Origin of the sequence: Phytopseudomonas daroniae (assembly GCF_004327285.1) — a bacterium.
In the GTDB taxonomy this organism is placed as follows: domain Bacteria; phylum Pseudomonadota; class Gammaproteobacteria; order Pseudomonadales; family Pseudomonadaceae; genus Aquipseudomonas; species Aquipseudomonas daroniae.
Window position 1 is genome coordinate 1 of sequence record NZ_QJUI01000024.1, and the last position, 55,694, is coordinate 55,694.

Consider the following 55,694-nt stretch of genomic DNA (forward strand, 5'->3'; position numbering starts at 1 on the left):
CGCTGCAGGGGCCTGCTGCTCGTACTTCTCAACAATGACTTGCCAGATGATCCTTCTCCACCTGCTTGACGATGCCGCCAAGCATACAGGCTGGGCTGCTCAAAGATGTTGAAAGGCATGGCTCTAACAGCTACCTGCGTTGCCATCGCGGCGTTAAAAACAGGCTGGATCGCCAGCCCGGTCAAAATGCTCATTTACAGCTTGTAAACTCCGCTTTCTCGCCTGTTTTTGCCTTGTGCTGACTGCCTCGCCGACGTTTTCAACAGCCTGTTAAGCTTTACGCCATGAACTACCTCGCACATTTGCACCTGGGCGGTAACGCGCCCGCCGAATTGCTCGGCAGCCTGTATGGCGATTTCGTCAAAGGGCCACTGAGCGGGCAATGGCCGGCGTCCATCGAGGCGGGTATCGCCCTGCATCGGCGTATCGATGCCTTTACCGACAGCCATCCGTTGCAGGCGCGGGCGCGGGCACGTTTTCCCGCCGATCGGCGGCGGGTTGCCGGGATTCTCCTCGATCTGTTTTTCGATCACTGCCTGGCGCGGGACTGGCAGCGCTACAGCGAGCAACCTCTGCAGCAGTTCACGGCGCGCGTCTACGGGGTTCTGGCTGCCGAGCTGCGTTTACCTGGCAATCTGCAACGCATGGCACCGCGCATGGCGGCCCAGGACTGGTTGGGCAGCTACCGGGAATTCGAGGTGCTGGAGCAGGTGATCGCCGGTATGTCCCGGCGCCTTTCCCGGCCTGGCTTGTTGGACGGTGGCCTGGAGGATCTGCGTCGTCTGTATGAGCCGCTGAGCGAAGACTTCAGCGCCTTCTACCCGGCGCTGATGGCCTTTGCGCGTGAGCAGCGCGGGCAACTGTAGATTCTTTCCTGCTCAGTCTTCGCTCAGCAGGCCGAGACGTGCGAGCAATGCGGGATTGAGCTTGTTGCGTCTGGCGCCTTCGAGGTGCGCGCGCAGGCGATCGGCTGCACCGAGGCGGTCGCCGAGCTCGATCAGGTCGAGAATTTCCAGATGCTCCAGCACCTGCTTCTGCCGCAGTGGGCGAGGCAGATCCACGCTGTATTCGACCAGACGCCGCAAGCCATTGAGGCGTTTCAGCGATTGCAGCAGAAAGCGATTGCCCGAGAAGCCGGCGAGGATCTCGTGGAATTTGGAGTTGGCCTCGAACAGCTCCTGAGTGGTCATGCTCAGATAGCCGCTGCTGGCGATGTATTCCTGTTGCTGGCGACACAGCGCCAGCACTTTCTGATCGACCTGAAAGGTCGGTGAGAGCAGGCCGGCCGGCTCGATGGTCACCCTGAAGGTGAAGCTTTCCTCGTAGGCCTCTACCGAGTCGATCACCGGCAGCATTCGCCAGCCCTGGCCCGTGCGCTGCTCGGCCCAGCCTTCCTGCTGCATGCGCAGCAACGCCGAGCGCAGTTCGGTGCGCGAGACGCCGAACTGGCGCATCAGGTCGATTTCGGTGAGGTGCTCCGGGAGCTGCCGCGACAGGCGCAGCTCGACGAATTTCATATACACCGAATCCTCTTCGGCTTCGGCGATCTCCAGTACCAGGTCATTGAGATCATCGGCCGCCCGAGCAAGGAAAAAACCACGGTTACGGTCGTGCTTGAGCATGCCGCGCTCGGTGAGATGGCTCAGTACGAATTTCACCGGCGTGCGCGAGGTGTTCAATGTCTGCGCCAGCTGTGACTCCGCCAGGTGATGGCCAACGGGCAGGCGCTCGCGGCGAACGTAGGCGATGACCTCGCGGGCGACGCGTTTCTGTAGGGCAGTGAGAGCCATCGAGTGAGTGTTTTCCTGAGCCATGGCGGTGGCGTTGATTCTCCGTGGGGGCACTGCCGGTCTGGCTGAACGTGCCAGTCAGGCACTGCATTCTGCTACGTAATCTGCCTCGCGCAAAGGTGTTGTAGCGAGCCGTTACTTTAAACATATATTGTTTTTTGTTTCGATTAAGATCAATATTATCTTCCCTGATGTACCGATAAAGTCCGTTACAGAGCGCTATTTGTTGGTCTTTTATCGGCTGTATGAGCTCCGTTGCGATAAAAAGCATGACCGCTTGCCGTGCTTCCACTTCTCTCCAATGCCCGGCGGGGTTCGATCGTCACTCGCATCGGCGCACCCGATCGAGACTCAGGCCAGCAGGCTCTTTTCTTGCGGGGCGCTCCTCCACCGGGGTTACCGCCGCACTGCAGTTGCATGTACCTAAGGGGAAACAATGTTCAAAGGCCACTGGCTGAATTACCTGGGAACGCCGCTGGTCGGCGCTATCGGTGCCCTGATCGCCAGCGCCATCGGTTGGCCGCTGCCGTGGATGATTGGTTCGCTGGTCGCGGTAATCCTGGTGCGCTGCACCACCGCCTGGCAGTTGCAGGCACTCCCTGGAGGTCGCAAGTTCGGGCAATGGATCATCGGTATCGGCATCGGCCTGCACTTCACGCCGGCGCTGGTCGAGCAGATTGCCGGGCACCTGGTGCCGATCATCATCGGTGCGTTCATCACCGTACTGAGCAGCATCATCGGCGTATGGTTCATGCGCCGCACCGGGGAAACCGCAGCGACGGCCTACTTCTCCAGCATGCCTGGCGGTTCGACGGAGATGGTCAACCTCGGGGCTCGCAACGGCGCGGAGCTTACCCGGGTCGCCGCGGCGCAGAGCCTGCGGGTAGTCGCGGTCGTGCTGCTGGTACCCGCGCTGTTCAAGTTTCTGGTCGGTGACGGCGAGGCCTTCCCGCACCCCATCCATGCCGACTGGCCCTGGCTGGCGCTGATCCTGCCACTGGCGGGGACGGCGGGCTGGTTGATGCAGCGTTTCAGGCAGCCGAATGCCTGGTTGTTCGGGCCGCTGCTGGTCAGTGCGATCATCAGCATCGGCTTCGATCTGCACAGCACCCTGCCCGCAGGCGCCAGCCAGGCCGGGCAGTTGATGATCGGCAGTGCACTGGGTTGTTTCTTCAATCGCGCCTTCTTCCGCTACGCGCCTTCGTTTCTGGCCCGCACCCTGCTCACCACGCTGGCGATGATGCTGGTGGCGTTCCTGGCAGCGGTGCTGATCGGCTGGGGGAGCGGGTTGGGTTTCCAATCCCTGACCCTGGGCATGATGCCGGGCGGGATCGCCGAAATGAGTCTGACCGCGGAAACCCTGCAACTGGCGGTGCCGCTGGTTACCGCGATGCAGGTGGTTCGGCTGTTCGTGGTGTTGTTTCTCGCCGAGCCGATCTTCAGGCGTTGGCAGCGACAGAGCGAGCGCAGGTGCCCTTGATGGCGTTTCATCCTTCCGTTCTCGGCCGTCTGTAGCGCCGGATCAGTGCTTTCTCCAGTTCGGCAACGCAGAACAGCAGGGCGCCGGCCGCCAGTACCCGTAGCCATTCGCTGGCGCTCAGGCCGGTGGCGCCGAACACCTGCTGCAGCGGCGGGGCGTAGGTGAACAGCAACTGCAGCACCACGCAGGCGGCAATGGCGATCAGTACGGCGGGGTTGCCCAGCAGCCCTTCGCGGTTGAGCACCGAGTCGAAGATGTGGCGGCTGTTGAACAGGTAGAAGATCTCGCACATCACCACGGTGTTGACGGCGATGGTGCGCGCGCTTTCCAGGCTGGTGCCGCGTTCCAGCTCCCAGAGGAACAGGCCCAGAGCGCCGGCCATCATCAGCACCGAGACCATCAGCACGCGCCAGACGAAGAACCCCGATAGCAGCGGTTCGGCGGGGTCGCGCGGGGCGCGCTTCATCAGGCCGCTCTCCGAGGGTTCGAAGGCCAGGGCCAGGCCCAGGGTGCTGGAGGTGACCATGTTGATCCACAGCACCTGCACCGGGGTCAGCGGCAGGGTGAGCTGGAACAGGATCGCGCTGATGATGATCAGCGCTTCGCCGCCGTTGGTGGGCAGCATGAACAGGATGAATTTCTTCAGGTTGTCGTAGATCGCCCGGCCTTCGCGCACCGCCCCGGCGATGCTGGCGAAGTTGTCGTCGGCCAGCACCACCTCGGCGGCTTCCTTGGCCGCTTCGGTGCCCTTGCGGCCCATGGCCACGCCGACGTCGGCGCGTTTCAGGGCGGGCGCGTCGTTGACCCCGTCACCGGTCATCGCCACCACCTGGCCGCTGGCCTGCATGGCCTGCACCAGGCGCAGCTTGTGTTCCGGGCTGGCGCGGGCGAACACCTCGACGGTGGGCAGCACCTGTGCCAGGCGCTGGTCGTCGAGCAGCTCGATCTCGGCACCGGTCATGGCCGGGCGATCGATGCCGATGCCCAGTTGCGCACCGATGGCGCGGGCGGTGTCGACGTGGTCGCCGGTGATCATCCGTACCGAGATGCCGGCACGGCGGCACTCGGCGACCGCGGCAATGGCCTCTTCGCGTGGCGGATCGATGATGCCGACCAGGGCCAGCAGGCTGAAACCCTGCTCGACGTCGGCGATGTTCAGGCTGCGTTGTTCGGCCGGCGCCGCGCGCGCGGCGATGGCCAGCAGGCGCAGGCCGCGGGCGGCCAGGTCGGTGGCCTGGCGGCGCCAGTAATCGGCGTCGAGGGGCTGTTCACTGCCGTCGCCGCCGCGCTGGCTGGCGCACATCTCGAGGATGCGTTCCGGCGCGCCCTTGAGGTAGATGACGCCGTGGCCCTCATGGTCATGGTGCAGCGTGGCCATGAAGCGGTGTTCGGACTCGAAGGGAATGACATCGCTGCGCGGCAGCCGGCCGTGCAGCTCGGCAACGTCCAGGCCGGTCTTGAGCGCCAGGGTCAGCAGGGCGCCCTCGGTCGGGTCGCCGTGCAGCAGCCAGTGGCCGTCGTTGTCCTGCTGCAGCCGGGCATCGTTGCACAGCAGGGCGGCGCGGCCGATTTCCTGCAGTTCGGCATCACCGTCGCCGACCGCCTGGCCGTGGCGCTGGAAGCCGCCCTCGGGCGCGTAGCCGACGCCGCTGACATCGACGATGGAGCTGGCGCTGACCACGCGCTGCACGGTCATTTCGTTGCGCGTCAGGGTGCCGGTCTTGTCCGAGCAGATCACCGTCACCGAACCGAGGGTCTCCACCGCCGGCAGGCGCCGCACGATGGCGTTGCGCTTGGCCATGCGCTGCACGCCGAGGGCGAGGATCACCGTCATGATCGCCGGCAGGCCTTCGGGGATCGCCGAGGCGGTCAGCGCCACCACCATCATGAACATGTCCGCCGCCGGCTGGCCGCGCCACAGGGTGCCGAGGACGAAGGTCGCCGCGCCGAACAGGACGATGGCCAGCGCCAGCCAGCGGCTGAACCGGTCGATCTGCCGCAGTAGCGGCGTGGACAGGCTCTGCACCTGGCGTAGCAGGGTGCCGATACGGCCCAGTTCGGTGTCGACCCCGGTGGCGACCACCAGGCCGACGGCCTGGCCACTGCTGACCAGGGTGCCGGAATAGGCCATGCCGCGGCGGTCGCCGAGGGCGGCGTCGGGTGCCACGGCGTCGACGGATTTCTCCACCGGCACCGACTCCCCGGTGAGGGCAGCTTCCTCGACGTTGAAATTCTTCACGCTGAGCAGGCGCAGATCGGCAGGCACCTTGTCGCCGGAGGCCAGCAGCACCACGTCGCCGGGCACCAGTTGCTCGGCGGGGATCTCCCGGCGTTCGCCGCCACGCAGCACCATGGCATGGGCCGACAGTAGGTCGCGGATGGCATCCAGGGCGTTCTCGGCCTTGCCTTCCTGGATGAAGCCGATGACTGCGTTGACCAGCACCGCGACGAGGATCACCGTGGTATCCAGCCAGTGGCCCAGCAGTGCGGTGACCAGCGACGCGGCGAGCATCATGTACAGCAGCACATTGTGGAATTGCGCCAGCAGGCGGCGCAGGGGGCCACGGCGTTTCGGCGGTGGCAGCCGGTTGGCGCCGTGCTGGTGCAGGCGCCGGGTGGCTTCGTCCTGACTCAGGCCATCGTTGCCGCTGGCCAGTTCGTCCAGCGCATGTTGTTTATCCAGGGCATGCCAGCGGTGCTCTGCAGCGGCGGGGTTTCGCTGGGGCATGTCGGTGTTCTCCATTGGTTTGCATGGGGGCAACGGTAGCCCGGCTGCCTGCCCGCGGTCTGACCTGGATCAAGATTCGACGCCGCGTTACGGCGTTCAATGGGCATGAACCCAGGGTCAGCGAGGTGACCAACAATGAAAAAACTACTGGTGGCAACCGACCTCTCGGAACGCTCCGCGCCAGCTGTGCAGCGTGCTGCACAGCTGATGCACAAGCAGGGCGGCGGCGAATGGACGTGGTTGCATGTGGTGGATGACGATGCGCCCGAAGACTTTGTAACGGCACATGTGCAGCGTGCCGAGGCGCTGTTGCAGGAACAGGCGCAGCAGGTCGCCGAGCAGGCAGGCAGCCGTCCGCGGGTTCTCGTCTTGCGGGGGCAGGTGGAGCAGGTCATCACCGAGATCGCCGAACAGTTGCAGCCCGATCTGATCCTGGTCGGCCAGCATCGGCCTGGTCGTCTGCTCGACCTGTTCAGAGGTACCACGGTGGCGCGCCTCATCCGTGCATGCCATGTGCCGGTGTTGCGTGTGGCCAACGAGGTGCGGGGGGACTATGCGCATACCCTGCTGGCGCTGGATCTGTCGCCGGCTTCGCTGCAGGCCTTGCAGCGTGCCCGCGAGCTGGATCTGCTCGACCTCGAGCACTGCGACGCGGTCTATGCCATCACGCCGATCCCGGTGAGCGTGGTGGCCGAAGTGGGCAACGACCGACGCTTGCTGCAGGCCCAGGCCCGCGAGGCGCGCGAGCAACTGCTGCGCGGCCTGGAAGGGGTTGGCGTGAGCTTTCCCGAAGCACGTCTGCACTTACCTCTGGGCGAGCCGGGGCATGCGCTGGAGCTGGTGCGCAAGGAGACCGCGGCGGATCTGCTGGTGATGGGCACCCATGCCCGCCAGGGGATTCAGCGATTTCTGCTCGGCAGCATTGCCAGTCGTATGCTGGCGGACAGCCACGGCGACGTGTTGGTGGTGCCACCGCACGCCTGATTCAGGCCGCCTGCTGCACAATGGTTTCGCCATACAGCGCCTGAGCGACGGCCGCCTGGGCGCGACGGGCCAGTTCGTTGCGATTGCCTGACTGGCTGTCGATGGGCTCCAGCAACTGGATCTGCACCTCGGCGACATCGCTGCTCATCAGGCGCAGCAGGTGCGAGAGCATGTCGTCATCACCGATGAAGGGCGCCACAGGACATACCTGCCCATCACGCAGGTAACGAATGGCCACCGGCTGCAGATCGATGCCGCTTTCGATGGCGCTGCTCAGCAGGCGGCCGTGAAAGGTACGCAGCGCCGTTCCATCACAGGTAGTGCCCTCGGGAAAGATCAGCAGATGCCGACCGCTGTTCAGGTGCCGCCCCAGTTGCTGGTTCAGCAAGCCGCCATCGCCCGCGCCGCGCCGAATGAACAGCGTGCCGGCCCTGTGCGCCAGCCAGCCGGCTACCGGCCAGGTGCGCACCTCGGCCTTGGACAGGAACGACAGCGGCGCCAGCATGCCGATCAGCGGAATGTCCGTCCAGGAGATGTGATTGCTCAGCCACAGCATGGGCTTTTGTGGAAGTTGCCCGTGGACGCTGACGCGAAACGGCAGGGCGTTGCCGAGGCGGGCGAGGAGCCAGCGAGTCAGGCGCTGGCGCAACCCCATCAGGTCACGGCGGCTCAGGCGTTCGATGGGAGCCAGCAGGGCGGCGAGCAGGGTGGCTACAGCGATTACCGCCAGCAGGCGGGTCAGGCGCATATACAAACGCAGTTTGCTCATCGGTGTTTCTGACCTGCTAAGGCTAGTAGTCGGAGGGGCCCTGATCGAGAACTGACAGCGACCGGCGCGGCATTATCTACCGCGCCTGGCCGCCATCGACAAGCGTCTTCTCAGAGCCTGTCCATGATCTTTGTGTACTTGGGAACCCATATGCCTATGAATGACGGCAATAAGGCGTAAGCAGATGTAGGGTGGATGACGCTCTTTTCATCCACCAGCCCGTAGGATGGGTGAAACCCATCAATTTCCGATGGGTTTCACCCATCCTACGACCGGCCGCTTGCGCTTCTTTGCTGTCATTGCACATGAAATTTCGTCGAAAGATCGTGAACAGGTTCTTAGACCGCTGCCTTGAAATGCCGCGCATAACGCGGGCACAGTTCGTCGCGCTTGAGCAGGATGAACACGTCGGCGACCTGGAAATCCTTGTCCCAGCACGGCTCGCCGCAGACTTTCGCACCCAGGCGCATGTAGGCCTTGAGCAGCGGTGGCATCTCGGCGATGACGTTACCTGACAGCTCCAGAGCAGGCAGTGGCGTTTTCGGTTCTGCGCGCAGATTTTCGGTGCACAGGTAGCGTTCGCGCAGACGCTGCATGATCGCCTGCGCCTGGATGCCGCCGTCCTGCATGGGAATGCTGGCGCAGCCCATCAGGTAGCGATAACCGCCCTCGTTGAGTACCTCGGCCAGCTCGGCCCAGAGCACGGCGATGGTACCGCCATTGCGGTAGGCGCTGTCCACGCAGGTGCGGCCGATCTCCAGCACCGGCCCTTGCAGGTGACGCAGGCCATGCAGGGCGAATTCCTCTTCGCTGTAGAAGCGCCCGAGGCCGGCGGCTGCCTGGTGGTCGAGCAGGCGCGTAGTCGCCACCAGCTCGCCGCTGTTCAGGTCACGTACGCCGATGTGCCGGCAGTGCAGATCATAGTCATCCATGTCCAGACCCAGTTCGGCGCCTTTCAGCTTGGCGTCGAACTCGGCGCTGAATACACGGAAGCGCAGGGCCTGTGCCTCGCGCAAGGCGCACGGAGTGGTCAGGCGCTCGGCCTGCAGACGACGGGAAGTGGTGCTGCGCGCGGGTGCCATGGCGTTCTGGGTCATGCCTTACCTCCGTTGCGGGTCGGGGCAGCGCTGCTGCGCACTCGAACCGGATTGGCCTGCTGACCTGAGTAAACTCAGGAAACAAACGCAGGCTAGGCAGGGCTGGTGTCACCACTGTGAAGCTTTGGTGATGCTTGTGTGACAGCTCCCGCGGAGGGTGCACATCGGTGCTGGCGAACGATCGGGTTCAGTCTTGCCGCAACCTTGCTTACCATGTGCGACCGATAGCCTTTGAGCGCACGCACCGAATGTTCTTCATCAGAAACCTGGGTTTGCCCTTCATCCTCATAGCCGGTGGCCTGGTCGCGCTGATGGGCCTGGTGTTGCTGTCCCAGCAGAGCGGCTCGTTCGCGTCTTGGGCGCAGACCGCGCGGGCGATTTTTCCCTGGATGATCCTGCTGCCGGCGTGCGGTGCGTTGTGGGCCACGCAGCGGTTGCTGCAGATCTGGCGCTGGCGCCGCGGCACCCTGGATGGCGGCTGTGAGCGCTGCACGGGCGTGATGGCAGGCGACCGCTGCCGGATGTGCGGCCAGCGGCGTTGATTTGCCATGCGCACCGTGCTTTGCAAGGCGTACCCGGACGGCTATCGTGGCGCATCCCCCACCTCTCTGCCGAGATGCCATGTGCCCGTCGTCCCATTTTCCTTCTGTGCGTGATTGATGGCCGGTCAGGTATTTCCCTGGCGGGAAGGTAATCGCTTCACCCTGCTCAACGATGGGCCGGTCTTTTTCCCGCGGATGATCGCGTGCATCGACGCCGCCCTTGAGACGGTCGAGATCGAGCAGTATCTGGTGGTCAGTAGTGCCTGCACCGACGCCCTGTTGCGTGCCCTGTGCGAGGCCGCGCGACGCGGCGTGACGGTGCGTTGCCTGTTCGATGCCTTCGGCTGCCAGGGCCTCAGTCTGCGCGACCGCCAATCGATGCTCGATGCCGGCGTACAACTGCGCTGGTACAACCCGCTGCGCTGGCGCCGTGGCATGCGCAACCTGTACCGCGATCACCGCAAATTACTGGTGATCGACGAGCGAACCGCCTTTGTAGGTGGAACCGGCTCCACCGATGAGTTCTGGACGCCCGGCGAGCCGGTGAGCGCCTGGCATGAGGTGATGGTGGAAATCGACGGGCCGCTGGTGGCCGACTGGCTGCAACTGTTCGACCGCCAGTGGCAGGCCAACAATGCCCGGTTCGCCTGGCGCCCGTACCTCACACCGCATCGCAAGCCGCTGCCCCATCTGCCGCCAGCCGGGCCGGGCTGGGGCAGGGTCGCCTATGCCGATGCCCGTCAGCATCGCGACATCCTGCAATCGCTGATCCGTGCACTGAACGGTGCGCAACGGCGCGTGTGGCTGGCCACCCCGTACTTTTTGCCCACCTGGAAAGTCCGCCGTGCGCTGCGCAAGGCAGCGGCGCGGGGCGTCGACGTTCGCCTGCTGCTCAGTGGCCGGCACACCGATAACCCGCCCGTGCGCTTTGCCGGGCAGCGTTACTACCCGCGGCTGCTCAAGGCGGGCGTGCGGATCTTCGAGTTTCGTCCGCGTTTCCTGCATCTGAAGATGGTGCTGGTGGACGACTGGAGCAGCGTCGGTTCCTGCAACTTCGACCACTGGAACCTGCGCTTCAACCTCGACGCCAACGTCGAGACCCTGGATGCGGACTTCACCCAGGCGGTGCTGCAGAGTTTCGAAACCGATTTCCCGCAGAGTCGCGAGGTCGATTTGCAGATGTGGCAGGCGCGGCCGTTCTGGAAACGTCTGCGTCAGCGCCTGTGGGGCTGGCTGGATCGCCTGGTGGTCAATCTGCTCGATCGGCGTCGTTGATACGAGCCAGCATGCGCAGGTAAAGGCGTATGGCCTGCGGGTTAATCTTCCGGTATCTGATCCGTATTCAACTCCCATAAGACATCGAGAACGTGCTGCGTCGAGCGTTCCAGATCTTTGCTTCGATGGGCGATCCCGAGTTGTCGCCACAGCGTAGGATGTATGGAGCGCATGAGGATTCTTGCGTCGGGTTGCGGTGTCGACGCTTCGTGGGGAAGCAGCGTTGCGCCATATCCCGCAGCGACGAGACTTTTGATCGCATCGTTGTAGTTCAACTGAATACGAGGTACCGGCTGCTTTTCAGCATGGACAAACCAGTCGGCAACCAGCCTCGATAGCTGAGTACTTTTGTCATTCAGAATCAGCGGTTGATCCACCATCCATTCTGGCGTCACCCTATCGGGGCAATCCCAGCGAGCGGGTACGAAAGCCATCACGGGATCACGTCTCCACGGCTCGATATGCAGGTTTTTAACGGCTGACTGCGGCAGTGCGACCAAGCCAATTTCCAATTGGCCCTCGGCAAGGTTCTTCAGTGTTTCCTGTGATGTCAGTACGGATACCTGAACATCTATTGCCGGGTGGCGCTCGCTCAATATCTCCAACGCCTGCGGCAACAGTTGGGCGAGTGCGCCTGTAGAGGCGCCTAGTCGTACACGTCCGGTCAGTCCTTGCACCTGTCGCTTTACTTCGTCCAGCGCTTGCTCGGCATCCGCCAGTAAGCGGCGTGCACGTTCAATCAATGTGTAGCCAATCGCAGAGGGCTGAATGTTTCCTCGAGTACGGGTGAGGAGCTTGCCGCCAACACGCGATTCCAGCTCCGATATATGCAGGCTGACGGTTGGCGGCGCGAGATTCAGCAGTGTGGCCGCTTCGGCAAACGAACCCAAGTCAGCGACGGCAACCAGTGTGCGCAGGCGATCCAGGCTGATTTCACGCATCAGTAGCTCGATTCAGAAAATATGAATTATAGGTTTTATAAATTCAACTTTTACAACTTTATTGGTTCTTGGAGGATGAGATTTCTTCTCCAAGAGTTGAAGACTCATGAAATATCCGACTGTATTTATCGACGGCGACCAAGGCACCACCGGCTTGCAGATTCACCAGCGTCTGCGTAATCGAAGCGATCTCAAGTTGATAACGCTGGCTCCCAAGCATCGTAAGGACTCCAGGCGTCGTGCCGAGGCCATCAATACCTGTGATTTTGCGATTCTTTGCTTGCCCGATCCGGCGTCCCGTGACGCTGTGGCAGCTATTGAAAACCCTGATGTCAGGGTCATTGATGCAAGTTCCGCGCATCGTACTCATCCAGATTGGATCTATGGCTTTGCCGAGATGGATTCCGGACAGCCTCGGCGAATCGCGATGGCGAACCGGGTCAGTAACCCAGGTTGCTACCCCACTGGCGCGATTGGATTGCTAAGACCATTGTTGAGAGCTGGCTTAGTGCGACGAGATTATCCCGCGGTCATCCATGCCGTATCCGGGTATTCCGGGAAAGGCCGAACCGGCATTGATGAGTACGAAGGAGAGCAGTCCATACTGGCTCCGGCATTTCAGGTCTATGGTCTTGGCCTCGCTCATAAGCATGTTCCGGAAATTCAGCAGCAAAGTGGGCTGACAGAGCGGCCTGTCTTCGTGCCTGCCTATGGGGCCTTTCGGCAGGGCATCGTGCTAACCGTTGCACTGCACAGCCGCTTTCTAGCCGAGGGCGTCAACGCCCGGCAGCTACATGAGTGCCTAGAAATGCACTACCGCGCTACGAAGCACGTTCAAGTAATGCCGAGGCATGAGGCGAATGAGCTGACTCATCTGGATCCTCAATCACTCAATGGAAGCGATGGAATGCGACTAGCCATCCTGGATAACGAGGGATCGGGACAGGTTTTACTGGCGGCAGTTTTCGACAATCTTGGGAAGGGAGCAGCCGGGGCTGCGGTGCAGAATTTAGATCTGATGATGAGTGGTGTGTGAGCGGAGTGATCTGCAGGTGTATCTGGGTATCGCTTTCTACAGACAGTGGGCATCTCCCAGTAGGGAGTTCGTGGGGATCAGATGTCCTCGATTGCTGCGTTCGCCCAGCTACTCCAGTAGCCGGGCGAACGGCGCTATCGCCGCTTAGCGGTAGCGTTCCAGCCAATGGGCGTAGGGGGCTGGCAGTGTCCAGGAGGCTTTGTCGACGCCCAGTTCCTTGGCGGCGAAGTATGGCCAGTGCGGGTCGGCCAGGTGGGCGCGGCCGATCGAGACCAGGTCGAGGTGGCCGGCTTTCAGCGCGTCTTCCGCCAACTGCGGCGCACCGAAGCCCCAGGCGGAGGTTACGGGCAGGTCGGCTTCGCGGCGCACGCGCTCGGCGATGGGGCCCATGAATGCCGGGCCCCATGGGATGTTGGTATCGGGGATGGTAAAGCCGACGCTGACGCTCAACAGATCCAGGCCGCCAGCCTTGAAGCGGCGAGCCAGTTCGATGGATTCGTCGAGGGTCTGCTCGTCACGGCCGTCGTACTCGAGCACTCCGAAGCGGGCGGTCAGCGGCAGGTGCTCCGGCCAGACTTCGCGGACGGCGGCGAGGGTTTCCAGCATGAAGCGGCTGCGGTTTTCGAAGCTGCCACCGTAGGCATCGGTGCGCTGGTTGGAGTGCTCGGAGAAGAAGCTCTGGCCCAGGTAGCCGTGGGCGAAGTGCAGCTCGATCCATTCGAAGCCGGCGTCACGGGCGCGGCGGGCGGCGTCGACGAAGTTCTGGCGCACACGGGCGATGTCTTCCAGGGTCATGGCGCGCGGCACTTTCGGCAGGTTGGCACCAAAGGCGATGGCGGACGGCGCGATGGTTTCCCATCCGCGCGAATCGTTGTCCGCGATGTGGTCATCACCTTCCCACGGGCGGTTGGCGCTGGCTTTGCGGCCGGCGTGGGCGATCTGGATGCCTGGCACGGAGCCGGCAGCCTTGATGGCTTTGACCACCGGGATGAATGCCTGGGCGTGCTCATCGCTCCAGATGCCGGCGCAACCCGGGGTAATGCGGCCTTCCGGCGCCACGGCGGTGGCCTCGACGACCAGCAGACCAGCGCCGCCACGGGCCAGGCTGGCCAGGTGAACGTGGTGCCAATCGTTGATGACGCCGTCTTCAGCCATGTACTGGCACATCGGCGGGATGGCGATGCGGTTGCGAAGGGTAACGTCTTTCAGCTTGAAGGGTTCGAACAGCGCAGACATGGACAGACTCCGGATGGTTCGTTCATTTACGTTTGTTCGATCATAATCGAACTATGGCAATTGTCGATAGCCTCGTTATCATGTGCAGCATGCGAGCCTTCAAACATCCCGATCCCAGCGACCTGACTCTCGAGCGTCTGCTTTACGCCCTGAGCGATCCTGTCCGCCTGGAAATCGTTCGCTGCCTGTCAGGTGTGCCGGAAGCCACCTGCGGTGAACTCGATGGCGGCCGCCCGAAGTCCAGCATGTCCCACCATTTCCGGGTGCTACGCGATGCCGGCCTGGTGCATACCCGCAATATCGGTACCACGCACATGAACTCGCTGCGCGCCGATGAGCTGAATACACGCTTCCCTGGACTGCTGGCCGCCATCCTGCTGCAGCAGTGATCGCGGGCTTTTGCGATACCTTTCATTCGAACTGATGATTTCTCCCTGCGGCCTCAGCTGAAAAGGTTGCCGCTGCACACGCTCATACCCGCTGCGTACGCACATCGATGGAGACCTCGATCTGGTTTTCCAGATGGGCCTCGACAGGCCACGGAGCCCTATGCACGTTTTCGCAGCGTCACGAGTGGATCGAGCGCCCTCATCGAGAGTGTGATTGGCCCAAGGGGGTCAGGAAGCGAGTGGCGTGACGAGCGGTATCCATACAGTGCGAACCGATTTACATGTCTTTGCCTCACAAGCTTATGGACAAATATATAAATAGATTCACTGCTGAAACAGGTTGTCAGCTCGACCTCGAAAGAGGCCCGACGGGCATATGTTTCAAAGCCATGTCTGCGAGCGGTCAATGCGTAGGGCGCAGGTATCTGAGCACCGCACAACTCGCCAACTGTGCACTGGTGCAAGCGGTGTTTCTCGACTTCATCGCCCAAACAAAAAGGGCGTTGGAGTCGGGGGACAAGGGAATCGCTGGCAATATCCATCCCTGTGACGATGAGGCCGATTCGACGTCGGGGTTATGACTGCGCCGTAATTGAAACGCCTGCAGTAGAGGGTTAGTGGATGGTTTGTTCGTTAGCAGGGTTTCGATGGGTAGCTTGACGGGTATGGCAGTGGCTTTTTGCGTAAACCCCATGGAGTAAGGCAGTTCTGCAGCTACCTTGCCTGACGCGCCCTGCTTACAGTGCAGCGTCGTTCGCTTACGCAGGCCTTTACCTCATGAATCTCTGGTTTCGTCTTTTTCTGATGCTCCTGCGCCGACCATGGCGCCGGCCGGTACCTGCTTTTGAAACCACTGTCGTACGCATGCGCGTCTGGCCGCTGGATCTGGATCTGAACCGCCATGTCACCAACGGTCGCTACTTCACTCTCTCCGATGTCGGGCGTATGGATTACGTGCTGCGCAGTGGCGCGTTTCAGGTTGCCCTGCGCCATCGTGCTCTGCCCATCGTCGGCGACGTGTGGGGCAAGTTCCGCCGCGAGCTGAAGCTGTTCGAAGCTTTCGAGATTCACACCCGTATGCTGGGTTGGGATGACAAGTGGAGTTTCGTCGAGCACCGTTTCGTCAAGGCTGGTCGGGTGGTGGGCGTGGTCATCATGCGTGGGTTGTTTCGGGGGCCGAAAGGCAACGTGCCGCCGGCAGAATATGCCCGCGAACTGGGTTTGCCGGAGCAATCCCCGGAACTGCCGTCCTGGCTGACGAACTGGTCTGAGAGTTGCGAGCAACTGAGCAACCAGTTGCGTAGCGAGCAGGAGTAAACAGGCTGAACATCGCGTAGCCATGGAGCCTTCAGGCTGCTCGGAGGGTTCAGATTACCCTCTAGACGTAAACCGGCTCTATCGATTGTGAGACCCCGTCTCCTGGGGCAAAGGGCAACATTCCCCGGAGCGTTGCCTGAGGCCCAACCGAGTGATCGGCAGGTTATCCCAGTGAAGCGAAACACCTTTCCACGCAGTATGATGGCGCATCGCTATTTCATGCGGTGCGCTTGTCACGCTCCGGCATGAGGCTTTGCATCGGAGAGGGCATGGGCACGGAACCGCTGAGCAAACCGCAACTCAAGGAGCTGGTGCGACGCGTCATCGTTGCCCAGGGAAATGCCTTCATCAAGGAGCTGCTGCGTGGCACCAGCGCCAGGATCGGGGCGACCAAGGAAGACTTTGCCGCCAACCTGGACGCCGCCATCGATGCCGATGAGCTTACCCAGGAAAACCTAGAAGCCTGGCTGGCGGAAGTCGAGGGTTGGGGCGATCAGCACCTTTACCTAATCGAGCCCCCGCAGATCGAGCCCGGCGCGCTCGCCGCCGGTATCGCGGCAAGCCCACATGCCGGTGCACTGAGTGCGAGCGCCAGTCTGGAGTTTCCCGAGACGCTGGAGCTGAAGCATATCGGTCTGGGCAACGGCGGTCTGTCGATGGTCTGGCATCAGTGCAAGGCCGGTTGGAATCGCTGGAAGCCAAAGGACTTCGTTGTTGAAGAAGGGCTGGAGCGTTATCGCTTCGATGCTTATCGGCAACGCCTCGACCGCAGTGTCGTCCGCTACGAATGGCGTTTCGGCGATCCCTATTGCGCGATTCTGATCCACCGCAACCCCGACATCGACCACAAGGCCGTCTTCCAGGATATCCGCGCGACGCTGGCGGCCATCGGCTGCTCGGATACTGCCCCGGTGCCGATTCCGCTCAACCAGGCGGTGAAGGTGGCAGCGGCGAAAGGAAAGGGCGTGCATTCGACCCGCTTCGAGCTCGATGGCGGCTATGTGGAAATGGCGTCGACCCTGGCAGAAGGCGGAATCGAAGCCGTGGAGCCGGTGCGCGTGGTGCTACAGGCCGTGGATACGGGCCAGTTCGACCGGGCGCAGGGCATGCTGCATTTTGCCGCCGAGGAGCATGGCACGAGTCGGCGAATCGCCGTTCAGGTCTATGGCCGCGAGGCCAGGTTGCGGATCTGGGCGCAGTGCAAGCGCGAGGACATCGTGCGCATCGTCGAGCTGCTCTGGGAGTACAACAACGCGCCATGAGTCCATCATCACTAAGCCGCTGGCAGGCGGAAATCAACCGGCGCCTGGAGCAGGGCGTTGACCTGGAATTCACCCTGGAGCAGTTCGCACAGGCGGTCGATGCTCTGGAAAGCGACAAAGCCCTGCAGGCCTTCTTCGACAGCCTCGTCGCATCCGCGGCGGCGCGCAGAATCGAGGCCTATCGTTGCCCCGTTCGCGAATGCGCCAGGGTTCTGCCGCCTGGTGTATGCCCGGTCTCCTGCCCGTATTGCCACACGGATTATCAGCAGGAGGGTTGCGAGGCCATCGTCGAGTATTTCTATCGGCTGGCGGGACAGAGCAGCCGCGATATCAGGTGGGTGATCGTCATCCATGGCATGAACAGCCGTGCCAAATGGCAGGAAGAATTCAGCTGGGAAATCGCCAACCGCCTCAGCTATTCAGCGCCTGTGCTCATCTACAAATACGGCTGGGCGACCATCGACGTATTCGCACGCTGGCTGCACCGCCGGCTGGCCAAGCGCCTGGGCGAGCGGATGAGGATCGCCATCGGGCAGGCAGAGAAAAGCCGGCATCCGTCGAGGCCGGACATCATTGCCCACAGTTTTGGCACGCTGCTTTTATCGCGCGTACTGGAAGACCCGGATTTCGCCGACCTGAAGTTCGGCCGCATCATCACCGCAGCGAGCATCGTACGCCCGGATTTCGATTGGGATCGCCTTGTCGCCGAGGGCCGCATCGAGGCCATTCTGAATCACGTCGGCGCCCAGGACGGCGCAGTGCCCTATGCGCAATACGCCATTCCCGGAGCGGGCCCTGGCGGAGTGGCGGGCTATGACGCAAAAGCGGTTCTCAATGTGCGTACCGAGGATTACCGTCATTCGGGGTTCTTCATCCCCGAGAATCTGCGCGTGCTGATTTCACGTGAAGGGTTGTGGCACGGTTTTCTGACCCGCCCGCTGACGCACTTTCGTCCGGTTGGTGCCTTCGTGCCCGGACGTGAGTGGCGACCGGCTCCCGTGCTGGCACGCATCCTCACACGGTCGATGGCGTATACGGTTTTTTGCCTGCTGGCGCCGTTCTCATGGCTGCGTCGGCGGCTGGATCCTTGAGACCGTTTGCACGGACGAATGGCGCGCGGCAGTGATGACGGCCGAACGCCAAGGGGCATCACGGCTCCTTGACGTTCGATAAGGAGTAGGGCGCCGCCTGCGCGCCCTGGTATCAGTTGCTCGGTCGCTGCTTGGTCGAATCCAGCTCGGCTTTACTGGCGGTGGTGATCTCGGTGATTTGCGCCGATTTGGCGATGGCGAAGTCGAAAGTGTCCTGCATCTTGGCAATGGCCTCGGTCGGTGTGCCCTTCAGCCCGCCACTGGCTGCCCAATCGAGGTTCCAGACGCCAGATAGATCATCGGCACCCGCCACGTCGTGGGTTTCGATGGCGGTGAATACATCCGGATGGCGCTGCATGTATTTGGCCGCCTCGACAACATCGGCAGGAACCTTGCCCGACGTATCGTTGGCCAACTGCGAGATTTCTCGCCCGGTAATGGCAGACTTTCCGTTCTGGCGCATGTAGTCGGCGATGGTCTTGCTGGACTTGGCGATATCCAGCTTGGCATCGAATACCGAAGTCGAGGAATTTTGCGTATTCGGGTTGCCGCCAGTGGGTGACACGGTAGTAGACATCGGCCCTGCTCCCTCAATGGATGTATGGCGCGTGGCAGTTGATGCTGCCGTCGTCCCGGACGTTAGCAGCAAGCAAATGGCTCGCGCGCATTGCATTCACAGCAATTCGCAAATCGCTGAATATTTCACAGCGTTTCACAGCTTTGGGAGCCGACCCTAGAGACGCGGAGCGCTTTTCACGGTCGAAAGCGCTCTTTCAATCGCCTCGTGTGGCGTCGAGGCATGGGGCTGCTCGACGTAGGTATATTTGCTGTTATCCAGAACCAGCACCTGAGCTTTTTGGGTCAACCTGTCGACGTCATAACCCAGATCGATACAGGCACCCAGAACGGCCAGCATGGCCTGTTCCAGTACCATCTCACTATGCGTCGCCATATCTGCACCTCGGTCATGGCCTGTAGCCGGCCGGAAGAAAGGTCAAAAGAATCTGCTACCACTGGTGAGGTATGACTGTGTGGGAGCCAGAAGGATTCAGCTGATATGAGCGTGCGCCGCAGTTCACCGATGAAACGTCATCCCGGCAGCCTGTAGAGCTCGATACGGTCTTCTTCGGCCAGAACGTTTACGCCTCGCAAATCCTCGCCAACGTGTACGACTTGCATCAGCTTGCCCAGCAGGCCGGTTGATGAAGCGTCATCGTATTTTCATGCGCAGCGGTTTTCATGGAGCGCGTCCCGCTACCGATGCGTATTTACGTTCAGGGCGTGATCCGGGCGGAGCGCAAGCGCTCCGTATCCACTTTTGCCAGTTCATCCAGTAGCGAGGCTTGCGAGCAGCCATGCAAGCACCGGCAGTCACTGCACTTTTCTGGTGTCCCGCAGAAGGATTAGACAATGACCGTCAAGGCTACGAGCAATGCAGGCGTCAACGCGGATGGAGATTCGAACTCCGTCAAAAACTGGGAGCAGGCTGCCGAGCAGGCCAAGCAAGCAGGCATACGTTGGGAGAAGCCCGAGGACGACAAGCGCTCCGCGAAGGAGATCATCGACGATAGCCCGCTGCTCAAGAATCTGGGTAACCAGAGCGGCGTGAAGGACATGCTCAAGGAGCGCGTCGGCGATTTCGAGAATGATCCTGACGCCGCCTTTCGGGCCGTTCAGGTGCTCGAACATATCGAGAAGATAGACGGCGGTGGCAATCGCATCGTCAGCGATAACATCGATAACGGCCGAGTGGATGGCTTCACCAAAGGCGGCGATGCCAAGCACGGCACCGAAGCCGGCCGGCTGCAGGACTTCGGTAAATATGGCTTCGGCCATCTCGAAGGCAAGCTCAACGACGTGAGCACCGCTGCCGATGACAAGGAAGCCCGTGAGCAGGCCGAGGCGCTTGGCATTCAGTGGGAGCGCCCGGAAGGCGACAAACGTTCGGCGCAGGAGATCATCGACGATAACCCGCTGCTCAAGAACCTGGGTAACCAGAGCGGCGTGAAGGACATGCTCAAGGAGCGTGTCGGTGATTTCGAGAACGATCCCGATGCCGCGTTCCGTGCGGCGCAGGTGCTCGAACACATCGAAACGCTCGACGCTTCGGGTGACAAGATTGCCGGCAAGGATGTCGGCAATGGCAGCGTCGATGGCTTTACCAAGGGCGGTGACGCCAAGAACGGCACCGAGGCGGGCCGCCTGCAGGACTTCGGCAAGTACGGTTTCTCGCACTTGCAGGGCGAGCTGCGTAATCCCAGTTCGGCTGCGGACAACAAGGAGGCCAGGGCGCAGGCCGAACAACTGGGCATCGTCTGGGAGCGGCCGAAGAACGACGAGCGCAGCGCACAGGAAATCATCGACGGCGATCCCCTGCTCAAGAACCTGGGCAACCAGAGCGGCATCAAGGACATGCTCAAGGAGCAGGTCGGTGATTTCGAAACCGACGCCGATGCCGCCTACCGCGCCTCCCAGGTGCTGGAGCACATCGAGACACACGATGCCGATGGCAAGGTGCTCACTGGCGGCGACATTGGTAACGGCAGTATCGACGGCGTCACCAAGAGCGGCGAGGCCAGGCATGGCACCGAGGCCGGGCGCCTGCAGGACTTCGGCAAGCATGGATTTTCCGCCCTCAAGGGGCCTGAGCCGACTGAGGACAGCAAGATGGATTTCGCCCGTAAAGCTGCCGGGCTGCCACCGGCAAGCGAACTCGATATCGCCAATCTCGAGACCACCACTGTCGATCCCAACGACAAGAACCGCAAGCTCACGGTCAGCGAGATGACCTGGCAGAACCTGATGAAGGACTGGAAGGCCGGGATCGACAACGGCAGTATCGCCAGGGATGACGACCGCGCCAAACTGTACAACGCCTTACGCGCCCAGGCCGCCACTGAAAATGGTCTGGACATGGTGACGCTGGACATCTCCATGGGCAAAAACACCGCCAAGGCCAATGGCGATGATTTGTCCTCGATCATCGATCGGGACAAGGTCGACGAGCAGGTTGCCCAGCTGTTCGGCTCCGAAAGTGTCCAGAAGGATTTCCAGGCTCAGCAAGACAAGGCCGTGGACGCGCTGCCAGACAAAGACGGCGTGCGCGAGAAACTCGAAGACACGGCATTTTCCGAAGAGTATTCGCGTTATATCGCTGACCTGAAGGAAAAGGGGCTGGGTGATCTGGCCGAAGCGGATATCGCCAAGACCTACGCCTCCATCGCGGCGTTCGATCCGGACAAGGCTGCACAGTTTTCGCAGCACATGATGATCGATGCCACCACCATGGATCTCGACAAGCTGATGGCGGATCCTTCGCTCATCAGCGATGACAACACCGCCCTGGCTACGCAGGACGCTATCAAGACGCTCCTCACCACGCTGAAGAAAGGCGGCGTCGACATGACCCGTCGTACCGTGGAAACGGAGCGTTTCGTTCAGGAGTTCCTGGGTAACAAGCAGACCGCCAAGGCCTTTGGCGAGGCGTTGAAGGAACTGGGCGCGACCTTCGCCAAGAATGGCACGGTGACCACTGCGGATATCGACAAGGTCATGGGCAAGGATATCTACAAAACCCTGGGCGAGGGCGCCCATGGCAGTATGCTCAAGACCATCACCGAACTGAACGCCAATGGTGCGCTGGGCTCCACGGGCGGTCTGATTTCCCTGGCGTCGGGCATCTACCAGCTTGCCGGCAAGGGCGGTACCTTGGCTGATACGCCGGAAGAGCGTCTGGCCATTGCCAAGGACTTCGTCAGCGTACTCGGCGCTGGCCAACATTTCGTCAACCTGGGCAGCAATATCTACGACAGCATCCGCGGCACCCAGGTCAATCAGATGCTCGGGCTGGACAAGTCGTTGCCACAGATCTTTGGCAAGGATGTACCGGAAGGAGCCGGGCGCAATATCAGCCTGGTCGAGGGGGAGGTGAAGAAGCTTTTCGAAGACTTCAACGCCGCCATCGATGCCGCCCCCATCGACAACAAGGAGAAGCTCGCGGAAAAGCTGAACATGTCCGACGAGCAGCTCAAGACGCTCAACGATGGTTTCCGCGATGGCTTCGCCAAGAATCCCGGACTCAATGGCAGCACACCGACCACCCGGGGTATTTCTGCATTCCTGCGGATCATGGATGCCGGCGCCAACACCTTCACCGGCATTGCCGATCTGGTGCTGGGCGGCTTGAAGATCAAGTCGGGAGTGAGCAGCAACGATCAGGTCGCTGTAGCGCAAGGTGCGATCACCGTCGCCGCCGGAGCATTCAATTTCGCGGGCGGTGGTGCACAGATGGCCGCCCTGATGGGTTCGAATGCCGCCAGGGCCATCGCCGGTCCGTTGTTATGGGTAGGTGCTGCATTGACCGTGGCGCTGACGCCGTTCCTGATCGTCGAGGACATCAAGCACAACAACCGTATGGACGCTCATCGTGCCGATCTCGACCAGTTGTTCAAGGATCTGGACGAGCAGGGCCTGCTGACCGAAAACGGCCTGCTTCGCTACGAGTTCCTGGATGACTACATGTACAACTACGCCCAGCGGGACGCGCCGGATGACCAGAGCATCTTCGAGTACCGCGAAGAGGAGTACGAGTTCTACCGTGAGGAAGGCCGCCTACCTGAAAACGGTTGGGATCACCTGGTGCACGACGACTACAAGGGGGATGGTGCCAACCTCGATACACAGATGGCGTAGGTCATGTAACCGCCTCTGATCACCACGTGCTCGGCCGCCTGGGAGCAATTCCACCGGTCGAGCTTCCTGCGAGAGAACCTGGATCGACGATGCGATTGCCCACCTTATGGTCGCTTGAAAAGGGATGAATCCACTTCTGGCTGAAAACAGACGCTAGTCATCATCAGGATCCGGCGTAAGCCTCTCCAGTTGCGGGCACGCCCATTCCACGAATGCTCTGACGCGCGGCGAGAGCTGCAAGGAGTGCGGATAGACCAGTTGAATTGGTAAATCCGCCGGTTCGAAATCCCTGAGGACTCTGACCAGGCGGCCGTCAGCCAGCTCGTCCGCCACCTGGTAATGCATCAGCCGGGTAATGCCTACGCCTTGTACGCTGGCCTGGCTGGCGGCACGAATCTGATTGCATACCAGCCTCGGCGTAATGTTTTCGACCAGCTCTTTGCCTTTGTGGCGGTAGTACCAGTGCCTGCCTTGCGAGGCCAATGTGATGCAGGCGTGCTCGCGCAGCGATTCCGGCGTATCGATGGCAGGGGCGGTGTGCAGGTAGTCCGGGCTTGCGCAGGTGACCAGTCGCGTGGTGCCGATCCTGCGCGCAATCATGGCCGAGTCGGGCAGGTGGCCGATGCGCAGCGCCAGGTCGAGGCGGTCATCGAGCAGGGGAACGATATGGTCGTTCAGGCTCAGCTCGACCGCTATTTCTCCGTGATCCTTGAGAAAGGCGTTTACCAGCGGTGCCACGTAGCGCTGCCCGAATTCCATGGGTGCGGTCACCCGAAGCAGGCCGCGAGCGACGCCATCACGCGCTTCCAGCCGCTGTTCCATGTCATCGAATTCGGCGAGCGTGCGGCGGCTCCAGGCCAGGTATTGCTCGCCTTCGTCGGTGAGGGCCATGCGCCGCGTGCTGCGGTTCAGCAAACGAACTCCCAGGTAGCGCTCCAGCGCAGCCAGCGAGCGTACCAGCGACGCGACGGACTGGCCCGTCGAATCGGCCGCTCCACTCAGGCTGCCGCTGTCGACGATCCGCACGAAATTGGCCATTGCCTTGAGCCTGTCCATTGTCACCCTTCGATTTGTGCGATTACCGCATAGGTCTTGTCAGGTTCACACCATAGGTGGAACACGGGCTTGGGCGGAAACTGCAGGGACTGATCTCACCCGGAGTTTCAATCATGAACCAGCGATCTAGCCCCGCCCGAATCATGGCATACGACCATATCGGAATTCGCGTCAGCGACAAGAACCGTGCGCTGTCTTTCTACCAGATGCTCGGCTTCGTGGAGAGTGCGAGCTTTCCGCAATTCGAGGCCAACGAGATGCTCACCGCGGATGGTGTGCGTATCAACCTGATCTTCAACGGCGTGCGCGTGCCCAAGGCCCACAACGCGTTGCTGGATGCGCCGATAAAGCTGCCCGGAATGACTCACCCGGCCTTCATTGTCGATGATCTCCAGGCCCTCCAGCTCTGGCTGGAGGCGCAGGGGATCGTCATCACCGAGGGACCGCATCACATCGGCCCTCGGCGTATCGCGCTGTTCATCCGTGACCCGGATGGCAACGTCCTTGAATTCAATCAGCTGGTCGATGGAGATGCACAATGAAACTGTACGATCTGGACGGCTCTGGCAACTGTTACAAGGTCAGGCTTTTCGCCGCTCTGGCCAATATCGAGCTGGAAATAGAGGCAGTGGATTTTCTCAGCGGTGCGCACAAGAAGCCGCCGCTCGCCGACCTGAATCCGTTGGGTCAAGTGCCGATTCTGCAGGATGGGTCGCGGGTCTTCCGCGATTCGCAGGCCATTCTGGTTTACCTCGCGGGCACATACGGTGGCCTGGCGTGGTGGCCGGCTCATCCCCAAGGCCAGGCGGATATCGTTCAGTGGCTGTCTTTCGCCGCCAACGAGGTTCAGCACAGCCTGTGCACCGCACGGCTGGTGCAGAAGTTCGGCTATGACCTGGATCAGCCCGCTGCTCTGGCGAAGTCGCCAGGGGTTCTCTCGCTGCTCGACAAGCATCTGGAGCACCATGACTGGCTGGCGATCGGGCGGCCTTCGATTGCCGATTGCGCGGTCTATCCTTACGTGGCGCTGGCCCCGGAAGGCGGTGTGGATCTCGCCCCGTACCGCCACGTCGCACGCTGGATCGCACGACTGGAGGCCTTGCCGGGGTACTTGCCCAAGCCGCGATAGTGGGAGGGACAAGGGTGGCGCGCAGGTTACGCCTTGCCCTGCATCATCGGCGGCGGAAGATCATGCCGCCATGGTGGAGTGTGTTCTGGTCGACGAATTCGCCATCGGCGGTGAAGCCCGTGTCGTCCCAATAATCGATGTGGGTGCCTTCCACTTCATAACGGCCTTGATAGGCGCTTTCCTGATTCCCCCTGGCTTCGTCATAGCGGCCATTGGGCAGCAGTTCATGGCGGATATGTCCATCATCTGTTACCCACATTCCGACATATGAGTGTTTGGGCATTGTTTTCTCCACGCTCCGCTGTCTGTGTTCGTCGCCCGTGGCGGTCGGGGTTGAGCCGAGCACCGGTGCTGGTGGGAACAGGTAAAGCGAGCCGAGCAACAGGCCGCTCATGATCGCTGGTCGATAAGTCATATCGCTCTCCGGTTACTGGCTGCGCCAGCGTCTGTAACGGCCGCCACGGGCAGTTCGCTCACTCGGCCGCAGGTGCAGGAATGCGTTGCAGCACGTCATCGTAGGGCACCAGATCGAGGAACGCGGTGACCTCCACCGCCTTGCCGTTCTGCATGTGGAAGATCCACGCATAGCTGTTCTCGTAGGCTTGGCCGTCGCGCGCAACCCCGGCGCCATCCCAGTTGATGATCACATGGTCTCCATCTGCCCAGACCTGTTTGCTGACCGGTTTGATTGAGGTGGATAGACGCGACACGAAGGGGCGAACGGCCTGCTCGACGAAATGCTCACGGCCTTGAAAGACGCCAGCACTGGGGCCGGATCCTTTTATCGTCCACGTCACGTCGGGCGTCAGCACGTCGCTGAAGAACGTCGTTCCGCCGGCAGCCCAGCGATCGAACGCCTCGGTGACGATTTGCTTGTTGCGTGTTTCGACATCACGTTCTACGGCCGCACTGGCGACGCTCGAACATAGAACCAGGCTGATCAGCAGCGTGGATGCCAGAGTGGCTGAGCGGATACTACGCGGGGGCGGTGGGTGCATGGTGGGGCTCCTTGGTCTCGTCGTCGTTTCTAGGGGCGTGGCCGGGATGAGCCAATCGGTTTCATTCCGGGTGAAATGAGTCTGCCTCCATGGCGGTGCCTGCCCGTAGCCGCATCGTCCTGCTTCCTTGTACGATCGTCCGAGCGGATAGGGGAGCGCTACACACTGATCTTGCAAGGAGGAGGCATGAGCCCTGTTGAAACGCTGATCGATATCATCAGCCGCCATATGCCGTCCGACGGCATGCATCGGACACCGATTCCGGGTGTGAGCCTGGCTCGTTCGAGCATGCCGACGGTGCCAATGCCCGTGGTCTATGAACCGACTCTGTGCCTCATCGTGCAGGGGCGCAAACGCGTGATGCTGGGTACCACGGCCTATGTGTACGACGCGGCCAACTACCTGGTCGCATCCGTGCACCTACCGGTGTTCGGCGCGGTCATCGAGGCCAGTGAGGTGGCTCCCTATCTGTGCCTGGTGCTCAATCTGGATATGGCCACGTTGAGCGATCTGGCGCTGCGCTATCCCTCTGCGGACGCCAGCGATGCTGCGCCCGCCGCGGGCATTGTGCTCAACGATACGAGCCCCGAACTGCTGGATGCGGCGGCTCGGCTTGCCAGTTTGCTGGACAAACCCGGTGATATCGAAGCGTTGGCTCCGCTGGTGACGCGCGAGATGCTGTACCGACTTCTGACCGGGAGCGGCAACGGCGTCATACGGCAAATGGCGCAGGCCGACAGTCGTCTGAATCAGATCGCCAAGGCCATCGTCTGGTTACGCAGCCATTACAGCGAACCCTGCCGAATCGAGGAAATTGCCGATATCGCTGGCATGAGCCGCTCCACCTTCCATGCACATTTCAAGGCCGTTACCTCGCTGAGCCCGCTGGAATTCCGTAGCCAGCTGCGGCTGCAGGAAGCACGCCGGCTGATGGTCGCCGAAGCGGTCGATGCTGCTGGTGCCGGATACCGGGTAGGCTATGAAAGCCCCTCGCAGTTCAGCCGGCATTACGCCCGCATGTTCGGCCTGCCACCGGCCAAGGACGCCGGACGGCTGCGCAGGGCTGCGGAAATGTCTGCGGGATGATTGGGCTCGGAGTCGAGCCGCTTACGCTTTATTCCTGGCCTCCAAGAATAGGTGCAGTTCTAAGGACGGATCATCCACTCACCGAGATCGCACAGCACTTTGACGAGGTGTCGCGTTAACGCTGCATTGGCGGTGGCTATTACCCTACGACAAGAGCGTCGGGGGCATTTTTCAAGATGTTTCGCGCTGAAATGGAGGTGAACTAACGCTCCGGCAGCATGATCCTTTTCTATGCGCAGTCAGCGCGAGCCTGATGGGCCGATGCCCCCGCACAGAGCCTCCAGGATCGCTGAACGATAAGGAGCCGCCCGTGAACGTCACTGCCCACCCCGTCTACCGAAGCACACCAAGCCCGCTGCACGCGATCTTGCTTGCCGGAACCGTCCCCCTGTTTCTCGGCGCTTTGCTGAGTGACATCGCCTACTACAAGACCTTCCAGATTCAGTGGAGCAACTTCGCCGCCTGGCTTATTGCCGGTGGGCTGTTGTTCTGCGGGCTGGCACTGTTGTTCGCGCTGGCCAATCTGATCCGCGCTGACCGCAAGGCCGGGCGACCGGTCATGTATTTCCTGTTGCTGCTGATCACCTGGGTGCTCGGGCTGGTCAATGCCTTTGAACATGCGAAAGACGCATGGGCCGTCATGCCGGCGAGTCTGGTGCTGTCGGTCATCGTGACCCTGCTGATCAGCGTTACCGCGTGGATCGGTCTCAGCGGCCTGCGTTCGGGAGGTGTCGAATGAGAAATGTAAGCGCACTGACTGCCCTGAGCATGGCGCTGTTCCTGAGCGCATGTGGCGGCGAAGCGGAGACCACCATGGATCGCGGCCCGGATCCCAAGTTGCCGGAGCCACAACGCGGTCTGTTGCCGAGCATGAAGATTGCCGAACCGGAGGAGTGGGGCGATCAGAAGCCCACGGTGCCTGAGGGATTCAGCGTCACGGCGATCGCGACCGATCTGAAGATTCCTCGTCAGACCCTCGTCCTGCCCAATGGCGATATCCTCGTCGCGGAAGGCCGCGGGGGTAACGCCGCGAAGCTCAAACCGAAGGACGTGATCGCCGGCTACATCAAGGCCCAGGGCAATACCAAGGTCAAGGGTGGCAATCGCCTGACGCTGCTGCGTGACGCCGATGGCGATGGCACCTACGAGGTGCAGACGGTGTTCGCTGAAAACCTCAACGCGCCGTATGGTCTGGCCTTCGCCGATGGCAAGTTGTACGTGGCCAACCAGGATGCGCTGGTCAGCTTCGATTATGAAGAAGGCCAGACCGAAGCGGGTGGCCCGCCGACCAAGGTCACCGATCTGCCGTCCGAGATCAACCACCACTGGACCAAGGCGCTGACCGTCAGCCCGGACGGGCGCTATCTCTACGTGGGTATTGGCTCCAACAGCAATATCGGCGAGCGCGGCATGGAGGTCGAAGCTGATCGAGCGCTGGTCTGGCAGGTCGATGCCGAGACCGGAGCCCACAGGCCTTACGCGACCGGTTTGCGTAACCCGACGGCGCTGACGATTCAGCCCGAGTCCGGGCAATTGTGGGCCGTGGTCAACGAGCGCGATGAACTGGGGCCTGACCTGGTTCCGGATTACCTGACCTCGGTGCGTGAAGGCGAGTTCTACGGCTGGCCCTACAGCTACTGGGGCCAGAACGCCGATACGCGGGTGAAGCCGGACAACCCGGACAAGGTAGCCGCAGCGATCAAGCCGGATTACAGCCTGGGCTCCCACGTCGCCGCACTGGGTGTCGACTTTTCCATACCCGAGATGGGCGAGCAGTTCGCCAACGGCGTTTTCGTCGGCGAGCATGGCAGCTGGAACCGCGACAATCCGGTGGGCTACAAGGTGATCTTCGTGCCGTTCGATGACGGACGTCCTGCCGGTGAGCCGATCGACTTCGCCACGGGCTTCCGGGATGACGACGGGAAAACCCGTGGCCGGCCGGTTGGCGTCACCGTCGATCCAAGCGGCGCCCTGATCATCGCGGACGATCTTGCCAATACGGTGTGGAGGGTGACGCGTAATCAGTAAGTCGTGAGCCCCAGGGCGGGCAAGCCGCCCTGGGGGCTGGATTGGAGAGGCGGCTGCCGTCCACCGCGAAATCGCTTCGTGGTGGACGGTCGCTTGTGCGTTGCCAGCCCGTGCTGAAGCATGGGGCGGTCGGTAATGACATGGCTGCGTTCAGACCGCTGCAGGTATGCAAAGACTTCCAGCCCAAAGCGATTTACTGTTGTTGCGTCAGATAGCGCAGCGGCGGGGAGGTCGAGTCATGGGCACGCATACGAACGGGCGGGACTGGGTGCTACGCAGTCACGCGCCAGGTCGGGTGGAGCGCATAGAGGCCTATTTCAGCGGCCACGGCTACGACCCGCATCGCCACGACTCCTACGCCATTGGCCGCACGCTTTCCGGCGTGCAGAGTTTTCGTTACCGCCGCGCGATGCGCCACAGCCTTCCCGGCGGCACGCTGGTGCTGCATCCGGATGAGCTGCATGACGGCATGGCGGGTACCGAGGACGGCTTCCGCTATCGCATGCTCTATATCGATCCATTGCTGATCCAGCAGGTGCTGGGCGGCAAACCGCTGCCCTTTGTCGCGGGTGGGCTCAGCGACGACCTGCGCCTGCGCTGGGCAACCGAGTCGTTCATGCAGGCGATGGATCATCCTCTCGAGCCCCTGGAAGAAGACGATGCGATCTACGACCTCGCTCGTGCGCTGGAAGCGGTCGCCGGGAAAAACCGGGGGCGTCGCGCCTTCGACTATCCCGCTGCGCAGCGGGCGAGGGAGTACATCCATGGCCGCAACGGCGCCAGCATTACCCTGGATGAACTGGAGCATGTCAGCGGGCGGGATCGCTGGAGCCTGTCCCGGGATTTCCGTGCGTTGTTCGGCACCAGCCCCTATCGCTATGTGACGATGCGCCGGCTGGATCGCTGTCGAGAGTTGCTGTTGGCGGGTATCGGCCTGGCCGATGCGGCGCTGATCGCCGGTTTTTTCGACCAGAGCCACATGACGCGTCATTTCGTCAAAAGCTTCGGCCTGTCCCCGGCCCGTTGGCTGAGCATGGTGAAGCCGCGTTAACAGACCCCGGCTTGCAGGATCGTACAAGAAGGCTCCCCGGTGCCTCGATAGATTGGTGAAAAACCAAACGAGGAGCCTCCCATGTTCAAGCAAACCCAAGCATCGCAACAGCCAGTCAACCTTGAGCAGAAGTTGGGCCTGATCACCGAGCAGTGGTCACCCCGGGTAGTCGCTGAAATGAATGACTACCAGTTCAAGGTGGTACGCCTGCAGGGCGATTTCATCTGGCACTCGCATGTCGAGACGGATGAAGCCTTTCTCGTCCTCGACGGCCAATTGCGCCTCGATTTCCGTGACGGGCAGGTAACGCTCGGCAGTGGCGAGCTGTACGTGGTGCCCAAGGGCGTCGAGCACAAGCCTTACGCCGAGAAGGAGGTGAAGCTGCTGCTCATCGAACCGCGAGGCGTCTTGAATACGGGCCATGAGGGGGGTGAGCGTACGGCGCAGAATGATCGCTGGATTTAGGGTCTGTTGACCCTGGGGTGCACACCTGAAGCGGCTGGCGCTCATGGCGAACGCCAGCCCATCGCTGCTGCAGATTGCTGCCTCAGGTTCCGCTTTTCACCTTGGTCCAGATCCGTGTGCGGATTCGGTCGATGTTCAGTGGCATGGCTTCCAGCGCATAGAGTTTCTCCATGACGTCATCAGGCGGGTAAACAGTGGCGTCGGCCTTGAGTGCCGGGTCGACCAGGGCGTCGGCTTTGCTGTTGCCGTTGGCGTAGTGCACGTAGTCGCTGATGCCGGCGATCACCTCGGGTTCGAGCAGGTGGTTCATGAAGGCGTAGGCGGCTTTTTCGTTGGGCGCATCCTTGGGGATGGCGATCATGTCGAACCACATCGGCGCGCCTTCCTTGGGAATCACGTAGGCGACGTTGACGCCGTTGCCGGCCTCCTTGGCGCGGGCGCTGGCCTGCATGATGTCGCCGGAGAAACCGACTGCCATGCAGATGTCGCCATTGGCCAGCTCACTCACGTATTTGGAGGAGTGGAAGTAGGCGACGTTGCGGCGCATCTCCATCAGCAACGCTTCGGCTTTCTTGTAATCCTCGGGCTCCTGGCTATGGTGCGGCAGGCTCAGGTAGTGCAGGGCGATGGGCAGCATTTCCGGGCCATTGTCGAGAATCGCCACGCCGCACTTGCCCAGCTTGGCCATCAGTTCGGGCTTGAAGATCAGATCCCAGGAGTCCAGTGGCACGTCGTCGCCGAGTACGGCTTTGACTTTCTCCACGTTGTAGCCGATGCCGGTGCTGCCCCACAGGTAGGGGAAGCCGTGCTGGTTGCCGGGGTCATTGCCTTCCAGCGCCTTGAGCAGCGTCGGGTTGAGGTTCTGCCAGTTGGGCAGTTGGCTCTTGTCCAGTTGCTTGAGCGCGCCGCCCTGGATCTGCCGGGCCATGAAATGGTTGGAGGGGAAGACCACGTCGTAGCCGGAGCGGCCAGCCATAAGTTTGGCGTCGAGGGTTTCGTTGCTGTCGTAGACGTCGTAATGGGGTGCGACGCCGCTGGCTTGCTGGAAGTTCTTCAGGGTGTCGGGGGCGATGTAGTCCGTCCAGTTGTAGATGCGCACGTCCTGCGCCGCCTGGCTGACCGAGGCGACGAGCATCAGCGGGATAAGCGATTTCAGCATGGGAGACCTCAACTGTTGTTGTCGATGTTTGTGGAGGCAGCAGTCAGAAAATCAGTACATAGGTTTTGTGCAGCGTTTCTTGTATGTCCCACGCCTAGGGGTTGTTCCCGTTTCAGCGCGCCCGCGGTCGTTCGTGCATGCATTCACAGATGCGGGTTTTCACGCCGCTTCCGTATTCTGCGTAAGTGACCGAGGCGATGTTCATGGCTCGAGCCAGCCTGGTGAAAGGGAAGAGTCATTTCATGAAACCTTCCATCAGTCCGGCCACGCGCTGCGCCATGTAGCGCTGCCACGGGCGACTGGACGGGTCGGCCAGCAGTCTGTCTTCGCGCACGAAGCTGCGGATGATGGCGTTGTAACCCAGCCAGCGGCAGGGCTCCGGCTCCCAGCGCGGCAGATCCTGCACACGGGTGTCGTGACGCACCCAGGGCTGGCGGGTGAGCAGGCTGTCGTTGTCGAGAATCAGGTCGGCCAGGGTGCGCCCGCCAAGATTGCTGGCGCCTACGCCTTCGCCCCCGTAACCGCCGGAAAGGGCGATGCCGTTGCTGCGGTCGCAGAGCATGTGCGGATGAAAGCGCCGCGCCATGCCCAGGTTGCCGCCCCAGGCGTGGGTGATGCGCACGGTACGCAGTTGCGGAAACAGTTCGCTGAACAGGTAGCGGCGCAGGCCGCGCTCTTCGTCGTTGAGGTTGAAGTCGCTGCGCAGGCGGCTGCCGAAGCGATAGCCGCCGCGGGCGCCGAAGATCAGGCGGTCGTCGAGGCTGCGCTGGCCGTAGGTGACCTGGCGGCTGGTCTCGCTGAAGGCCTGGCCGCGCTCCAGGCCGATCTCTGCCCAGGTCGAGGCCGGTAGCGGTTCGGTGGCGACGATCAGGCTTTGTACCGGTATCTGGTGGCGGCCGAGTGGTGGCAGGTTGGTTGCATAGCCTTCCACGGCAGGCACGATCCAGTCTGCGCGCACTTCGCCCGCTTCGCAGCGCACGCTGCCGGCCTGCCAGCTCAGGGCTGGGGTGCCTTCGTAGATGCTCACGCCCAGCGCTTCTACACAACGGGCTAGGCCGCGCACCAGCCGGGCCGGCTGAATGGTCGCGCAGTGTGGTGTATGGAGCGCGCCATAGGCGCCGGGGATACGCAGTTGCTGGGCGAGTTCCTCAGCGGGCAGCCAACGGTAGTCGTCGTCGCCCAGGCCTTCTTCACGATAGCCACGCAGGTATTCGCGCAGGCGCAGCTCCTGCTCCGGGTAGCGGGCCGCGCAGTACAGCACACCGCCTTTGCGGTAGTCGCAGTCGATTCCTTCGCGTTGCAGCACCTGGCCGACTTCATCGGGAATGCCGTGCAACAGGTCGTAGGATTCACGTCGGCTTTGCGGGGAGAGGCCGGCGAGCAGCCGATCTTCGCCGAGCAGGTTGCCCATCAGCCAGCCGCCGTTGCGACCGGAAGCACCGAAGCCGGCGATCTTCGCCTCGAGAATGACGATGCGCAGGTTGGGTGCCTGGCGCTTGAGGTAATAGGCCGTCCACAGGCCGGTGTAACCCGCACCGATGATGGCCACATCGGCCTGGATATCGCCGGGCAGCGACGGGCGCGGCGTCAGCGGTTCATCCAGTTGATCCATCCACAGGCTGATGTTGCGCCAGTCGTTCATGCACCGCTTCCACGCAGAATGTCTGCAACAAGACTAGAAGCCTGTTCAGGCGTTGTCTTGCGCGCGTGTCCGCGCGTACATCTCCTTTAAATAGCTTTTGGGTGTCATCCCGGTGTGGCGGCGAAAGGTGCTGTAGAAGGCGGTCAGGGAATTGAAGCCGGCCTCGAAGGCCAGCTCGTCCATGCGCCGCAGGTCATTGCCTGCCTGCAGGCGTTGCAGCAGATGCTGCAGGCGCGCCTGGTTGACGTAGCGGTAGAAGCTCTGGCCGAGCACCTGGTTGAGCAGGTAGGAAATCTGGTTGCGGCTGTAGCCGGTGGCCGTGGCAACCTGCTGCAGGCTCAGAGCCGGGTCGAGAAAGGGCTGCCGACGCAGGAAGTAATCCTGGATATCCTGCGCCATGAAGCCCAGTTGTCGGGTCGACAGTCCCAGTTTGCTGATCGCCGCGCTGGTCTGGATCGGTGGCCGTGCGTCCTGGCCTTCATGCACCAGGGAGGCATATTCGTTGACCCGCCAGATCAGCCCGTCGCGCACGGTGATGGCTTCGGCGGTGCGAAACGACACCAGACCCTCACCACCATGCAGCGTGGTGCGGTACTGAATGAACGCCGTGTGGCCGTCGATGCGGATGCGATCGGTGTGTTCGAGCGCTTCGTCGGGATGGCGAGGCATGGTGCTGAGGACGTAGTCGCGCAGCTCGCCCAGCCCCATGCGGCGATTGAGGAAGAAGTCGTTGTACTCGATCTCGGGATGATAGAGCGCCATCACCGCATCCAGGTCGCGGTACTTCCAGCTGAAGTGGTAGCGCAGCACGATTTCGCGGGTGCGTTCGGTCTGGGCGGGGTCGTCGGGGAGATCGTCGAGCATGCCGGGTTCGTCCAGGAGGCAGGGCTCAGCTTGCCCGACTCCTGAAGCGGCCTCAAGTGGGCGGGTGAGGGCGATCAGGATAAGCTGCGTGCAATCAACGTGAGTGAAATTTGTTTTTAACGTTAATAGATTGAGTTTGTTTCACTTGGTATGGGCCTCGACAATGCACGCCATCATTTATGCATTGGAGATATCGCCATGGCCCTGGCACATAGCCTCGGATTCCCCCGAATCGGACGTGACCGCGAACTGAAGAAAGCCCAGGAGGCCTTCTGGAAGGGCGAGTTGGACGAAGCCGGCCTGCGGGCCGTGGGTCGTGAGCTGCGCGCGCGGCATTGGCAGGTACAGAAGGACGCCGGCATCGAGCTGCTGCCGGTCGGCGACTTCGCCTGGTACGACCAGGTGCTGGCCCATTCCCTGACTTTCGGCGTGATTCCCGAGCGTTTCCGCCCAGCCAGTGGCAAGCCGACCCTGGATACCTTGTTCGCCATGGCTCGTGGCGTGAGCGGGGATGCCTGCTGTGGCGGTGCCCATGCGCAAGAGATGACCAAATGGTTCGATACCAACTACCACTACCTGGTACCCGAGTTCACCGCTGACCAACAGTTCGCCCTCAGCTGGGAGCAACTGTTCGAGGAAGTGGATGAAGCCCGTGCCCTCGGCCATGACGTCAAGCCGGTGGTGATCGGCCCGCTGACCTACCTGTGGTTGGGCAAACTCAAGGGAGACGCCCAGGGTTTCGACAAACTGGAACTGCTCGAACGCCTGTTGCCGCTCTATGGGCAAATCTTCCAGCGTCTGGCCGAGCAGGGCGTGGAGTGGGTGCAGATCGACGAGCCGATCCTGGTACTCGACCTGCCTCAGGACTGGAAGAACGCCTTCGAACGCGCCTACAACATCCTGCAGCGCGAGCCGCTGAAAAAACTGATCGCCACCTACTTCGGCGGCCTGGAAGAGAATCTCGGCCTGGCGGCCAATCTGCCGGTGGATGGTCTGCACATCGACCTGGTACGCGCGCCGCAGCAGTACCCGACCATCCTCGACCGCCTGCCGGCTTACAAGGTGCTGTCCCTGGGCGTGGTCAACGGCCGCAACGTGTGGCGCTGCGATCTGGAAAGCGCCCTGGTGGTGATCGGCCATGCGCACAGCCGGCTCGGTGAGCGTCTGTGGATCGCGCCGTCCTGCTCGTTGCTGCACAGCCCGGTCGATCTGCAGCGTGAAGATCAACTGGATGCCGAACTGAAAAGCTGGCTGGCCTTCGCCACGCAGAAATGCGCCGAAGTGGCAGTGTTGGCGCGTGCCGTCAATCAGCCGGATGCCCCCGAAGTGCGCGCCGCGCTGGCCGAGAGCCGCGCCGTGCAGGCCAGCCGCGCGGCTTCACCGCGCATCCACAAGCCTCAGGTGCAGGCACGCCTGGCTGCGGTGACCGCCAACGATAGCCAGCGCGCGTCGCCGTTCGCCCAACGTATCGCCAAACAGCGTGCCGGCCTCGACCTGCCGCCGTTCCCGACTACCACCATCGGCTCGTTCCCGCAGACCTCGGCGATCCGCCTGGCACGCCAGGCCTTCAAGCAGGGCAAGCTATCGCTGGGGGATTACACCGATGCCATGCACAGCGAGATTCGCCATGCGGTAGAGATTCAGGAGCGCCTGGGGCTGGACGTGCTGGTGCACGGCGAGGCCGAGCGCAACGACATGGTCGAGTACTTCGCCGAGCAGTTGGATGGCTACCTGTTCACTCGTTTCGGCTGGGTACAGAGCTATGGTTCGCGCTGCGTGAAACCGGCGGTGATCTTTGGCGACCTGAGCCGGCCCCAGGCCATGACCGTGGAGTGGATTCGCTATGCGCAGAGCCTCACGGGCAAGGTGATGAAGGGCATGCTGACCGGCCCGGTGACCATGCTGATGTGGTCGTTCCCACGCGAAGACGTCAGCCGCGAAGTGCAGGCTCGGCAACTGGCCCTGGCGATTCGCGACGAGGTCGTCGACCTCGAGCAGGCTGGCATCCGTATCGTGCAGATCGACGAAGCCGCGTTCCGCGAGGGACTGCCGCTGCGCAAGGCCGACTGGCAGAATTATCTGGATTGGGCCACGGAATCCTTCCGGCTGTGTGCCAGTGGCGTGCGCGACGAGACGCAGATCCACACCCACATGTGCTACAGCGAGTTCAACGACGTGATCGAATCCATCGCCGCCATGGATGCGGACGTGATCACCATCGAGACCTCGCGTTCGGACATGGAGCTGTTGGAAGCCTTCGAGGCCTTCGAGTACCCCAACGAAATCGGCCCGGGCGTCTATGACATCCACTCGCCGCGGGTGCCGGACACCAGCGAGATGGTCAAGCTGATGCGCAAGGCGGTGCGCCGCATTCCTGCCGAACGTCTGTGGGTCAACCCGGATTGCGGCCTGAAAACTCGCGGCTGGCCGGAGACAGAAGCGGCGCTGGTCAATATGGTCGCCGCGGCCCGGCAACTGCGCACGGAACTGGCCTGAGCCAGGGTGGGAGGGGCTTCTGCGTCTTCGACGCAGCGCCGTCGCGCAGCAAACAGGCATGTAGGATGGGTGGTAACCCATCAATTTGCCGATGGGTTAGCACCCATCCTACAGACTAAAGCGCCTCCCACGAGCGAGTGTTCAGTCGGCCAGATACTGGTCGGCCGAGGTGACGGTCGCATAGGCGAACGCCAGTGCGGCCATATAGGCAGCCTGCACCTGGGCTGCAGGGACGTGGCTGCCTTCGAATTCCTGGTCGCGTGTCGCGCAGGCGTCGTGGATCACTGTGGTGGCATAGCCGAAATCCGCGCTGGCGCGGGCGGCGGCGTCGATGCACATATGGCTCATGGCGCCGACCAGGGTGACCTGTTCGATACCGGCCTTGTCGAGCAGCGCCTTCAGGTTCGTGTCGCGAAACGCATTGACCTTGTGCTTGAGCACCACGTGTTCATCCGCCAGCGGCTGCACGCTGCCATGGATGTGCGCACCCTCGGAGCCGGCGGTGAAGAAGGGCGCGCCATCGCTCTGGAATTCATGACGCACATGCACCACCGTGTCGCCTGCCGCACGGGCGGCCGCCAATACGCGTGCGGCGTTCTGCGCTGCCGCGTCGATGCCGTGCAGCGGCCATTTGCCGTCGGCGAAGTAGTCGTTCTGGATATCGATCAGAATCAGTGCGCGCTTGCTCATGGTGTTCTCCGTGGATGGATGCCATACACCTTAGCCGGTGCTCCAGCGATATGGGAGGCGGGTGACCGGCGAGCCTGAGGTGTTTTCCTATACCCAGGTGCCGGTTTTCAGACCGAGTCTTCGGCCGCCTTGCCGGCGGGGTTTTCGCGGGTCGGCATGGCGAGAATTTCCGGCAGTACCTCGCGAGCGAATACACCGTGCAGGCGCCACAGCTCGGCGACCGGATCAAGGTGGTGATCGACGCGGATGTCCCACAACGGATACTCCTCGCGGTCGACGATATAGATCACCGCCGAAGATTCGCCATGGCGATCGCCTCCGCGTTCATCCCCTGCGGCGAGAGCGTCGATCAGGCGCTCGACCAGTGGGCGATGTTCACCGTGGCGAAAGGCATCGGCCACAGCGTCCAGCACCTGCGGCCCGACCAGGCGGTTGCCCTGTACGGAAAACTGTTCGCCAGATAGCGAACCGGCCCACGGGATGCATTGATCGCCCGTCCAGCACACGCTGTCGCCATGCCGGTCGATCAATGCCAACTGGCGCAGTTCCATGCACGGATCGGTGTCCATCAGACGTTTCAGGGCTGCGGGCGCCGAATGGCCCTGGCGTAACAGCGCTAGCCCGTCCAGGCCCAGGTACGGATTGACCTGGGCCTGGGTCGCTACCGCGCCAGCTCTGGCGGCGGCATGGCTGAGCAGTTTGCCCACGGCGGGCATGGCGGTAGCGGCGGCAACCCCGAACTGGCCGGTGCGCGGGCAGCGGGCAACGATGGAAAAGGTCATGGGCGACTCCTTTGTGCACGTGTGGCTTAGGCCACAGGCTGCCCGCTATCGTTCCGCTTGCCTCTCGTCGTAGAGCTATCGGTATTTGTTGATAAGCATTATCATTCGCCGGATTGCCGCCACGCTTCTGGCGGTATCGTCACGAGCAGCCCCACCCCATGGTCGATCACCCATCTTCGTCCGAGCCTCGCCAGCCCGACCCGTCCACGACGGAGCCGGTGCAGCGCGATGCCTTTCTGCGCATCTTTCTCGCCCGTCGCGAACAGATGGAAGCGCTATTGCGTCGACGTGTCGGTTGTCGGGCGACTGCGGCGGATCTCGTGCAGGAGTTGTTTCTGCGCTTCTGGCGACGGCCCAGTGCACCGCTCGAGGACATGGGCAGTTACCTGATCCGCAGCGCCCACAACCTGGCCATCGACCATTTGCGCAGCGAGGGCGCGCGCAGCCGTAATGAAGCGGGCCTGCTGCCCGAGCAGCGCGGCGACACCGGCATTTCGCCAGACGCAGCCCTGGAGGCGGGCAATGATCTGCGCCGCGTGGACGCGGCGTTGCGGGCATTGCCCGAGCGAACTCGGCATATCTTTCTGCTCAACCGTATTCACGGTCAGACCTATGGGCAGATAGCCCGCAGCATGGCGCTTTCCCAGAGTGCGGTGGAAAAACATATGATGCGCGCCCTGGAAGCCTGCAAGGCCAGCGTCATCGATACGCCGGCCAGCCATACATCTGGAAGCACCGCGCCATGAGCCACGAGTCACACCTGCAGGAGGAATCACTGTCGGCCATCGAACAGGACGCCTGGCTGTGGCTCGGCCGTCTGCAGGGGCAGCCTGGCGACAAGGTGCAGATGGCTTTCGAGCAGTGGCTGGCCGCCTCGCCGGAGCATGTCGATGCCTTCGTGCAGATGCAGTCGCTCTGGCAGCTCAGTCGCCCGGTTGCGCAGAATCTGGCCAATGAAGAGGCGCAGGCATTGCAGCAGTACCTGCGTCCGGCGCCACGGCGGCGACGCTATTGGGCAGCGGCGGCATTGAGTTTGGCAGCCAGCCTGGCGCTGATGGTCTGGGGTAGTGGCTGGCAGCCGCTGCATTGGGTCGATGACCTGGGCGCGGACTACGTATCGGCACCAGGGGAGGTGCGCAACCTGACCCTGGCGGATGGGTCGACCGTGGTGCTCGATGCGGACAGTGCCATCGCGGTGCGTTACGACGCCGTCGGGCGTCATGTCGAGTTGCGCCGTGGCACTGCCTACTTCCGCGTTACCCCAGCCGCCGTACCCTTCGCGGTCGCTGTGGCAGGCGGGGAAGCGCGGGTGCTGGGTACTCGTTTCGAAGTGCGCAAGTTGCAGGATGGTGGCCGTGTCACCGTCCTGCAGGGTCGTGTAGCGGTGCGCGGCAGTCCAGCCGAGGCGCCGCAGATTCTCACCGCCAACCAGCAACTGAGTTTCGCAGCCGGTTTCAGCGAGCACTTGCGCAGCGTGGATGCCGAGGCGACGACATCCTGGCGCGATGGACGTCTGAGTTTCTATCGGGTGCCGCTCGGCGAGGTGCTGAGCGAACTCGAGCGCTACTACCCCGGACGCATTCTGCTACTCGATAGCGAACTGGCCCAGCGCCGCGTCAGCGGCAGTTTCTCCAGTAACGATCCGCTGGAGGTGCTCGCCGCTCTGCAGAATGTGCTGGGTTTCGAGCAACATCAGTTGTTCGGGCGTCTGCTGATCCTGCGCTGAATTGGCCGGCAGGCAAAAAAATCGCGAACGCAACTGAGGTAAACCCATCCGGCATCCGTGTAGTGGTTTGAATGCGACTAGTTCGCAGACGAGAAGCCAATACAGCAAGGGTGAGCCAACCGATGAAATACCGTATGACGCGCCTGCAGGGTGCTACCTGGAAACGCCTGGGCATGACCGCTCTGCTACTGGGCGGCGGCGCCTTTGCGATGCCGCAACTGGCATTCGCGCAAACCCCGGCGGAGGTCGATGGGCAGGCGCAGCGCTATGAGTTCGCCATTGCCTCCCAGCCACTACCACGTGCGCTGGATGCCTTCAGCAAGGTCACCGGCCTCAACCTGGTCTACACCGATGAAGCGCCCTACGCCGTTCAGTCACCCGCCGTGCAAGGGCGCATGAGCGCAGATCAGGCGCTGGTGCAGTTGCTTGCCGGCTCCGGTTTCACCTATCGGCATGCCGGCGTGGGGACTCTCATGCTGCAGCCCGTGAGTGAGCCAAATGCGCTGAACCTCGATGCCGTGCAGATCCAGTCGCAACGTAATGCTGCACAGAGCTACCAGCCGCCAGCGACCACCCGCTTGATGCGTAGCGACACACCCTTGCTGGAGATCCCTCAGGCGGTCGCGGTAGTGACTTCCCAGGCGCTGCAGGATCAGCAGCCGCAGAATCTCGACGATGCCCTGGCCAATGTCAGCGGCATCACCCAGTCCAACACCCTGGGCAGCACGTTGGATGCGGTGATGAAGCGCGGCTTCGGTGACAACCGTGACGGCTCCATCCTGCGTGACGGCATGCGCACCATCCAGGGTCGCAACTTCACCGCCACCGCCGAGCGCGTCGAAGTCCTCAAGGGCCCGTCGTCGATGCTCTATGGCATTCTCGATCCGGGTGGCGTGATCAACGTGGTCAGCAAGAAGCCGCAGCTCGAAAGTTACCGCGCCATCACCGGCCGTGCCTCGACCTTCGGCCATGGCAAGAACGGCAGTGGTGGCACCCTGGATCTCACTGGCCCGCTGGGTGAATCCGGCCTGGCCTACCGGCTGGTCGCCGATTATGACGATGCCGACTACTGGCGCGACTTCGGCCATAACCGCGACAAGACCTTCGCGCCGTCCCTGGCCTGGTACGGCGAAGACACCACCATCACCCTCAGCCATGAATACCGTGAGTATTCGGTGCCCTTCGATCGCGGCACGCTGTTCGTCAATGGCAAGCCGCTGAACATTCCTGCCGAACGCCGTCTGGACGAGCCTTACAACGTGACCGAAGGCCGATCCAACCTGAGCATCTTCGACCTGTCCCATCAGCTCAGTGATGACTGGAAGGCCCATTTCGCCTACAGCTACAACCGCGATACCTATGACGACTATCAGGCGCGAGTCACCAGTGTGGATACCACCACTGGCACCGTTGGACGCCGCCTGGACGGTACGCGCGGCGCGGTCAGCACCTCGCACTTCGCCACCTTCGACCTGGATGGCAAGATGCTGCTGGGCGGCATGCAGCACGATCTGCTGATGGGCGTGGATCACGAGTACCGCAAGTTCTATCGCGAAGATCTGATCCGCCAGAACACCACGCGCCGACTCGATTACAACGAGCCGGTTTATGGACTCGACCCGGTTCCTACCACCGTGGTTGCCAACGACAGCGACCAGACCGATCGTGTGGTCACCCAATCAGCCTTTATCCAGGATTCGATTCACCTCAACGAACAATGGATCTTCGTCGCTGGCGCCCGCTACCAGCTCTACGACCAGCTCGCCGGGCGTGGCCGTCCGTTCACCAAGAACACCGATATCGACGGCCAGGTCTGGGTGCCGCGCGTCGGGCTGGTGTACAAGCTCAACGACGAACTATCGCTGTACGGCGGTTACACCGAGTCGTTCAAACCCAACTCGACCATTGCACCGCTGAGCAACGGTGCGACGATCAATGGCGTGCAGCCGGAGGAAGGCAAATCCTGGGAAATCGGCGCCAAGCTGGATATGCCGGGGCGCATCACCGGTACCCTGGCGCTGTTCGATATCGTCAAGGAAAACGTACTGGTTACCCAGACCATTGGCGCTGAAACCTTCGCGACCGGTGCCGGTGAGGTGCGTTCCCGCGGCGTGGAGCTGGACGTTACCGGGCAGGTGACCGACAGCCTCAGCCTGATCGGTACCTTTGCGCTGACCGATGCCGAGGTGACCAAGGATCCGGATCTCAAGGGAAACGGCTTGCAGAACGTCGCCCGGCAGACCGGCTCGCTTTCCGCTGTCTACGATTTCGGTGCGCTGTTCGGTGGTGATCGTCTGCGGGCTGGCGCCGGTGCTCGCTACGTCGGAGAGCGGGAGGGGGATGCGGGCAATACCTTCACGCTGCCGTCCTACACGGTGGCCGATGCCTTCGCCAGCTACGATACTCGCCTGGGCGACAACAAGCTCAAGCTGCAGCTCAACGTCAAGAACCTGTTCGACAAGACCTACTACAGCTCTTCAGTGAACACCCTCAACGTCTCGGTTGGCGACCCGCGTCAGGTGCAGGTGTCCAGCACCCTGGAGTTCTGAACGCGTCCACAATCGCTTCGCTCCGGGGGAGTGGCTCCGGCAGAGTTGATGGCTTACGCGACCGTGTAGGAGCCGCGACCCCGCGGCGAATGGTAGCCATGACGCGTTATTGCGATATGGCCGCCATCGCATCGCCCGCAAGCGGGCTCCTACACGGTTTCTGATAATCACTCGATCGTGTAGGAGCCGGCTTGCCGGCGATTGCTTGAGCACGCACCCTAGAAACGCAGGGCGTAGGGTGGATCGGGGCGCGTAGCTGACGCTCTTTTCATCCACCATTGCGATCGCGTAGTGGTGGACGGATCGGGCCGCGTAGGCAAGCGTCGTCCACCCTACGGTCTAGGGAAGCCACAAGTTGCAAGGGAGAGCAGTGAACTGCTCTTACTTGCCGCTTGAGGCTTGCAGCTTGCGGCTGCTTTATTGCACTTCCACCGCCAGGCTTTCGGCGATCTTCTTGCTCCAGATCGCAGGACCTGTGATGTGTACCGACTCGCCCTGGCTGTCGACCGCGACGGTCACCGGCATGTCTTTCACGTCGAACTCGTAGATCGCTTCCATGCCCAGTTCGGCGAAGGCCAGCACCCTGGACTTCTTGATCGCCTGAGCCACCAGGTAGGCGGCGCCGCCAACGGCCATCAGGTACACGGCCTTGTTGTCCTTGATCGCTTCGATGGCGGTCGGGCCGCGCTCGGACTTGCCGATCATGCCCAGCAAGCCAGTCTGTTCGAGGATCTGACGGGTGAACTTGTCCATCCGTGTGGCAGTGGTCGGGCCGGCAGGGCCAACCACTTCGTCGCCGATCGGGTCGACCGGGCCGACGTAATAGATGAAGCGGCCTTTCAGGTCGACCGGCAGTTCTTCGCCCTTGTTGAGCATCTCGACCATGCGCTTGTGCGCGGCGTCGCGACCGGTGAGCATCTTGCCGTTGAGCAGGATGGTTTCGCCCGGCTTCCAGCTCTGCACGTCTTCCGGGGTCAGGGTGTCGAGGTCGACGCGGCGGGCCGAAGGGCCGGCTTCCCAGACGATTTCCGGGTAGGCGTCCAAGGACGGCGCTTCCAGCTCGGCCGGGCCGCTGCCATCGAGCACGAAGTGGGCGTGGCGGGTGGCGGCGCAGTTGGGGATCATGCACACCGGCAGCGAGGCGGCGTGGGTCGGGTAATCCATGATCTTGACGTCGAGCACGGTGGTCAGGCCGCCCAGACCCTGGGCGCCGATGCCCAACTGGTTGACCTTCTCGAACAGCTCCAGACGCATTTCTTCGATCTTGTTCTGCGGACCGCGGGCTTTCAGCTCATGGATGTCGATGGACTCCATCAGCACTTCCTTGGCCATTACCGCGGCCTTCTCGGCAGTACCGCCGATACCGATGCCAAGCATGCCCGGCGGGCACCAGCCAGCGCCCATGGTCGGTACGGTCTTCAGTACCCAGTCGACGATCGAGTCGGACGGGTTGAGCATGGCCATCTTCGACTTGTTCTCGGAGCCGCCACCCTTGGCGGCCACGTCCACTTCCACGGTGTTACCCGGGACGATGGAGTAGTGGATCACTGCCGGGGTGTTGTCCTTGGTGTTCTTACGGGCGCCGGCCGGATCGGCGAGGATCGAGGCGCGCAGGACGTTCTCCGGCAGGTTGTAGGCGCGGCGTACGCCTTCGTTGATCATGTCGTCGACGCCCATGGTGGCGCCGTCCCAGCGCACGTCCATGCCCACGCGGATGAACACGGTGACGATGCCGGTGTCCTGGCAGATCGGGCGGTGGCCGGTGGCACACATGCGCGAGTTGATCAGGATTTGCGCCATGGAGTCGCGGGCGGCAGGCGACTCTTCCTTCAGGTAGGCCTCGTGCATGGCCTGAATGAAGTCGACGGGATGGTAATAGGAAATGAATTGCAGGGCGTCGGCGACGCTCTGGATCAGATCGTCTTGCTTGATCACGGTCATGCGGGGCGCTCCCTTATAGGGCAGGAACTTGAGCGCCGGAACATGGCCGGCGCGTTCTAAAAGGCGCGGCAGTATACCGCGGGGTCGACGCCTGGGACACCCGTCAGGGCCCGGCGGTGATAACGCGAAGCGTTGCTAGGCTTTTTCACGGCGCGCGAGTAGAGTGGCGGCTAGTTGCCACTATGGGATGGAGCCCATGATCCCAAGCAACCGCCGATTGACTCAACGTACGTTACAGAATCTGCTGATAAAGCGTTTCGGCATGGCTGTGGCTACTTATCTGATGATCGCTGCGCTGGCGGGGATCGCCTGTTACCACGACCTTTTCGGCGTCCGTGGCAGCACGGTTGCGGGCTTGCTGGGCATCGCGGCCGCCAGTCAGTTGCTGTTTCTGGCCCTGTTCCTGTCCGGCCGCAACTTGACCTTTCGCGACCCCAGCCTGACCGAGGCGCAGGTGCTCGTCGCCCTGGGGTTGATCACGGCGATGGTCGCGATGCTCGACGAAGGGCGCGGCAGTCTGCTGCTTATCTATCCCATGGCGCTGCTTTTCGGTCTGTTCCAGCTGCCGCCGCGGGTATTCTTTCGCTGCGCCGGCCTGGCGTTCTTCGGTTTCGTCGTCATCAATCTGTACGAGGCCTACCAGATGCGCATGCGCGATCCCGGCCTGGCCACGCTGCAGGTCTGTGCGCTGGGGTTGGTGCTGTTCTGGCTGAGTCTGTTCGCCTCCTATATGCAGAGCATGCGCCAGCGTATGCGGCAGCGTCGTTTCGCGCTGCAGGCGCACCAGGAAACCCTGCGCGGCATGATGCGCCAGCTGGAAGACCTGGTGGCTACCGATGAGCTCACCGGGCTGTGCAACCGCCGGCATTTCCTGCGCATGGCGGCTCGCGAGCTCGAAGGGCTGGCACCCAAGCGGCGGCACGGCCTGGCGCTGATCGATCTCGATCACTTCAAGGGCATCAATGATCGGCATGGCCATGCCGCGGGCGATCGTGTGCTGCAGGCTTTTGCAGGCGTGGCCACGGCCTGCCTGCGTGAGGGCGACATCATCGCCCGTTACGGTGGAGAGGAGTTCGTGCTGCTGGTGCCCAATACCGACACCGATGCTTTCCTGTCCTGCTGCGAGCGTTTGCGGGTGGCGTTCAGCGAGGCCGAGCCGATCGGTGTTAAGGTTCAGAATCTCAGCTTGTCCGTGGGAATGACCCTGGTGTCCATGCACGATAACCTCGACGAAGCCCTTCATCGCGCCGACCAGGCGCTGTACCAGGCCAAGCGCACCGGGCGCAATCGCTGTGCCTCGACCTGGGAACAGGCGGATGCCTGATCTGCTGGTCGGTGACCGACATGTGACCGTCGATACCGGAAGTAACCTGCTCGACTCGCTGTTGGGCGCCGGCATCGCCGTGCCTTACAGCTGTCGCGCTGGTAGTTGCCAGGCCTGCATGGTGCGTTGCCTGGCGGGCGAACCGCTGGATGTGAAGCCCGAGGCCCTCGATCAGGCGCGTCGGGATCAGGGTTGGCGCCTGGCGTGCCAGTGCAGCGTGGTCGATGATCTGCAGATTCAGGTATTCGACCCCAGAAGCGATGGGATCCCTGCGCAGATCCAGGCGTGCGACTGGTTGAGCGATCATGTATTGCGCTTGCGCCTGCTACCGCAACAGACCGTGCGCTACCGCGCAGGGCAGCATCTGCTGCTGTGGACGGCTGACGGAATCGCCCGGCCGTACTCGCTGGCCAGCCTGCCGCAGGAAGACACCTTTCTTGAGTTTCACGTGGAATGCCGCCAGCCTGGCGCGTTCAGTGATGCGGCTCGGCAGTTCAAGGCGGGAGAGCTTTTGCGCCTCGGCGCGTTGAGTGGCGGTGCACTGCACTACGATCCGGACTGGCAGACCCGGCCGCTCTGGTTGCTGGGTGCCGGAACCGGCCTCGCGCCGCTATACGCCATCCTGCGCGAGGCATTGCGCCAATCGCATCAGGGGCCGATCCGGGTCATGCATGTGGCGCGGTCGACTACTGAACACTACCTGGCCGGCTCGTTGCTCGAACTGGCCGAGCTTCATCCACACATACAGCTCGACCTGATCGAGGCGGCAGCGTTGCCCAGTGCCCTGGCGGCGCTACGTCCTGGCTCACGGCAGACCATCGCTCTGGCCTGCGGCGGGCCCGACACAGTGGACGCCATCGCTAGACGCCTCTATCTCGCCGGCCTGCCGCGCAGCCAGTTATTTACCGACCTGTTTCTGCCTCACGCATAGGAGGCTGCTCCCGTTTCAGCGCGACCGCGCCGATACGCCAATAGACTCTTGCGCAAACGAAAAGGCCCGCATTGAGTGCGGGCCTTTCTGCTGGTGCTGATGATCGTCAGACCAGTGCGTCACCGACATGCAGGATCTTCATGCCGTTGGTGCCACCGATGGTGTGGTAGCTGTCGCCCTTGGTCAGAATGACCCAGTCACCTTTTTCGACCAGGCCACGCTTGAGCAGCTCGTCCACCGCTGCCTGGCTGACTTCGCCTGGTGGCAGTGCTGCCGGATCGAAGGGGATAGTGTACACGCCGCGGAACATCGCGGAGCGCGCCTGGGTGTCACGGTGCGGGGAGAACGAGTAGATCGGTACCGAGGAGCGGATACGCGACATGATCAGCGGTGTGTAACCACTTTCGGTGAGGGCGATGATGGCCTTCACGCCCGGGAAGTGGTTGGCCGTGTACATGGCAGCCAGGGCGATGCTCTCGTCGCAACGCTCGAAGGTCTTGCCGATACGGTGGCTGGAGCTCTTGCCGGTAGGGTGACGCTCTGCGCCGAGGCAGATGCGCGCCATGGCCTGCACGGCTTCCAGCGGATAGGCGCCAGCGGCGCTTTCTGCCGAAAGCATGACCGCGTCGGTGTAGTCGAGTACGGCGTTGGCCACGTCGGACACTTCGGCACGGGTCGGCATCGGGTTCTGGATCATCGACTCCATCATCTGGGTCGCAACGATCACTGCCTTGTTGTGGCGGCGTGCGTGCAGAATGATCTTCTTCTGAATACCTACCAGCTCGGCGTCGCCGATTTCCACACCCAGGTCGCCACGGGCAACCATCACCACATCGCTGGCCTTGATCAGGCCGTCCAGGGTTTCGTCATTCGCGACCGCTTCGGCGCGTTCGATCTTGGCGACCAGCCACGCCTTGCCGCCGGATTCGTCACGCAGCTGGCGAGCGTATTCCATGTCCGCAGCGTCGCGTGGGAAGGATACGGCCAGGTAGTCCAGATCCATTTCTGCGGCGAGTTTGATGTCAGCCTTGTCTTTTTCAGTCAGGGCTGGCGCGGTCAGGCCACCGCCACGGCGGTTGATGCCTTTATGATCGGACAGCGGGCCGCCGATCAGCACCACGCAGTTGAGGGTGTCCGCGGTGGTGGTTTCGACACGCATGACCACCCGGCCATCGTCGAGCAGCAGTTCGTCACCGACGCCGCAATCCTTGACCAGATCCGGGTAGTCGATACCCACGACTTCCTGGTTGCCGTCAGTCAGCGGATGGCTGGTGGAGAAGGTGAAGCGATCACCGACCTTCAGCTCGATGCGCTTGTTGGCGAACTTGGCGATCCGGATCTTCGGACCTTGCAGGTCGCCCAGCAGGGCAACATGGCGACCGTGCTTGGCTGCGATGTCACGTACCAGCTTGGCCCGCGCCTTGTGATCTTCCGGCGAACCGTGGGAAAAGTTCAGGCGGGCAACATCCAGCCCAGCGAGAATCAGTTGTTCGAGTACTTCCGGTGAGTTGCTGGCTGGGCCGAGGGTGGCAACGATTTTGGTGCGGCGAGCGGTCATGCGCGGACTCCTGAGTTGAAGCAGACCGCGAGGCTACTACGCCGCAACGCTGTAGTCATTGTTCCTCTGCACTACTTTTCGGCAGGCAGCTTGATCACCAGCAGGTCGCAGTCCACCGATTCGAGCAGTCGCTCAGCGGTGTGGCCGATGAGAATGGTGTCCAGACGACCGCGGGCGATGGCACCCATCACCAGCAGGTCGATTTCGTGCTTGTGTACGAATCGCGGCAGCATGTTTTCCGGTGCACCTTCGAGCAGGTGGGCCGAGTCGGGCTCGATGTTGTGCTGGCGGATCAACTCATCGAAGGCCTTGTGATGCTGTTGCGCTTCGTCGGCAACGAACTGCTGGTAGGAGGCCAGCAGCTCGGCGTTGTTGAGCAGCGTCCGTGGCAGAGGTGCGTGGCAATGCACGAAGTTGGCACGCAGGCCGAGGGCGGAGGAGAGCGCCTGGCTGATGTTGATCAAGTAGTGATCCAAGGTCGCGGGTTTGTCGTCCTTGTGCAGGGGATCGACTGCCGTACACAGATTGCGTCCGCGCCATTCGGCGTGATGCACCAGCCACAGAGGGAACGGAGAATGGCGCATCAACTGCCAGCAGCTATCAGTGAGCAACAGACGGCGCAGCAGGTTGTTGTGGGCGGCGGATTTCAGTACCAGATCCGGTTGCAACTCGGCAGCCACTTCGAGCACCGTTTCGTGCAGGCGCTTGCCCCAGCGTACTTCCTGTTGTAGTGGCAGGCCTTCATCGCACAGCGGGGCCAGCAGCTCTTCCAGCCATTTGCCGCGCTGCTCCAGCAACGCCTCGCGAGCTTTGTTCTGCAGGCTGTTTTCGAGCAGGCTGCCATCCAGCGCGGCGCTATACTCCACCACCAGAATGTGCAACCGGGCCTGAGTTCCGCGTGCCAGCCAGGTGGCGCGCTCCAGGGCAGGATGGCTAGGTTGGTTGGCGTCGATCACGACCAGTAGCTTCTCGAGTTTCATGGGGTCGACCTCGCTGGGTAAGTTAAGCCGCATTGCATCCCATCGTTCGATGACATGCGTTGACCTGTGTCAGCGTAGAAGATCGAGCCCGCTCGTTCCGGCCCAGTCGTCATGTAACGCGATGCAGCATGTTGCCACTGTTCAGTTTTTCCGGGCTTCGCCGATACGTTGCTCATTGGAGGAGAAACTCATGCGTATTCTGTTGCTGCTGAGCTGTGTGCTGGTCATCTGCGGATGTACCCGCATGTCGCTCGATCATCATCTGAACAAGGCCTATCGCGCCTACGAACTGGGCGAGTGCGACGATGCGATACGCGAGTTGTCCCAGGCCGAGCGTGCGAGTCGTTCGCGCAGTTACATCCAGCCGGAAATTTCCCTGCTGCGTGGCCATTGCCTGGAACGGCAGAATCTGTACGTCGACGCGGCGCAGACCTATCAGTTCATCATCGGCCGCTACCCCACCAGTGAGTACGCGTTCCGTGCTCGGGCGCGGCTGGAAACCCTGCGTCAGCTCGGTCATCATGGTCTGCCGGAGCCCGCCAAGGTATCGCCTGCTGGAGCGCTTTGACGGCCTACACACGATCGAGCGGGGATTGCCGCGATGCGCGTCTGGATTGGTCTTCTTTTACTGCCTACGCTGGCCTTCGGGCAGGTTTATCGCTGGGTGGATGAGCAGGGCCAGGTGCATTACGGCCAACGGCCGCAAGCGACTGATGCCAAGGTCGTGGACATCCGCCCGCAGGTGATGGAGCGCGATGCCGCCACCCGGGAGCGAGAGCAGCGCAGCGAGCGCTTCTTTCAGGCCCGTCGTGAGGAGCAGGCCCAGGCCGCTCAGGTACGAAGACAGCAGCAAGCTGATAGAGCGAAGGAGTGCACGACACTGCGTAATCGTCTGGCCTCCATGCCCGAGGGGCGACGCTACTATCAGCCTGGCGACAATGGCGAGCGCCGCTATTACAGCGACCAGGAGCTGGATGCGGGGCGTGATTACCTGCGTAGCCAGTTATCCGAGCGGTGTAATTGAGGGCTGGTCAGCTCGATGCACTGCCGCCATACTTATCCGACACTCATAGCGCTTCGCCATTATGAATGCCAATCGCCATATAGAACGGCACCAGTTGCCGTACTACCTCAACGTTTTCAACGCCTTTACCGATAAACCAATCGGCCACTTGGGCAATGTCTCGTTGGATGGGTTGATGTTGATCAGCCAGTTGCCGGTGCTGGTAGGCGGCTGTTTCGACATGCGCCTGAAGATTCCTGGACAGAATGCCGTTCGGCATATCGACTTCAGTGCCACCTGCCTCTGGTGCCGAGAAGATGTCACGCCAGGCAGCTTCGACTCCGGTTTCGCCCTGACTGCACCGCCGACCGAATACGTCGAGATGGTCGAGGCCTTGCGCTACTACTTCAGCTTCCATCCGCTCGCCGCCTCGGTCTGATCATCGGCTGAACGTTCGCTGCAATCCTGTGTCTGTTTATACACGCGGCCCTAGTCTGCTCTGAGCCCCCAATCTCGGCTTTTCTCCATTCGCGTGTCAGCATTTGCTTACATGTGCTGTAAGCATTAGTGGCAGTTTGTCGCTGGGAAGCTGACGGGTTTTCTTCGTATTTTTTCAAGTTGCTGATATTAAAGGATTTTATATTTTTAGCCGGCGCAAATTTTAGGCCTGACGGAATATTCGTGCCGTTGTGATTAATCCCAGGGTCGCTAATATCTGAACCGTGCTTAGGGACAAGCGCAGGTTGTTAAGGAAAACGACCAGGACATCGCGGGATGCGATTCATCAGGATGATGAGCTGGGAATATCAGGGAATAGGGACAAAAGAGTGGGCGGGTAAAACCGCCCCTTTTTTCGTCTGCAGAAAAGTGCCTGGCTGCTGGCGCCCAGGTAGCGCCCATAAAAAATGGTCGGGAGCCATTTTTAACGTCGCTTGCGACGGCCCGAAGGGGGCCGCCAGGGATGGCAGGCCATAAAAAATGCCGCGACCCTTTCAGATAGCGGCATCCTTAGCGACGGTCTACGCCGTCGAGCCCTAAGCTTAGCGCTCCAGGTGCTGCAGCTTGTCTTTTACGCCATCCCACTCTTCGGCATCGGCCAGTGCGTCTTTGCGCTCGGTGATGTTCGGCCAGACTTCCGCCAGTTCGGCGTTCAGCTCGATATATTCCTGCATGCCATCCGGTATCTCGTCTTCGGAGAAAATGGCCTGCGCCGGGCACTCTGGCTCGCAGAGCGCGCAGTCGATGCATTCATCCGGGTGGATCACCAGGAAGTTCGGGCCTTCGTAGAAGCAGTCCACCGGACAGACTTCCACGCAGTCGGTGTACTTGCACTTGATGCAGTTGTCGGTGACGACGAAGGTCATTTCTAGTTTTCTCCTCGGGCTACGGCAGCGAGCCGCTCCTTGATTCAGCAGCTCTCAGGCTCGGAATAGGGCTGTCAGGCCAGGCTAAAGGCTGCAGCGCTTCCGGAGCGCGCGGGATTCTAACAGCTTGTTGGCTTTGGCGTTAGACTCGCGCTTTCCATGCATATAACAGTTCGAGCGCCTTGCGCGGGCTGAGATCGTCCGGATCGACCTTTTGCAGCTCTTCCAGCACGGGGTGCGGCAGGCTGGCGAACAGATCGCTCTGCAGGGGCGCGGCCGGTTGTCCCAGGCCTTCTGTCGGCAGGTTGTGGGGCAGGCTGGTGGTTTCCAGGCGCGCGAGGTGTTCGCGGGCGCGCAGTATTACCGTATCCGGGACACCCGCCAGTTGCGCTACAGCAAGGCCATAACTCTGGCTGGCCGGACCGGGCAGCACGTGGTGCAGGAAGACGATGCGCTCGTTGTGTTCGGTGGCATTGAGGTGCACGTTGGCGACCACGGGCTGGCTTTCCGGCAATACGGTCAGCTCGAAGTAGTGGGTGGCGAACAGCGTATAGGCACGCAGGTTGGCCAACTGCTCGGCAGCCGCCCAGGCCAGCGACAGGCCATCGAAGGTGCTGGTACCGCGACCCACTTCATCCATCAGCACCAGGCTGCGTTCGCTGGCGTTGTGCAGGATGTTGGCGGTTTCGCTCATTTCCACCATGAAGGTCGAGCGCCCGCCGGCCAGGTCATCGCTGGAACCGATCCGGGTAAAAATGCGGTCGACCATCGACAGCTCACAGCGCGCTGCAGGCACGAAGCTGCCGATATGGGCGAGCAACACGATCAGCGCGGTCTGGCGCATATACGTCGACTTACCGCCCATGTTCGGGCCGGTGATGATCAGCATGCGCGTGGCGTCATCGAGCTTCAGATCGTTGGCGACGAACGGCGTGGTCAACACCTGCTCCACCACCGGATGGCGGCCTTGCTCGATCAACATGCATGGCTCGTCGACGAAGCGCGGACGGTTGAAATCCAGGTTCAGCGCGCGTTCGGCCAGGTTGCTCAGCACATCCAGTTCGGCCAGCGCAGCGGCGCTGTCCTGCAATGGGCCGAGGTGGCCGATCAGCCTTTCCAGCAGTTCGTCGTACAGTTGTTTCTCGCGGGCGAGGGCGCGGCTCTTGGCCGACAGTGCCTTGTCTTCGAACGCTTTGAGCTCGGGTGTAATGAAGCGCTCGGCGCCTTTCAGCGTCTGGCGGCGGATGTAGTCGGCAGGGGCCGATTCGGCCTGCTTGCTCGGCAGCTCGATGAAATAGCCGTGTACGCGGTTGTAGCCAACCTTGAGATTGGCCAGGCCGGTGCGGGCTTTCTCCCGGGTCTCCAGATCCATCAGGTACTGGCCGGCATTCTCGCTCAGCGACTGCAGTTCGTCCAGCTCGGCGTCATAACCGGTCTTGAGCACGCCGCCATCGCGGATCACCGCCGGTGGATTGTCGATGATGGCCTTGGCCAGCAGCTCGGCCAGTTCCGGATAGGTGCTGACGGTGGTGGCCAGGGTGCCCAGATGCGGCGACTCCAGCTCGGCCATCGCACGTTGCAGTTCCGGCAGTGCGGCGAGGGCATCGCGCAGGCGGGCCAGATCCCGTGGGCGCGCGTTGCGCAGGCCGATCCGCGCGAGGATGCGCTCCAGGTCGCCGATTTCCTTGAGCTGTGGCTGCAGGTTTTCGAAGCGGTAGCGATCCAGCAGGCAGGCGATCGACTCCTGGCGCGCTTCCAGCACGGCGCGGTCACGCAGCGGGCGGTTCAGCCAGCGGCCGAGCAGGCGGCTGCCCATGGCGGTCTGGCTGCGATCCACAACGGACTGCAGGGTATTGTCGCGGCCGCCGGCCAGGTTGATATCCAGTTCCAGATTGCGGCGGCTGGCACCGTCGAGGATCACCGTGTCGTCGATGCGCTCGTGGCGCAGGCTGCGCAGGTGCGGCAGGGCTGTACGCTGGGTCTCCTTTGCGTAAGCCAGCAGGCAACCGGCAGCGCCAATGGCCAGGGTCAACGTCTCGCAACCGAATCCCTTGAGATCCTGGGTACCGAATTGCTGGCAAAGGCTCTTCTGGGCGGTATCGCGCTCGAAATCCCAGGGCGCGCGGCGACGCGAGCCGCGGCGTTTTTCGGCAGGCAAGCCTTGGGGCCAGTCATCGGGGATCAGCAGCTCGGCAGGGTTGAGGCGCTCGAGTTCGGCCAGCAGGTTTTCCCAGCCGCGGATTTCCATCACGCTGAAGCGTCCGCTGGTGATGTCCAGCACGGCCAGGCCGAACAGGCGCTCGTCCCCCAGCACGGCAGCCAGCAGGTTGTCGCGGTGTTCGTCGAGCAATGCCTCGTCGCTGACGGTGCCTGGAGTGATGATGCGCACCACCTGGCGTTCCACCGGGCCCTTGCTGGTGGCCGGGTCGCCGATCTGCTCGCAGATGACCACCGACTCACCGAGCTTGACCAGTTTGGCCAGATAGCCCTCGGCGGCGTGGTAAGGAATGCCGCACATCGGAATCGCCTGGCCGGCGGATTGGCCGCGGGCGGTCAGGGTGATGTCCAGAAGCTTGGCGGCTTTCTTCGCATCTTCGTAGAAGATTTCGTAGAAATCGCCCATGCGGTAGAACATCAGCTGATCGGGGTGCTGGTTCTTCAGTCTCCAGTATTGCTGCATCATGGGGGTGTGGGAACTGAGGTCGCTTTGGCTCATCGTGTCGAGTGTCCGGCTGAATAGCAAAACGTCTAGTGTACGGTATCGACCCCATTATCTTTAACCCCGGGGCGCAGATGAATCTCGATGATCAGCCCGTGATCAGGCTCGCCTGGCGCAGGCCATGGGTGAGGGCGTGGATTCTCGCTCGTTCTGAGGGTGCCTGTGTTCGGATTGAGCGGTTTCGAGGGCATTCGCGACGTTTGCAATACACGACAAGCATGGCGAAACTATTGCGCTCAAGGAGAACCATCTCTGATTCATAAAAGGAAACTTCGACATGCGCTTGCTGATTGCCCTGATCCTGCCGTGGCTGACATTTTTCACCATCGGTCGACCGATTGCAGGAATCATCTGCCTGATTCTTCAGATAACGCTGATTGGCTGGCTACCGGCGACGATATGGGCGGTGTATGCCTTGAGCCAATACAATACTGACAAGAAGATCGAAAAGGCCTTTGGCCAAAGAAATTGATCGCTGATGCGAGTGCTCAGCCTCTATTGAAGAGGCTGTTACACGAGCAGGAAATAGAGTAGCCAAAGCCGTGGAACTGAACGTTTCGCGGCTTTTTTGTTGCCTGCCATCCCTGGCAGCAACCCTGCGGGCCGTCGCGGAGCGACGTCAAAAATTGCTCCCGGCCATTTTTTGTTGGCGCAGGCAGGACACGTAGTTGTCTGTCGAAATGATCAGGATGCGCCTGTGGTGGTGGATGTGCTGATGTAGGGTAGTGAACCCTCTGGTTTATTTTGGAGAAACTCGTGAGCGCAGATGATTCATCCCCAACTCGCTTGGCCGCCCGCCTTGGTGAAACGCTGCTGGCGCAAGGTGCCCAGGTAACCACTGCCGAGTCCTGCACGGGCGGTGGGATTGCCGAAGCGATTACCCGCATTCCCGGCAGCTCGGCCTGGTTCGAAGCGGGTTTCGTTACCTACTCCAATGCCCAGAAAACTCGCCAGTTGGGCGTGCCCGAGGCGCTTTTCAGCACGGTGGGCGCGGTCAGTCGTGAGGTGGTCGAGGCCATGGTGCGTGGCGCCCAGATGCAGAGTGGTGCGCGCTATGCCACGGCGGTCAGCGGTGTGGCCGGCCCCGATGGCGGCAGCGCGGAAAAACCGGTCGGTACGGTGTGGATTGCCTGGGGGGATGGTGACCGCGTGTTCAGCAGGCGTTTCCAGTTTGCCGGCTCGCGTGACGCCGTGCGTCTGCAGACCGTGGAGGCGGCGCTGCATGGATTGTTGCGACTGCTGGCACAAGAAAATCCATCGGCGGGGTAGGCGAGTGACGAACCCTGTGGAATAATACTGTCTACTTATACAGTTATTGGCCGTCAGGCCCTTCTGATCACGTGAGGAATGTAATGGACGAGAATAAGAAGCGCGCGTTGGCGGCTGCACTGGGCCAGATCGAGAAACAGTTCGGCAAGGGCGCGGTCATGCGCATGGGCGATCATGATCGTCAGGCGATTCCCGCTATTTCCACCGGCTCTCTGGGCCTGGATATCGCGCTGGGCATTGGTGGCCTGCCGAAAG

Annotated in this window: 52 protein-coding genes (1 of these 52 running past the window's edge); 30 read left to right on the forward strand and 22 right to left on the reverse strand. The window is 61.9% G+C overall.

Annotation, left to right across the window (positions count from 1 at the left end):
- The coding region (locus DNK06_RS25235) for a hypothetical protein (protein WP_207390031.1) at window positions 1–194 on the reverse strand (194 nt) is incomplete at its 3' end.
- A gap of 90 nt (window positions 195–284) precedes the next feature.
- Between DNK06_RS25235 and DNK06_RS21550 the strand changes: the two genes are divergently transcribed.
- Window positions 285–866: an acyl carrier protein phosphodiesterase gene (locus tag DNK06_RS21550; RefSeq protein WP_131182046.1), complete on the forward strand. Its 582-nt coding sequence runs from the start codon at window positions 285–287 to the stop codon at window positions 864–866.
- A gap of 12 nt (window positions 867–878) precedes the next feature.
- On the opposite strand, the gene DNK06_RS21555 is transcribed toward DNK06_RS21550, so the two are convergent.
- Complete coding sequence (locus DNK06_RS21555; protein ID WP_165493690.1) at window positions 879–1,790, reverse strand: GntR family transcriptional regulator; 912 nt, start codon at window positions 1,788–1,790, stop codon at window positions 879–881.
- 436 nt (window positions 1,791–2,226) lie between these two features.
- Here DNK06_RS21555 and DNK06_RS21560 point away from each other — a divergent pair, with 436 nt between their 5' ends.
- A complete protein-coding gene (locus DNK06_RS21560) occupies window positions 2,227–3,270 on the forward strand; it encodes an AbrB family transcriptional regulator (protein WP_131182047.1) in 1,044 nt (347 codons plus the stop codon).
- Window positions 3,271–3,277: 7 nt separating this feature from the next.
- Here DNK06_RS21560 and DNK06_RS21565 read toward each other — a convergent pair whose 3' ends face one another.
- Window positions 3,278–5,998 carry a cation-transporting P-type ATPase gene (locus DNK06_RS21565; RefSeq protein ID WP_131182048.1) on the reverse strand — a complete coding sequence of 907 codons (2,721 nt, stop codon included), beginning with the start codon at window positions 5,996–5,998 and terminating at the stop codon, window positions 3,278–3,280.
- Between the two features lie 135 nt (window positions 5,999–6,133).
- Here DNK06_RS21565 and DNK06_RS21570 point away from each other — a divergent pair, with 135 nt between their 5' ends.
- Window positions 6,134–6,982, forward strand: a complete 849-nt coding sequence (locus DNK06_RS21570) for a universal stress protein (RefSeq protein WP_131182049.1) — start codon at window positions 6,134–6,136, stop codon at window positions 6,980–6,982.
- A gap of 1 nt (window position 6,983) precedes the next feature.
- Here DNK06_RS21570 and DNK06_RS21575 read toward each other — a convergent pair whose 3' ends face one another.
- On the reverse strand, window positions 6,984–7,751 hold the full coding sequence (locus DNK06_RS21575; RefSeq protein WP_131182050.1) for a lysophospholipid acyltransferase family protein: 768 nt from the start codon (window positions 7,749–7,751) through the stop codon (window positions 6,984–6,986).
- Between the two features lie 338 nt (window positions 7,752–8,089).
- Window positions 8,090–8,848: an L-ornithine N(alpha)-acyltransferase gene (gene olsB / locus DNK06_RS21580; protein ID WP_131182051.1), complete on the reverse strand. Its 759-nt coding sequence runs from the start codon at window positions 8,846–8,848 to the stop codon at window positions 8,090–8,092.
- Between the two features lie 248 nt (window positions 8,849–9,096).
- Between olsB and DNK06_RS21585 the strand changes: the two genes are divergently transcribed.
- On the forward strand, window positions 9,097–9,390 hold the full coding sequence (locus DNK06_RS21585; RefSeq protein ID WP_131182052.1) for a hypothetical protein: 294 nt from the start codon (window positions 9,097–9,099) through the stop codon (window positions 9,388–9,390).
- Window positions 9,391–9,507: 117 nt separating this feature from the next.
- A complete protein-coding gene (locus DNK06_RS21590) occupies window positions 9,508–10,665 on the forward strand; it encodes a phospholipase D-like domain-containing protein (RefSeq protein ID WP_131182053.1) in 1,158 nt (385 codons plus the stop codon).
- A 41-nt stretch (window positions 10,666–10,706) separates the two neighbouring features.
- On the opposite strand, the gene DNK06_RS21595 is transcribed toward DNK06_RS21590, so the two are convergent.
- A complete protein-coding gene (locus tag DNK06_RS21595) occupies window positions 10,707–11,606 on the reverse strand; it encodes a LysR family transcriptional regulator (protein WP_131182054.1) in 900 nt (299 codons plus the stop codon).
- A gap of 106 nt (window positions 11,607–11,712) precedes the next feature.
- On the opposite strand from DNK06_RS21595, the gene argC reads away from it, so the two are divergent.
- A complete protein-coding gene (gene argC / locus DNK06_RS21600; protein ID WP_131182055.1) occupies window positions 11,713–12,642 on the forward strand; it encodes an N-acetyl-gamma-glutamyl-phosphate reductase in 930 nt (309 codons plus the stop codon).
- Between the two features lie 144 nt (window positions 12,643–12,786).
- Here argC and DNK06_RS21605 read toward each other — a convergent pair whose 3' ends face one another.
- The gene (locus tag DNK06_RS21605; RefSeq protein WP_131182056.1) at window positions 12,787–13,878 is read right to left on the reverse strand and encodes an NADH:flavin oxidoreductase/NADH oxidase; all 1,092 of its coding nucleotides are present in this window, start codon (window positions 13,876–13,878) and stop codon (window positions 12,787–12,789) included.
- A 53-nt stretch (window positions 13,879–13,931) separates the two neighbouring features.
- Between DNK06_RS21605 and DNK06_RS21610 the strand changes: the two genes are divergently transcribed.
- The 4 genes from DNK06_RS21610 to DNK06_RS21625 all read left to right on the forward strand — a co-directional run bounded on the left by DNK06_RS21610 (window position 13,932) and on the right by DNK06_RS21625 (window position 17,937).
- Complete coding sequence (locus tag DNK06_RS21610) at window positions 13,932–14,267, forward strand: ArsR/SmtB family transcription factor (RefSeq protein WP_131182057.1); 336 nt, start codon at window positions 13,932–13,934, stop codon at window positions 14,265–14,267.
- A 777-nt stretch (window positions 14,268–15,044) separates the two neighbouring features.
- Window positions 15,045–15,584 (forward strand): thioesterase family protein, encoded by a 540-nt coding sequence (locus tag DNK06_RS21615; RefSeq protein ID WP_131182058.1) that lies wholly within the window; start codon window positions 15,045–15,047, stop codon window positions 15,582–15,584.
- Window positions 15,585–15,853: 269 nt separating this feature from the next.
- On the forward strand, window positions 15,854–16,846 hold the full coding sequence (locus DNK06_RS21620; RefSeq protein ID WP_131182059.1) for a hypothetical protein: 993 nt from the start codon (window positions 15,854–15,856) through the stop codon (window positions 16,844–16,846).
- A complete protein-coding gene (locus tag DNK06_RS21625) occupies window positions 16,843–17,937 on the forward strand; it encodes a hypothetical protein (protein WP_131182060.1) in 1,095 nt (364 codons plus the stop codon). Before DNK06_RS21620 ends, DNK06_RS21625 begins: the two co-directional genes overlap by 4 nt.
- A gap of 112 nt (window positions 17,938–18,049) precedes the next feature.
- On the opposite strand, the gene DNK06_RS21630 is transcribed toward DNK06_RS21625, so the two are convergent.
- Together DNK06_RS21630 and DNK06_RS21635 are read right to left on the reverse strand one after the other, a co-directional pair.
- Window positions 18,050–18,514 (reverse strand): hypothetical protein, encoded by a 465-nt coding sequence (locus DNK06_RS21630; RefSeq protein WP_131182061.1) that lies wholly within the window; start codon window positions 18,512–18,514, stop codon window positions 18,050–18,052.
- 156 nt (window positions 18,515–18,670) lie between these two features.
- Window positions 18,671–18,853 (reverse strand): hypothetical protein, encoded by a 183-nt coding sequence (locus DNK06_RS21635; RefSeq protein WP_131182062.1) that lies wholly within the window; start codon window positions 18,851–18,853, stop codon window positions 18,671–18,673.
- Between the two features lie 494 nt (window positions 18,854–19,347).
- Here DNK06_RS21635 and DNK06_RS25375 point away from each other — a divergent pair, with 494 nt between their 5' ends.
- Complete coding sequence (locus DNK06_RS25375) at window positions 19,348–22,629, forward strand: hypothetical protein (RefSeq protein ID WP_242674755.1); 3,282 nt, start codon at window positions 19,348–19,350, stop codon at window positions 22,627–22,629.
- A gap of 153 nt (window positions 22,630–22,782) precedes the next feature.
- Here DNK06_RS25375 and DNK06_RS21645 read toward each other — a convergent pair whose 3' ends face one another.
- Complete coding sequence (locus DNK06_RS21645) at window positions 22,783–23,685, reverse strand: LysR family transcriptional regulator (protein WP_131182063.1); 903 nt, start codon at window positions 23,683–23,685, stop codon at window positions 22,783–22,785.
- Window positions 23,686–23,798: 113 nt separating this feature from the next.
- Here DNK06_RS21645 and DNK06_RS21650 point away from each other — a divergent pair, with 113 nt between their 5' ends.
- Window positions 23,799–24,227 (forward strand): VOC family protein, encoded by a 429-nt coding sequence (locus DNK06_RS21650; RefSeq protein WP_131182064.1) that lies wholly within the window; start codon window positions 23,799–23,801, stop codon window positions 24,225–24,227.
- Window positions 24,224–24,814, forward strand: a complete 591-nt coding sequence (locus DNK06_RS21655; RefSeq protein WP_131182065.1) for a glutathione S-transferase family protein — start codon at window positions 24,224–24,226, stop codon at window positions 24,812–24,814. Before DNK06_RS21650 ends, DNK06_RS21655 begins: the two co-directional genes overlap by 4 nt.
- Window positions 24,815–24,857: 43 nt before the next feature.
- On the opposite strand, the gene DNK06_RS21660 is transcribed toward DNK06_RS21655, so the two are convergent.
- Together DNK06_RS21660 and DNK06_RS21665 are read right to left on the reverse strand one after the other, a co-directional pair.
- A complete protein-coding gene (locus tag DNK06_RS21660; RefSeq protein ID WP_131182104.1) occupies window positions 24,858–25,097 on the reverse strand; it encodes an Atu4866 domain-containing protein in 240 nt (79 codons plus the stop codon).
- Window positions 25,098–25,287: 190 nt separating this feature from the next.
- Window positions 25,288–25,812 (reverse strand): nuclear transport factor 2 family protein, encoded by a 525-nt coding sequence (locus DNK06_RS21665; protein ID WP_131182066.1) that lies wholly within the window; start codon window positions 25,810–25,812, stop codon window positions 25,288–25,290.
- A 186-nt stretch (window positions 25,813–25,998) separates the two neighbouring features.
- On the opposite strand from DNK06_RS21665, the gene DNK06_RS21670 reads away from it, so the two are divergent.
- The 5 genes from DNK06_RS21670 (at window position 25,999) to DNK06_RS21690 (ending at window position 30,442) form a co-directional block, all read left to right on the forward strand.
- Window positions 25,999–26,898 carry an AraC family transcriptional regulator gene (locus tag DNK06_RS21670; RefSeq protein ID WP_131182067.1) on the forward strand — a complete coding sequence of 300 codons (900 nt, stop codon included), beginning with the start codon at window positions 25,999–26,001 and terminating at the stop codon, window positions 26,896–26,898.
- A 310-nt stretch (window positions 26,899–27,208) separates the two neighbouring features.
- Window positions 27,209–27,637: a DUF2231 domain-containing protein gene (locus tag DNK06_RS21675; protein ID WP_131182068.1), complete on the forward strand. Its 429-nt coding sequence runs from the start codon at window positions 27,209–27,211 to the stop codon at window positions 27,635–27,637.
- On the forward strand, window positions 27,634–28,926 hold the full coding sequence (locus tag DNK06_RS21680) for a PQQ-dependent sugar dehydrogenase (protein WP_131182069.1): 1,293 nt from the start codon (window positions 27,634–27,636) through the stop codon (window positions 28,924–28,926). The genes DNK06_RS21675 and DNK06_RS21680 overlap by 4 nt, the downstream gene beginning before the upstream one ends.
- 238 nt (window positions 28,927–29,164) lie before the next feature.
- Window positions 29,165–29,977, forward strand: a complete 813-nt coding sequence (locus DNK06_RS21685; protein WP_131182070.1) for an AraC family transcriptional regulator — start codon at window positions 29,165–29,167, stop codon at window positions 29,975–29,977.
- Between the two features lie 81 nt (window positions 29,978–30,058).
- Complete coding sequence (locus DNK06_RS21690; protein ID WP_131182071.1) at window positions 30,059–30,442, forward strand: cupin domain-containing protein; 384 nt, start codon at window positions 30,059–30,061, stop codon at window positions 30,440–30,442.
- An 82-nt stretch (window positions 30,443–30,524) separates the two neighbouring features.
- Here the strand turns inward: DNK06_RS21690 and DNK06_RS21695 are convergent, their stop codons facing one another.
- The 3 genes from DNK06_RS21695 to DNK06_RS21705 form a co-directional block, all read right to left on the reverse strand.
- Complete coding sequence (locus DNK06_RS21695) at window positions 30,525–31,601, reverse strand: polyamine ABC transporter substrate-binding protein (RefSeq protein ID WP_131182072.1); 1,077 nt, start codon at window positions 31,599–31,601, stop codon at window positions 30,525–30,527.
- 235 nt (window positions 31,602–31,836) lie between these two features.
- Window positions 31,837–33,243: an NAD(P)/FAD-dependent oxidoreductase gene (locus DNK06_RS21700; RefSeq protein ID WP_131182073.1), complete on the reverse strand. Its 1,407-nt coding sequence runs from the start codon at window positions 33,241–33,243 to the stop codon at window positions 31,837–31,839.
- Between the two features lie 45 nt (window positions 33,244–33,288).
- Complete coding sequence (locus tag DNK06_RS21705) at window positions 33,289–34,107, reverse strand: AraC family transcriptional regulator (RefSeq protein WP_131182074.1); 819 nt, start codon at window positions 34,105–34,107, stop codon at window positions 33,289–33,291.
- A 198-nt stretch (window positions 34,108–34,305) separates the two neighbouring features.
- Between DNK06_RS21705 and metE the strand changes: the two genes are divergently transcribed.
- Window positions 34,306–36,603 (forward strand): 5-methyltetrahydropteroyltriglutamate--homocysteine S-methyltransferase, encoded by a 2,298-nt coding sequence (gene metE, locus DNK06_RS21710; protein WP_131182075.1) that lies wholly within the window; start codon window positions 34,306–34,308, stop codon window positions 36,601–36,603.
- 141 nt (window positions 36,604–36,744) lie between these two features.
- Here the strand turns inward: metE and DNK06_RS21715 are convergent, their stop codons facing one another.
- Window positions 36,745–37,293 carry a cysteine hydrolase family protein gene (locus DNK06_RS21715; RefSeq protein WP_131182076.1) on the reverse strand — a complete coding sequence of 183 codons (549 nt, stop codon included), beginning with the start codon at window positions 37,291–37,293 and terminating at the stop codon, window positions 36,745–36,747.
- A gap of 107 nt (window positions 37,294–37,400) precedes the next feature.
- Window positions 37,401–38,075 (reverse strand): DUF1028 domain-containing protein, encoded by a 675-nt coding sequence (locus DNK06_RS21720; RefSeq protein WP_131182077.1) that lies wholly within the window; start codon window positions 38,073–38,075, stop codon window positions 37,401–37,403.
- A 158-nt stretch (window positions 38,076–38,233) separates the two neighbouring features.
- Here DNK06_RS21720 and DNK06_RS21725 point away from each other — a divergent pair, with 158 nt between their 5' ends.
- From DNK06_RS21725 to DNK06_RS21735, 3 genes are all read left to right on the forward strand, one after another.
- Window positions 38,234–38,821: an RNA polymerase sigma factor gene (locus DNK06_RS21725; protein WP_131182078.1), complete on the forward strand. Its 588-nt coding sequence runs from the start codon at window positions 38,234–38,236 to the stop codon at window positions 38,819–38,821.
- Window positions 38,818–39,801 (forward strand): FecR family protein, encoded by a 984-nt coding sequence (locus tag DNK06_RS21730; RefSeq protein ID WP_131182079.1) that lies wholly within the window; start codon window positions 38,818–38,820, stop codon window positions 39,799–39,801. Before DNK06_RS21725 ends, DNK06_RS21730 begins: the two co-directional genes overlap by 4 nt.
- 209 nt (window positions 39,802–40,010) lie before the next feature.
- Window positions 40,011–42,350, forward strand: coding sequence for a TonB-dependent siderophore receptor (locus DNK06_RS21735; protein ID WP_242674756.1), 2,340 nt, complete (start codon window positions 40,011–40,013; stop codon window positions 42,348–42,350).
- Between the two features lie 417 nt (window positions 42,351–42,767).
- Here DNK06_RS21735 and DNK06_RS21740 read toward each other — a convergent pair whose 3' ends face one another.
- The gene (locus tag DNK06_RS21740; RefSeq protein WP_131182081.1) at window positions 42,768–44,291 is read right to left on the reverse strand and encodes a fumarate hydratase; all 1,524 of its coding nucleotides are present in this window, start codon (window positions 44,289–44,291) and stop codon (window positions 42,768–42,770) included.
- Window positions 44,292–44,487: 196 nt separating this feature from the next.
- Here DNK06_RS21740 and DNK06_RS21745 point away from each other — a divergent pair, with 196 nt between their 5' ends.
- Entirely contained in the window at window positions 44,488–45,615 is a 1,128-nt protein-coding gene (locus DNK06_RS21745; RefSeq protein ID WP_131182082.1) for a GGDEF domain-containing protein, read from the forward strand.
- The gene (locus DNK06_RS21750; protein ID WP_131182083.1) at window positions 45,608–46,546 is read left to right on the forward strand and encodes an iron-sulfur-binding ferredoxin reductase; all 939 of its coding nucleotides are present in this window, start codon (window positions 45,608–45,610) and stop codon (window positions 46,544–46,546) included. Before DNK06_RS21745 ends, DNK06_RS21750 begins: the two co-directional genes overlap by 8 nt.
- A 106-nt stretch (window positions 46,547–46,652) precedes the next feature.
- On the opposite strand, the gene pyk is transcribed toward DNK06_RS21750, so the two are convergent.
- Window positions 46,653–48,104 (reverse strand): pyruvate kinase, encoded by a 1,452-nt coding sequence (gene pyk / locus DNK06_RS21755; RefSeq protein WP_131182084.1) that lies wholly within the window; start codon window positions 48,102–48,104, stop codon window positions 46,653–46,655.
- 71 nt (window positions 48,105–48,175) lie between these two features.
- Window positions 48,176–49,084, reverse strand: a complete 909-nt coding sequence (locus tag DNK06_RS21760; protein WP_131182085.1) for a universal stress protein — start codon at window positions 49,082–49,084, stop codon at window positions 48,176–48,178.
- Window positions 49,085–49,274: 190 nt separating this feature from the next.
- Here DNK06_RS21760 and DNK06_RS21765 point away from each other — a divergent pair, with 190 nt between their 5' ends.
- The 3 genes from DNK06_RS21765 (at window position 49,275) to DNK06_RS21775 (ending at window position 50,526) form a co-directional block, all read left to right on the forward strand.
- On the forward strand, window positions 49,275–49,652 hold the full coding sequence (locus DNK06_RS21765; protein ID WP_131182086.1) for a tetratricopeptide repeat protein: 378 nt from the start codon (window positions 49,275–49,277) through the stop codon (window positions 49,650–49,652).
- A 33-nt stretch (window positions 49,653–49,685) separates the two neighbouring features.
- Window positions 49,686–50,108, forward strand: coding sequence for a DUF4124 domain-containing protein (locus DNK06_RS21770; RefSeq protein ID WP_131182087.1), 423 nt, complete (start codon window positions 49,686–49,688; stop codon window positions 50,106–50,108).
- Window positions 50,109–50,169: 61 nt separating this feature from the next.
- Window positions 50,170–50,526 (forward strand): PilZ domain-containing protein, encoded by a 357-nt coding sequence (locus DNK06_RS21775; RefSeq protein WP_131182088.1) that lies wholly within the window; start codon window positions 50,170–50,172, stop codon window positions 50,524–50,526.
- 601 nt (window positions 50,527–51,127) lie between these two features.
- Here the strand turns inward: DNK06_RS21775 and fdxA are convergent.
- Together fdxA and mutS are read right to left on the reverse strand one after the other, a co-directional pair.
- Window positions 51,128–51,451, reverse strand: coding sequence for a ferredoxin FdxA (gene fdxA, locus DNK06_RS21785; protein WP_131182090.1), 324 nt, complete (start codon window positions 51,449–51,451; stop codon window positions 51,128–51,130).
- A gap of 142 nt (window positions 51,452–51,593) precedes the next feature.
- Complete coding sequence (gene mutS, locus DNK06_RS21790; protein WP_131182091.1) at window positions 51,594–54,167, reverse strand: DNA mismatch repair protein MutS; 2,574 nt, start codon at window positions 54,165–54,167, stop codon at window positions 51,594–51,596.
- A gap of 280 nt (window positions 54,168–54,447) precedes the next feature.
- On the opposite strand from mutS, the gene DNK06_RS21795 reads away from it, so the two are divergent.
- The 3 genes from DNK06_RS21795 to recA form a co-directional block, all read left to right on the forward strand.
- A complete protein-coding gene (locus DNK06_RS21795; RefSeq protein ID WP_131182092.1) occupies window positions 54,448–54,642 on the forward strand; it encodes a YqaE/Pmp3 family membrane protein in 195 nt (64 codons plus the stop codon).
- Window positions 54,643–54,926: 284 nt separating this feature from the next.
- On the forward strand, window positions 54,927–55,439 hold the full coding sequence (locus tag DNK06_RS21800) for a CinA family protein (RefSeq protein WP_131182093.1): 513 nt from the start codon (window positions 54,927–54,929) through the stop codon (window positions 55,437–55,439).
- A gap of 83 nt (window positions 55,440–55,522) precedes the next feature.
- A protein-coding gene (gene recA, locus DNK06_RS21805; protein WP_131182094.1) for a recombinase RecA crosses the window boundary here: on the forward strand, window positions 55,523–55,694 show its start. The gene runs 872 nt beyond the window's last position; 172 of the gene's 1,044 nt are visible here — the first part of the coding sequence; the start codon lies at window positions 55,523–55,525; its stop codon lies beyond the right edge, outside the window.

What these genes read in the sequence shown, in the direction of transcription:
- DNK06_RS21555 (WP_165493690.1), bottom strand. Translation starts at nt 1,790, where the DNA reads ATGGCTCTCACTGCCCTACAGAAACGCGTCGCCCGCGAGGTCATCGCC.
- DNK06_RS21720 (WP_131182077.1), bottom strand. Translation starts at nt 38,075, where the DNA reads ATGACCTTTTCCATCGTTGCCCGCTGCCCGCGCACCGGCCAGTTCGGG.
- DNK06_RS21560 (WP_131182047.1), top strand. Translation starts at nt 2,227, where the DNA reads ATGTTCAAAGGCCACTGGCTGAATTACCTGGGAACGCCGCTGGTCGGC.
- DNK06_RS21775 (WP_131182088.1), top strand. Translation starts at nt 50,170, where the DNA reads ATGAATGCCAATCGCCATATAGAACGGCACCAGTTGCCGTACTACCTC.
- DNK06_RS21745 (WP_131182082.1), top strand. Translation starts at nt 44,488, where the DNA reads ATGATCCCAAGCAACCGCCGATTGACTCAACGTACGTTACAGAATCTG.
- DNK06_RS21690 (WP_131182071.1), top strand. Translation starts at nt 30,059, where the DNA reads ATGTTCAAGCAAACCCAAGCATCGCAACAGCCAGTCAACCTTGAGCAG.
- pyk (WP_131182084.1), bottom strand. Translation starts at nt 48,104, where the DNA reads ATGACCGCTCGCCGCACCAAAATCGTTGCCACCCTCGGCCCAGCCAGC.
- DNK06_RS21695 (WP_131182072.1), bottom strand. Translation starts at nt 31,601, where the DNA reads ATGCTGAAATCGCTTATCCCGCTGATGCTCGTCGCCTCGGTCAGCCAG.
- DNK06_RS21650 (WP_131182064.1), top strand. Translation starts at nt 23,799, where the DNA reads ATGAACCAGCGATCTAGCCCCGCCCGAATCATGGCATACGACCATATC.
- DNK06_RS21705 (WP_131182074.1), bottom strand. Translation starts at nt 34,107, where the DNA reads ATGCTCGACGATCTCCCCGACGACCCCGCCCAGACCGAACGCACCCGC.
- DNK06_RS25375 (WP_242674755.1), top strand. Translation starts at nt 19,348, where the DNA reads ATGACCGTCAAGGCTACGAGCAATGCAGGCGTCAACGCGGATGGAGAT.
- metE (WP_131182075.1), top strand. Translation starts at nt 34,306, where the DNA reads ATGGCCCTGGCACATAGCCTCGGATTCCCCCGAATCGGACGTGACCGC.
- argC (WP_131182055.1), top strand. Translation starts at nt 11,713, where the DNA reads ATGAAATATCCGACTGTATTTATCGACGGCGACCAAGGCACCACCGGC.
- DNK06_RS21685 (WP_131182070.1), top strand. Translation starts at nt 29,165, where the DNA reads ATGGGCACGCATACGAACGGGCGGGACTGGGTGCTACGCAGTCACGCG.
- DNK06_RS21765 (WP_131182086.1), top strand. Translation starts at nt 49,275, where the DNA reads ATGCGTATTCTGTTGCTGCTGAGCTGTGTGCTGGTCATCTGCGGATGT.
- DNK06_RS21660 (WP_131182104.1), bottom strand. Translation starts at nt 25,097, where the DNA reads ATGCCCAAACACTCATATGTCGGAATGTGGGTAACAGATGATGGACAT.
- DNK06_RS21795 (WP_131182092.1), top strand. Translation starts at nt 54,448, where the DNA reads ATGCGCTTGCTGATTGCCCTGATCCTGCCGTGGCTGACATTTTTCACC.
- DNK06_RS21615 (WP_131182058.1), top strand. Translation starts at nt 15,045, where the DNA reads ATGAATCTCTGGTTTCGTCTTTTTCTGATGCTCCTGCGCCGACCATGG.
- DNK06_RS21550 (WP_131182046.1), top strand. Translation starts at nt 285, where the DNA reads ATGAACTACCTCGCACATTTGCACCTGGGCGGTAACGCGCCCGCCGAA.
- DNK06_RS21725 (WP_131182078.1), top strand. Translation starts at nt 38,234, where the DNA reads ATGGTCGATCACCCATCTTCGTCCGAGCCTCGCCAGCCCGACCCGTCC.
- olsB (WP_131182051.1), bottom strand. Translation starts at nt 8,848, where the DNA reads ATGACCCAGAACGCCATGGCACCCGCGCGCAGCACCACTTCCCGTCGT.
- DNK06_RS21620 (WP_131182059.1), top strand. Translation starts at nt 15,854, where the DNA reads ATGGGCACGGAACCGCTGAGCAAACCGCAACTCAAGGAGCTGGTGCGA.
- DNK06_RS21630 (WP_131182061.1), bottom strand. Translation starts at nt 18,514, where the DNA reads ATGTCTACTACCGTGTCACCCACTGGCGGCAACCCGAATACGCAAAAT.
- DNK06_RS21570 (WP_131182049.1), top strand. Translation starts at nt 6,134, where the DNA reads ATGAAAAAACTACTGGTGGCAACCGACCTCTCGGAACGCTCCGCGCCA.
- DNK06_RS21575 (WP_131182050.1), bottom strand. Translation starts at nt 7,751, where the DNA reads ATGAGCAAACTGCGTTTGTATATGCGCCTGACCCGCCTGCTGGCGGTA.
- DNK06_RS21760 (WP_131182085.1), bottom strand. Translation starts at nt 49,084, where the DNA reads ATGAAACTCGAGAAGCTACTGGTCGTGATCGACGCCAACCAACCTAGC.
- DNK06_RS21595 (WP_131182054.1), bottom strand. Translation starts at nt 11,606, where the DNA reads ATGCGTGAAATCAGCCTGGATCGCCTGCGCACACTGGTTGCCGTCGCT.
- DNK06_RS21670 (WP_131182067.1), top strand. Translation starts at nt 25,999, where the DNA reads ATGAGCCCTGTTGAAACGCTGATCGATATCATCAGCCGCCATATGCCG.
- DNK06_RS21770 (WP_131182087.1), top strand. Translation starts at nt 49,686, where the DNA reads ATGCGCGTCTGGATTGGTCTTCTTTTACTGCCTACGCTGGCCTTCGGG.
- DNK06_RS21700 (WP_131182073.1), bottom strand. Translation starts at nt 33,243, where the DNA reads ATGAACGACTGGCGCAACATCAGCCTGTGGATGGATCAACTGGATGAA.
- DNK06_RS21625 (WP_131182060.1), top strand. Translation starts at nt 16,843, where the DNA reads ATGAGTCCATCATCACTAAGCCGCTGGCAGGCGGAAATCAACCGGCGC.
- DNK06_RS21610 (WP_131182057.1), top strand. Translation starts at nt 13,932, where the DNA reads ATGGCAATTGTCGATAGCCTCGTTATCATGTGCAGCATGCGAGCCTTC.
- DNK06_RS21565 (WP_131182048.1), bottom strand. Translation starts at nt 5,998, where the DNA reads ATGCCCCAGCGAAACCCCGCCGCTGCAGAGCACCGCTGGCATGCCCTG.
- fdxA (WP_131182090.1), bottom strand. Translation starts at nt 51,451, where the DNA reads ATGACCTTCGTCGTCACCGACAACTGCATCAAGTGCAAGTACACCGAC.
- DNK06_RS21635 (WP_131182062.1), bottom strand. Translation starts at nt 18,853, where the DNA reads ATGCTGGCCGTTCTGGGTGCCTGTATCGATCTGGGTTATGACGTCGAC.
- DNK06_RS21605 (WP_131182056.1), bottom strand. Translation starts at nt 13,878, where the DNA reads ATGTCTGCGCTGTTCGAACCCTTCAAGCTGAAAGACGTTACCCTTCGC.
- DNK06_RS21590 (WP_131182053.1), top strand. Translation starts at nt 9,508, where the DNA reads ATGGCCGGTCAGGTATTTCCCTGGCGGGAAGGTAATCGCTTCACCCTG.
- DNK06_RS21715 (WP_131182076.1), bottom strand. Translation starts at nt 37,293, where the DNA reads ATGAGCAAGCGCGCACTGATTCTGATCGATATCCAGAACGACTACTTC.
- DNK06_RS21740 (WP_131182081.1), bottom strand. Translation starts at nt 44,291, where the DNA reads ATGACCGTGATCAAGCAAGACGATCTGATCCAGAGCGTCGCCGACGCC.
- DNK06_RS21750 (WP_131182083.1), top strand. Translation starts at nt 45,608, where the DNA reads ATGCCTGATCTGCTGGTCGGTGACCGACATGTGACCGTCGATACCGGA.
- DNK06_RS21730 (WP_131182079.1), top strand. Translation starts at nt 38,818, where the DNA reads ATGAGCCACGAGTCACACCTGCAGGAGGAATCACTGTCGGCCATCGAA.
- DNK06_RS21655 (WP_131182065.1), top strand. Translation starts at nt 24,224, where the DNA reads ATGAAACTGTACGATCTGGACGGCTCTGGCAACTGTTACAAGGTCAGG.
- DNK06_RS21680 (WP_131182069.1), top strand. Translation starts at nt 27,634, where the DNA reads ATGAGAAATGTAAGCGCACTGACTGCCCTGAGCATGGCGCTGTTCCTG.
- DNK06_RS21665 (WP_131182066.1), bottom strand. Translation starts at nt 25,812, where the DNA reads ATGCACCCACCGCCCCCGCGTAGTATCCGCTCAGCCACTCTGGCATCC.
- DNK06_RS21735 (WP_242674756.1), top strand. Translation starts at nt 40,011, where the DNA reads ATGCCGCAACTGGCATTCGCGCAAACCCCGGCGGAGGTCGATGGGCAG.
- DNK06_RS21585 (WP_131182052.1), top strand. Translation starts at nt 9,097, where the DNA reads ATGTTCTTCATCAGAAACCTGGGTTTGCCCTTCATCCTCATAGCCGGT.
- mutS (WP_131182091.1), bottom strand. Translation starts at nt 54,167, where the DNA reads ATGAGCCAAAGCGACCTCAGTTCCCACACCCCCATGATGCAGCAATAC.
- DNK06_RS21645 (WP_131182063.1), bottom strand. Translation starts at nt 23,685, where the DNA reads ATGGACAGGCTCAAGGCAATGGCCAATTTCGTGCGGATCGTCGACAGC.